Genomic DNA, 57,517 nt, shown 5'->3' with positions numbered 1-57,517 from the left:
TGCCGCGGACTCGTGGTTACCGCACATCGAAAGTCTCGATCCCATGACCACCATCGCGCACGTCGCGCCCCGGCTCAAGGTCGCCATGGTCGTCGGCGATAAGGACAATGTCACTCCGCCGACGTTGTCACGAGCATACGCCGCCGCGCTGGCGAAGAGGCATGTCCGGACCGGCGTCCAGCTTGTACCGGGCGGCGATCACAATGTCTTCTCTACTGACCAAGTGCTCGCAGCATTGATGGCGCTCTCGGCCGGCCTTGAACCGACGCCGTAGACTTCGTGTCCCGTGAGATGTCGTAACTCTGACCCGAAAGTGCATGGCCGTGGCCTGCGCCGCCGTTCCATGGCCTGCGATCGCTCCTCCTTCGGACGCTCTCGGATGAGGCTCGATCATGGCACGCCATTTCTCTGGCGAACTAAGGGCCGAGGAACTGCGCCTCGATGTCCTCGACACTCAAGCTCCCCGCTGTTATTCGATTTTTGATCTCAGCGAAGTCCTGCTCAGAAAGGTCTGGCTTCGATTGTGGCGAGAAAGTGATTGTGGCAGGCGTGTCGTCAGGAAAGTTCGCGAGAATCGGGTTCTCTGCTGAAATCTTGTCCTCCAACCCGGGAAGGGCGACAAGCGCGCCGCTTCCATCACCGGGCAAAAAATTTCCATTTATAGCTTGCGCAACTTTTTGCCTCATGTTGGTTCCGGGCAGACCGATGACAGGAATAGCTCGCGTCCACCGAGGCCCTCCCGCCAGCACAGCCGCGTACATGATCTTCGCACGCACTATATCAACGCCGGAGGTGCGCATTGCTTCATAAAAAACGCGGTGGACGGCTTGCCACGGTTTGATGCGTTGGTCACAAGCTACATCGTGGATGACAGAAGCTTCACGGTACCTGCCTTCGAACGGCCCGCCGATGAATGGCCATGCCGGCCTGGGAATGGAAGCACCATCCACGACCGCTCCTTTCGGAGATACCCACGTGAGGTTGGCGGGATCCACGTAGGTGAAATCGGCTTCCAATCGCATCTCGCGCCCGTTGTCCAACCATGTTGCTATCACAGTACCGATATAGTGGGCCATGCTTCTTCCTCGTATGGTCACAAGACGGCGACGTCTGCGGCTTGCTCACTTCTACAGGGTGACTGGGTCCAGGTCGCTTGGAAAATAAACTTTCCTGGTGAGCGCTCGAAACTGGAAACCCATACAAGCGAATAGCCCTTCGCCAGTAATGTCTGCTGCTTCTGGATGAACTCATCGACCGTCAGGATGCTTCGCGCGTCGAAGCAAGCCGACCCGGAGGGCGCCCACTTCCCACGAAACCTTTCCTCTCCATCTGCGACCTTTCCCTCGATCGTGTACGGATATAGCCCCTTGGACTTTTCAGCCTCAAACTTCGCGTTGAAGTCCGATTTGCTCAACCACCCGACGTTGTCGATAGGTTTGTCACAGACATGACCGAAAGCGGAAAGTACTTCGCACCACCAGAAAGGCCTGGTGCTGCCGCCCACGATGCCTAGGATGGCCGCGACGATCGGCACTACGATTATGGCGAGCCTGTGATTGCGTGTTGTGTTCACCGAATGACCCTCAAGCAATGCAAGCGCCCAGCTAGCAAGTGCGGGTGAGAATACGCCGGAGCCCATTCTGGACACCTTCGGCCATCCGGCCGAACCACCGCTGATACATGTGCAAAAACGGTAGGAGGCTCATGTCGATTTTCGAGGTAACCGTTCGACGCTTAGTCAGTACCCCCCAAAACCGGTGATTCCGATGACCCTGAAGCTTTACGCCCATCCGTTCTCGTCCTACTGCCAGAAAGCCCTGATCACCCTCTACGAAAACGGCACGCCGTTCGAGTGGAAGATGCTTTCGCCGGAACACCCGGAGATTTACGCGGAGTTCGCCGAACTTTGGCCGCTGAAGCGATTCCCGGTACTGGTGGACGGCAAGCGCGCCATCACCGAGGCGACCTGCATCATCGAGTACCTCGACCTGTACCACCCGGGACCGGCGCCGATGCTCCCGAGGGATTCGAAGGAGGCGCTGGAGGTCCGGGGCATGGACCGCTTCTTCGACAACTACATTTCCACGCCCCAGCAGAAGATCGTTTTCAACGCGATGCGCCAGGAGGGCCAGCGCGATCCGCATGGCGTGGCCGAAGCCCGGGGAATGCTGGAGCTGGCTTATGCCTGGCTGGACAGGTACATGGCCGGGCGCGAATGGGCCGCCCTTGACCGCTTCACCCTGGCCGACTGCGGTGCGGCTCCGTTCCTCTTCTACGCCGACTGGACTCACGCCATCGATGCACGCTTCGAACACGTGCATGCGTATCGTCGGCGACTTCTTGCCCGCCCTTCGTTCGCACGCGCCGTCGACGAGGCCCGGCCTTTCCGTTCGTTCTTCCCTCTCGGCGCCCCCGACCGCGACTGATCGCAGGAGATAGTCGAATGAGCAGCCAACCCCTTGTACCCGCCGCTGAGCTGGCGGCCCGCAGCACGTTTCGCATGCCCAACGAGAGTGCCGAGTACCGCAAGGCGCGCACGTCCCTGCTGGCGGAAGAGATCGAGCTACGCCGGCATATCGAGCGCGTGGCGGAGATGCGCCGCGCCCTGCCGCCCGGCGGCGAAGTGCGCGGCGACTACCGCTTCGTCGGCGTGGACGGCCCGGTGGACCTCACCGGGTTGTTCGGCGAAAAATCCACCCTCGTCACGTACAGCTGGATGTTCGGGCCGCAGCGCGAACGTCCCTGCCCCATGTGCACCTCGTTGCTCAGCGCCTGGGACGGCGAGGCGCGCGACATCGAGCAGAACACGGCGCTGGCGGTCATTTCACGCTCGCCCATCGAACGCATGGTGGCGTTCGCGACGGAGCGCGGCTGGCGCCACCTGAAGCTCTACTCGGACGCCAACGGCAACTTCAGCCGCGACTACTTCGCCCTCGACAAGGACGGTGGCGACGAGCCGGCCTTCAATGTCTTCACCCGCCACGACGGCACGATCCGGCACTTCTGGGCCGGCGAGATGGACGGCAATACGATGGACCCGGGACAGGACCCGCGGGGTGCACCCGACCTGATGCCACTGTGGACGGTGATCGACTGCCTGCCGCAGGGGCGCTCACCCAAGTGGTACCCGAGCCTGGAATATCCGGCGCCCTAGCGACGCCCGCAGAGCCCTTGCCGGCGAGGGTGAAGCAGGCACCGTCGACGCGGCCGACCGGTCACCGCAGCTGGCTATCCTTGCTGCCCCGCCGGTTATAGCCGCTGAAACGGGCTTCCTCACGGTCTGCCTCTTCCTGGCAGACCACGCACAGTCTCACGCCCGGCACGGCCTTGCGCCGCGCTTCCGGGATCGACTTGTCGCATTCCTCGCAGCGTTCGAGGCTTGGCCCCTTCGCCATGCGGCTGCGCGCACGCTTCACCGCGTCGTCCACGGTGGCGTCGATCTGGTCTTGTACGGCGGTATCGCCCGCCCATCCGGTTGCCATAGTGGGATAGATAGTGGCAAGCCATTGGTTTTAAAGGCGTGACGGGACCGTGGTCCCGGTCCCCGAGAAGCGCGTCCTACAGGGGTTCTTCGTACAGGCCGAATTCGGCGATGCCGGGCTGCTTGCCTTTCAATGTGAGGCGAACGCGCGTTGCCGTCGTGCCGGGGACTGAGTGGAACTGGTAGGACGACGGTTTCGTGCCGGCGACGAGCTCCTTCCAGCCGCTGCCGTCACCCACCTCAACCTTATAAGAAGCAATACGGCTCGCGTCGCCATAGCCTTCGGCATGCAGGGGCTCCACGATCGACAGCGTGTTGAACGATACGGGCGCATCGAACCGCACTTCGATCCATGCCTCTTCCTTTCCCCGGTCGGCCAGCCAGTAGCTGCGGAAGTTGTCGTCGAAGGCCTGGTCGGGGCCCACGGCTTCGTCGCTCGCGCTGGCCCACGCGGGTTTGCCAGCCGCAAGGTCGGGCGTGGTGATCGTCACGGACCGGCCGATCTTCGACGCAGGGCCCGTGTTCTTCCAGAGCCGGCCAATCTCCGCGAGGCGCGCCACCGCGTTGTCGTCGAAACGGCCATCGCGGTTCGGCGCCACGTTGAGGATGAGGTTGCAGTGGTTCTCGTTGAAGGGCTTCAGCCAGTCCTCGACGATGGTCTGCGCCGAGGCGAGTTCCGCCGTGGGATAGGCTTTCTTCCAGAACCAGTCGCTTTGCAGCGTGGTGCCGGATTGCGACGGTACAGGGCTGTCCGGTGGGATCTTCTGGCCCGCATGCTGCTCGTACTGCTTGATGTCCGTGTAATACAGCGCCGTACCCGGATAGCTGCCCGCGTTGTGATCGGTAAGCAGGCAGTCGGGTTGCAGCGACTTCACCAGGTCGTAGATCTGGCGATACGGCAGTTCCGCATAGGAGATGCGCGACCACGAGGCGTTCCAGCCATCGAGGATCAAGGCCGTGAGCGGGCCGTAATTCGTCAGCAGCTCAGTGATCTGCGCCTTGATGAGCGCGATCTTCTCCGGCGTGACCGTTCGTGCGCGGATGTCCTGGCGGAGGTCCAGGATCGAGAAATAAAGGCAGACCTTGAGCCCCGCCTTGCGGAACGAATCCACGTAGCGCCGCACCACGTCGCGCGGGAACGAGGACTGCATGACGTTCGCGCTGCCCGTCTTCGTCGGCCACAGGCAGAAGCCGTCGTGGTGCTTCGTGGTCAGGCAGGCGTAGCCCATGTTGGCGGACTTCGCTGCGCGGGCCCATTGGTCCGTATCGAGGTGCTTTGGATCGAACAGCTTCGGGGACAACGTAGGGTCGCCCCATTCGCGCTCTTCGAACGTGGCCATGTTCAAGTGGATGAACATCCCGAAGCGCAGGTCGAGGAAGCCTTGCTGCAAGGATTGAAGCCGTTCCGGATCCACTGCCACATGCCGCATCGGCGGCGCCGGCGACGTTGCCGGAAGCGCCCTCACCGTGGGCCATATGCCGCTGCCTAATGTGCCCGCTGCCGCCAGCGCCTTCGCGAATTCCCGTCGATTCAATGGACCGCTCCGGCATCGTCGCGCAGCGGCTTGTGCTGGGGATCGCCCGAGCCCGTGGTCACGGGCTCTTCGGGCCTGGAACCCTCGTCATGGGTGGGATCGCCTGAGCCGGTGGTGGGATCGTCATAGGTCTCGCGCTCTTTCATGGGCCTCGCCTCCATCGTAAGTAACTGAGTGTGACGTAAAAACCGTTCAGGCGACGTCATGCCGCACCTGTCGCGTGCAAGGCGCGCCAGCCCGCAAAGCGGTAGGCTCGTCGATCATGACCTCGACCACCCCAGTTCCCCCCGACGCCGTCGCCGAGGACGAAGCCGTCGAGTGCAGCGAATCGGCTCGCCGCTGGACGCTCGTCGCGGCTATTGTCGGTTCGGGCATGGCCTTCGTCGACGGCACCATCGTCAATGTGGCGCTGCCGGCCATCCAGCAGGCGCTGGATGCCACGACGGCGGACGCGCAATGGGTGATGGAATCGTACGCGCTGTTGCTCTCGGCCCTGCTCCTGGTGGGCGGCGTGCTGGGCGACCGTTTCGGCCGGCGGCGCGTGTTCGTCATCGGCACGGTGGTGTTCACGCTGGCCTCGATCGCGTGTGCCGTTTCACCGACTATCGAGACGCTTATCGGCGCCCGCGCGATACAAGGCTTCGGCGCCGCCTTGCTCGTGCCTGGCAGCCTCGCCCTGATCAGCAGCGCCTATCCCAAGGAACGCCGCGGTGCGGCGATCGGCACGTGGTCGGCGTTCAGCGGTGTCACGGCGGGCGCGGGGCCGGTGATTGGTGGTTACCTGGTCGAGCACATATCGTGGCATTGGGCCTTCCTGATCAACCTGCCGCTGGGCATTGCCCTGGTGGCCGTCTGCCTGTGGCGCGTGCCCGAAAGCCACGGCGCCCATGCAGGCCGGCTGGACCTGGGCGGCGCGCTTCTTGCCACGATGGGACTTACCGGTGTGGTGTTCGCGCTCATCGAGGCGCCGCAGGAAGGATGGGCGGCGGTTTCGGTCCTCATCGCCGCGGGCGTGGGCGTCGCGGGCCTGGTGGCCTTCGTCCTGGTGGAGCATCGCTCCCCGGCACCGATGCTTCCCCTTTCGCTGTTTCGCAACCGCGATTTCTCGGCGGCAAACGTGCTTACCCTGCTGCTCTACGCCGCGCTCGGCGGCAGCCTGTTCTTCGTGCCGCTCAATTTCATCCAGGTACAGGGGTATGGCGCCACCGCTGCCGGCGCGTCGCTCCTGCCGATCATCGTGATCATGTTCTCGCTGTCGCGCTGGACGGGACAGCTGGTGGATCGCGTCGGCGCGAAACTGCCGCTGGTCGTGGGGCCGGTCATCGCCGCCGCCGGCTTTGTCCTGTATGCCGTGCCCGGCGTGCGCGACAACTACTGGACCACGTTTTTCCCGGCCAGCTGCGTGCTCGGCCTCGGCATGAGCATCGTGGTGGCGCCCCTCACCACCACGGTCATGAATGCCTTGCCGCCGAGTCTGGCGGGCACTGCCTCGGGCGTGAACAACGCGGTGGCACGCGCGGCGGGCCTGCTCGCCATCGCTGTGTTCGGCGCCATCCTGGCGCAAGCGTTCAACACGACGCTCGACGCCCGTCTTGCCGACCTGGCCCTGCCCGGCGATGTCGTCAACCAGGTCGCTGCGCAGAAGGCCAAGATGGCCGGCATCCAGATGGCGGACCCGGCGGCCCGGCGCGCCATCGACGATGCCTTCGTGGCGGGCTTTCGCGCGGTGATGCTGGTTTCGGCGGGACTCGCGGTGCTGTCAGCGATTGTCGCCGCCTTCACCCTTCGCGGTTTCAGCGGTAAGCGACGTTGACGGTGATGCTCGTATTCGCCGACCCAGGCGCCAGCGGCCTGCCGGTGTGGCGGTACCGCGCGCGAAACCCATAACTGCGACTCTCGACCGGGGCAGGAAGGATCAGCGGTACGGGGCTGTTCGGGATGGCCTGCTCGTCCGGGTCGTCTTTGCGAACTTCCACCGCGACACCCCTGGCGGCATCGCTTCCTTGAAGCTTGAACAGCGATGGGTTGGCCTCGTCGGCGGTGCCGGCGAAGGTCATCAGCATCTGGGTGGCGTCGCGGCAACCCGTGGATACCAGCTGCTGGGTGGCCCAATGGCTATGGCCCTGGGCCGCGAGAACACCACCGTCGACCCTGCCAAGGTTGAATACCACGCGCTTCGACAGGAACGCGCAGGTGGGGTGTGGCGGCTCGATGCGGGTATCCAGCAGATCGACCCATACCTGGACGCGTCCGTCGTAGCCGGCGCGCGCCAGGGTACCTGTCTGCAATGCGCCGCCTTTCCCTAAGGGGCCCGTTTTTAAGAGTTCCACCCTGAAGTGCGCGTTGGGCAGCGGGTTGCTCAGGAATATCCAGTTGGCGTACGTGTTTTCAGGTACGAGCCGGCCCGACCCGTGGAATGAAACCCGCACACCGACGCCTGGCACATTGGTTTCGTAGATGCCGTTACCCAGGGCGCTCGGGGTGGCGAAAATGCCCAGGGTGGATGTGAGCGTGGGGTACTTGCATTTGAATTTCGCCGGTGTCCACGGTGGGGAATCCTTCACGGCCAGCACGTCGTTCGGCCGTGCATCGGAAGGGACTTTGACGAGACCGAAGGAAATGACCTGTGCTGTTCCCTGTGAGGGATGCGACAGGCAACCCGCCTGCACCGTATCGCTGCACAGGAGGAGAACAGCGATGAAACAGCCTGACAGGGCGTGCGAAGGCATGACGGTGGCATCCTGGCGTGGGGTTGGTCCAGAGTGTGACGCTGCGCCTTTCACCGACCCATACGACCATTCTGAAAGTGCGATGACAGCGTCGCCCCACACTGCACGGCGCGTTCACCCACCCTCGCCAACCATCCCGCCATGAGCCTCCAGGATTACCGTCGCAAGCGAAACTTCGCGAAGACACGCGAGCCGGCGCCGGACGACTCCGCGCCGGGTGGAAGCCGCGCCATCTTCGTCGTGCAGCTTCACCATGCCTCGCGTCGACACTTCGACTTTCGCCTGCAAGTGGGCGACGTGCTGCGCAGCTGGGCGGTGCCCAAGGGCCCCAGCTACGATCCGAAGGTGAAGCGACTCGCGGTGGAGGTCGAAGACCACCCGGTGTCGTACGCCAGCTTCGAAGGCGACATCGAAGAGGGCTACGGCAAAGGCCACGTGGATCTGTTCGACCGCGGCGTATGGGCCACCCGCGGCGACCCCGAGGCCCAGCTTCGTAAAGGACACCTTGAGTTCGAACTGTTCGGTCAACGCCTCAAGGGCAACTGGCACCTCGTGCGCGGCGCGAAGAAGGAGCGCCAGCCGGCCTGGTTTCTCATCAAGGCGGAGGACGCCTATGCCGGCGATGTGGAAGCGGACGACCTGCTCGACGCGAAGATGCGCGAGAGCACCCGCCGGGCCGCGACCACGCCAGGCCTGCGCGCCGCCGCGAAGAAATCCACCTCGCGAAAGAAGGCGCCTCCAAGAACGCGGCGGGTCCCGATAGCGACACTGGTGAAGGCAGCTGCCGGCCTGAAGGGTGCCCGCAAGATGAAGCCGGACAATGCGTTCTTCGCACCCCAGCTGGCCAGGCTCCGCGAAACGCCGCCGCAGGGCGACGACTGGGTGCACGAAGTGAAATGGGACGGTTACCGCATCCTCACCGGCATCGCCGGCGGCGAAGTACTGCTGTGGTCGCGCAATGCCCTGCCCTGGAACGAGCGCGCGCCCGAGATCGCCCAGGCCATCGACGCATTGGGCCTCGACAGCGCACGCCTCGACGGCGAACTGATCGCCCTGGACGCCGAGGGCCGGAGCGACTTCAATGCCCTTCAGCGCACGCTCTCGGGTGAGGCGCAGGCGCCCCTGGTCTACATGCTCTTCGACATCCCTTACCTGCAGGGCTACGACCTCTCGCGTACCTCGCTGGTGGAACGCAAGGTGCTGCTCGAGCGTCTGCTGGCACATGCCCCGCCCCACCTGTCCTACAGCTCGCACAACGTCGGCCATGGCGACGACGTCTTCGCCATGGCGATGGAGCAGAAGCTCGAGGGCATCATTTCCAAGCGCGCGGATGGCGCGTACCACAGCGGCCGCGGCGACGACTGGCAGAAGATCAAGCGTCTCGAGAGCGACGAGTTCGCGGTGGTCGGGTACACGCCCGCGAAAGGTTCGCGGCTGTCCTTCGGCTCCCTTCTGCTCGCGAAGCCTGACAAGCGCGGCGGCTGGACCTATGTCGGCCGTGTCGGCACGGGCTTTACCGACGAGATGCTCCGGGAACTGGGCACGACACTCACAAAGGGTGGGACGAAGAAGCCGACGGTACGCATCGACGCGGTGGACCCGATGCTGCGTGGCGCACTCTGGGTACCGCCGACCGTCGTGGCCGAGGTGTATTACCGGGGCATTGGAAACAAGGATTTGCTCCGCCAGCCAAGCCTGAAGACCTTGCGCGTCGACAAGTCGCCTGCCGACCTGCGCGATTCCGATCGCGCGGGGCCGGCGCCTGCCGGGAAGACCGCCCGCGGATCGAAAAAGGCTCCGTCGACGAACGCCGATGCCGATGCCGATGCGATCGTCATCACGCATCCCAGCCGCGTGGTCTTTCCCGACGACGGCATCACCAAACAGGACGTGGTGGACTACTACCGTGCCGTGATGCCATGGATGCTGCCCACGATTGCCGACCGGCCCACGTCGACCATTCGCTGCCCAGGCGGCATCGGCGCGCAGTGTTTCTTCCAGAAGCACGTGATGGCAGGCCTGGAGCACGTAGGCACCGCGAAGCTGAAGGAAGAGACCGGCGCCCAGGCGGTGTATCTCTACCCGCGTGACGAGGCCGGGCTGATCGAACTGGTGCAATTCGGCGCCGTGGAATTCCATCCCTGGGGCTCGCACGTGGACACACCCGATGTCGCCGATAGGGTGGTCTTTGACCTCGATCCCGGCGAGGACGTGGAATGGCCGCGCGTGGTCGCCGCGGCACGCATGGTGCGCGGCTTGCTCGACGAGCTTGGGCTCGCCTCGTTCGTCCGTACCACCGGGGGCAAGGGCCTGCACGTGGTCGTGCCGCTGAATCCCGGCGCGGACTGGGACACGGTGAAGAGCTTCGCCCGTGGCTTCGCCGAAGCCATGGCGGCCATGCACCCGCTGGAATTCGTCTCTACCGCGACGAAACGCTTCCGCCGCGGCAAAATCTACGTGGATTACCTGCGCAATGGCCGGGGCGCCACGGCGGTGGCATCGTATTCGCTTCGCTCCCGCCCGGGGGCACCGGTGGCGGTGCCGTTGCGCTGGGAGGAACTGGGCAAGATCAAATCCGGTAGCGCCTTCGATCTTCGCAGCGTGCCCAAGCGCCTGGCCCGCCTGAAGAAGGACCCCTGGGAGGGTATCGGCAAGGTCAAACAGGACCTGGCCGCGGTAAACGAGAAGCTGGGGGCATGACGGGCCTGTAGACTGCGGCATCCATCCCTGGCTTGCCACGCATGCTCGCACCCCTGCCCCTCTTCCTGCGCGTTCCGCTCGTCTGCATGCTGCTCCTGGTCAGCACCTTTGTTCACGTGCTGCTGGTGCTCGCACTGACGCTGCTGCGGCTGATTCTTCCCATCGCGCCCGTGCAGCGAGGCATAGGGGCCGCACTCGTGTGGATCGCGGAGAGTTGGCTGAGTATCAATGGCTGGCTGTTCGGCGTGTTCACCCGCACGCGCTGGGTGGTCGAGGGCCTCGAAGGCCTCGCACTGCACGAGAATTTCCTTATCGTATGCAATCACCAGAGTTGGGTGGACATTCCCGCCCTGCAGAAGGTGTTCAACCGGCGCATTCCCTTCATGCGCTTCTTCCTGAAAAGCCAGCTCATCTGGGTGCCGTTGCTGGGACCAGCATGGTGGGCGCTGGATTTCCCCTTCATGAAGCGGCATTCGCGCCAGGAACGGGAGGCGCGTCCGGCACTGCGCGGCAAGGATCGCGAGGCGACGCGACGCGCCTGCGAGAAATTCCGCCACCTGCCCGTTTCGATCATGAACTTCACCGAAGGCACGCGATTCACGAAGGCCAAGCACGACGCACAGGAATCGCCGTACACGCATCTGCTGAAGCCGAGGGCCGGAGGCATGGCCTTCGTGATCGATGCGATGGGAGATGCGATCCGCGACATGCTCGACGTGACCATCGTGTACCCGGACGGGCCGGGTACGGCGATGGACATGCTGGCGGGACGCATTCGCGAGGTTCGCATCCACGTGCGACGGCTGCCGATTCCGCCGTCGCTGCGTGGGGATTACGAGAACGATCCGGCGTTCCGAGAGCGGTTCCAGGGCTGGGTGAACGACCTCTGGACGGAGAAGGACGCGCGGGTCGGAGCGATGATAGCCGAGCGCGCAGGCCCCACGCCGTAGGAGCGCGCCCTGCGCGCGACAGGTTTTAGCGAGGTGCAACAGGTCCTGCGGCGCTTGGCCTCAAAGGCTGTCGCGCGCAGGGCGCGCTCCTACCGGGAAGCTTCCTTGGCCAGCTGCTTGTCGAGCCGCTTGCGGCCATCGTCCGCATAGCTCTTGCAGGTCTTGCCGACAGCCTGCTCCGGGTGCGGTGCTACCAGGATGTCGCAGGGCAGGGCTGCCACGCGGTCGAAGGTCTTGCGGAAGGCCGCGACGAATGCCGGATGATCGCTGTAACGATAGCCGCCGGCCGCTAGCGCTGAAAGGCTGTCGACGTAGGCGATGGACTTGCAGACCTTGCCCTCGCAGGATTCCCACGTCCACGCCGTGCCGCCGGCCGTGTGTCCTGGCGTGATATGCGCCGTGATTGCCAGCGGGCCGATGCGCACCACCGTCCCCTCGGCAATGTCGCCTACCGCGTTCACCCCCGGAAACAGTTTCGCTTCGCCATGCTGGGGGTCGCTGGCGTCGTGACCGCCAAGACGAAGCTCCCGCGAGCCGGCGACCGTCGCACGTACCGTCGCGCCGCTGTCCTTCGCGAGGCCGGCGATACCGCCGGCATGATCGAAATGCGCGTGCGAATTGAGAATCACCTTAATGTCCTCAACGCGGAAACCGAGCTTGCGAATGCTTTCTTCGATCCGCGACACGTTTTCCTCGAGCGTGCCATCGATCAGCACATGGCCCTGCGGCGATGTGATGAGGACCGCCGAAATGCCCTTGGTACCTACGAAATAGGTGTTCCCGTAGATGACGTGCGGCTCTGCGGGTTGCGTCCAGGAGGCTGTATCGACGGCGAGGGCGGGCAGGGCGATGCAGGCGGCCAGGGCGAGAAGGGTGCGGCGCATGGGTTGGTTTCCTTTGCGGGGGCCGGCAGGATAGGCGCTGCCTGAGGGCAGAAGGACGTCCACTTTATGACTCGGCGCAGGCAAGTTCCTACCCTGAAATGGGGAACGTGTTGCGCCGCTGGCGGGCGCGCCAGAACAGGAAGCCCGTCACCAGCAGGAACATCGGCAGCGCGCCGGTGATGCATGCCGCGACGCGCCAGGCCATGCCGCCTACCGCAGCCGAATGGATCGGGAACAACGCATTGGCCAGGCGGCCGCCTGTGCCCAGTTTCGTCGCGTCGACGCCACCCAGTACCGTGGCGGTGGCAGGATTCATCCACAACGAGCTGCGGCCTGCCACGTTCCACTCACCGGGACGGCGAATGCGCAGCACCAGCGTCCCGTTGTCCTTCGACGGTAAGGTCAGGCGGGTGAGTTCCGCGTCCGGCGCCGCCGCTTGCGCCGCCGCGAGCACCGCGGGCCAATCGATCGCCGCATGCGAGGGCGCCGTCTTCGGCGGACGCGCCGGTGTGGGTTCGCCAAAGGCGGACGCCAGGCCGCTGCGCACGGCGCCGCGGTACGCCATGGTGGCGCCGGTACCGATCATCACGATCAGCAGGGGCAGGGCAACGACGCCGACGGAACGATGCAGGCTCGCCCAGCGCAGCACCGGCGGATTCGCATGCGGTTTCAGGTGCTTCAGCGCGCGCCGGCGACCTGGCCAGTAGAGCCACGCACCCGAGAACAGCATGAACAGCCCCGTGCATGCGACGAGACCGAGCACGGTCTCCCCGACGGGGCCGGACAACAAGTGGGTGTGCCAGTCGAGCAGCGTGAGCAGTCCATCGCTGGATGGGCTCCGGTGCAGCAGGAGCTCGCCGGTGTCCGCGTCGAAGTAGCTGCGATCGCCACCACGCTCCATCGCCCCCCACACGGGCAATTCGGCGTCGGGCACGGAAAACCCACGCGCCTTCTTGCCCTCGGGGGAAGCGAGGATCAGCTGCAGCGATCGCCCTTGCGTGGCGAGGTCCGGCAGCGGCCGGGCAACGAGTTCGGGATGTCCTGCCCGCAAGAGCGGCTGTTCCCACAACAGGACGCTGCCGGCGAGCGTGACAAGCGCCAGCAGGATACCGAGGCTGAGACCCAGCCACAGGTGCAGCATTTTCAGGGCATGGCGTACGCGGCGTGGCTGGGGCGTCATGTCAGAAGTCCACCGAAGCCTGGACAAACCAGGTGCGCGGCATGCCGACGTAGATGCCGTCGTTGTTGTCCGTGGAACGCGTGAAGTAGCGCGTGTCCGCAAGGTTCTTCACCCCCGCGCCGAGACGCAGGTTCGATACCGACGGACCGAACGCATACTCTGCGCGTGCGTTCCACGTGGTCCAGCCCGGGATGTTCCCAAGATCGCCTTCGGGCGACGGCTCGGTGATGTATTCCGTGGGATGGGCGGGATCGAAGCTGGGTGAACCCGGTGAATGCTGGCGCGACTGCGAGAAAGCGTCGAGGTTGAAGGTCCACTGGGCGATGCCATAACGCAGGCCGAGGTTGGCCGTGCGCCGCGAGTAGAACGGCAGGTCGCGGCCTTCGAACGAACCGTGTTTGTAGAAGGCATGGGTATACGTCGCGGTGCCCCACAGGGTGAGGCCACGCAGGGCGTCGCTGAACTCGCCGAGGTCGACGTGGGCCGCGGATTCGATGCCCTTGTGCGTCGTGGCGCCGAGACTGGTCCAGCCCTCGTAGGAATCCGGCACGTTCGGCAGCTTGCCGACGAGCTGCAGCTCGTGGTCGAAGTTGATCCGGAACAACGTGATCTCGCCACCCCACGCCTTCGTGCCGTAGCGCGTGCCGATTTCATAGGTGCGCGCCGTTTCCGGCTTGAGCCCGGCGGCAAAATGGTTGTTCGAATCCTTCTGGCCAATCTGGAAATACTGCAACGAACCGAATGAGGTTTCCGCGTTGGCGTAAACACGCCATGCGTCGGTCACGCGGTAGATCACGTTGAGGGAGGGCAACGGTTTCGAATAATCCTTCTGCCGTTCGGTCGGGCCCTTCACCACCACCGTGTTTCCGGAATGCGCCTGCCATTCGCTGTCGATCCGCTCGTAGCGGATACCGGGCGTCATGGTCCAGTTGCCCGCATTGATGGCATCGTCGATGTAGATCGCATGCGCCTCGTTGCTGCCGGTGTTGTTGCCGGAAAGCACGTAAGGGCCGCCATAGGGGAAGCTGTCGTACGGTGTGTACGGCAGTTCCGAGGTGTACTTGTCGTTGCGCAGCGTCCGCTCGTGCATCGCTTCCTTCGTATAGCGATAGCCCACGCCGATTTCGTGCGTCACCTGGCCCCAGTCGAACAGCTGCGAGTAGCGCGGTTCGATGGCGAACACATGGTAGTTGCGTGGATATGCGATGAGCTGGTGCGCGTAGCTGCCGTCGGCATTCTCCGTGATCGTCTCGATGTGGCTGCCGCGAAAGCTGTCGGAGTAATACGACTGCACCTCGAAACTGCGGCGGTCGTCCACGTGGCTGTACTTCACTACGTAGTCGGTACGGCGACCATGGAAATCGTCGAACGGACGGCGCGACTGGAACGGATCGGCGTCGTAGTCGGCCTGGTTCAGGCCACCGGGCATGCCCGCCTGTCCGTCGTAGTGGTGGATGCTGCCGGTAAGCGTGTCGTCGGCGGTGATGGCGTACTTCGCCTTGAGCATCACGTCGTCGATGCTCTCGTTGTCCTCGCGCTCACGGAAGCCCGGGCCGTGCAGGCCGTTGTAGAGCAGCGCCACGCCCAGGCCGTTGCTCGCGGTGCCACCCACGAAGGCATTCGTGTTCGTGCGGATGCCGCCGTGTCCGGAGCCCTGGAACTGAACGCCGGCGCTGCCGCCGAAGGTCTCGGGGATCTCGCGGGTCACGAAATTGATGATGCCGCCGACGTTCTGCGGCCCGTAACGTACGGAACCGCCACCCCGGACTACATCCACCGCCTCGATATTGCCCAGCCCGACGGGTGCCATGGACACCTGAGGCTGCCCGTAAGGCGCTACGGCAATGGGCACGCCGTCAAGCAGGATGGTGGATCGCGGCGACAGCCGCGAGGTGAGGCCGCGTACGCCCACGTTCAGGGATACGTCGCTGCCGCCGGTACCGTTGCTTTCCTGAACCTGCACGCCGGGAATGCGGCGCAGCGCGTCGCGCAGGTTCACGGCGCCGGCCTCGCGTAGTTCCTCGCGGCGCACGACAGTGCGGGCGCCGGGGTGATCGACCACGGTATTCAGGGCGGCGTCACCCAGCCAGTCGCCGACGACCTTCACCCCTTCCAGTTCGGCCGCGGGGGGCGGCGCCTCCTGGCTCGTCGCGGGGTGCGTGGCAACGGCACCGGCGATGGCCAGGGCGAGGGCGGTGGGGCGGAAACGCATGGGACGGCGGCCTTCGGCTCGAGTAAAGACCGCCATCGTAATTGCGAATGATTATCAGATCAAATACCGCGGAACCTGGGGGGTCCATTTCGGCAGCCATGCCGCGCCAGCGGGCCCGCTTCCTCAGCTTGGCCAATGGTTATGCAGGATGCACTGCACGAAGTTCGTCCGTTGGAAGTGCGGCTCCTTGTAGGCCATGACGTCGGCCTTGACGTTGCCGAAGGTCGACCCAGGCTTGTTGCGGATGCCGTTGTAGAACGCGTCCACGATGTCGTCCTTGAACGAGGCCCCCCTTGGATGGGTTTCTGCCACTTTCACGCGATCCAGGGTGTCCACGTTCTCGAAGCCGAGACCGAGCGCATCCATTTCCACGCCCGCCGTCAGCAAGGCGACTTCCGGCTTCATATACGGCGGGACCCCGGGGGTGGTGTGAAGCGCGATGGCCGTCCACACGGTGTCGATGTCGGCTTCGGAGACGCCCTTGGCGCGGAGGAACCCGCGTGCGGTGTCCGCGCCGTCCACCTCGAAGCGCTTGTCCTTGCTCGAGTACGCGGGCATCAGGCCCATGTCGTGGAACATGGCGGCCGCGTAGAGCAGTTCCGGGTCGTACTTCAGCGCCTTCGCCTCGCCCGTCAGTGAGGCGAAGAAAAAGACGCGGCGGGAGTGGTGGTAGAGCAGGTCGGTCTCGGTATCGCGGACCAGCTCGGTGATTTCGCGGGCAAGGGCGCTGTCGGGTACGGCGATGCCGGCGACGCGTTCGATGGTGTGCATGGCGGTAGACCGTGGTGGTGGATAGGGTGCAGTTATTGAAACCCCGCCGCGATTCGGCATGATTTGACTCGAAGTAGCAATTACAGCCATATTGCATGCCATGCAGACGCCGCCGCTGATCGTCGCCATCCTCGCCCCGCCCGGCGTTCAGATGCTGGACGTATCCGGCCCCGCGGACGTCTTCGCCGAGGCCAATCGGCAGACGGGGCGCCAGGTCTACCGGGTGGTGACGGTAGGCACCGCACCGCTGGCCGTCACGGCCTCCTCGGGCATGCGGTTCCTTCCCGATATGAGCATCCACGACGAGTTCGACTGCCTGGACACCTTGCTGGTGGCAGGGTCGCCCGATCTGGCGAACGCCGCGGTGGACCTGAGCGTCGAGGCCTGGCTGCGACGCCAGGCGGGCCGTGCCCGCCGCTATGGCTCGATCTGCAGCGGCGCCCTGCTCTTCGCACGCACGGGCCTGCTCGACGGTCGCCGCGTCACCACGCACTGGAAGGTGGCGGAGCTGCTCTCCGGGCGACACCCGTCGCTGACTGTCGAGGCGGACGCCTTCGTTGTCCGCGATGGCCCGGCCTGCACCGCTGCCGGCGTCACAGCCGGGATGGACCTGGCTATCGCCCTGGTAGAGGAGGACCTTGGCAGGGACGTCGCCATGGCCGTCGCCGCCGAACTGGTGGTGTTCTTCCGGCGCCCCGGCGGGCAGATGCAGTTCAGCCGCCGCGGGGAGGCCGCGCCCGCCGGACGGGGAGCCCTGCAGGAATTGCAGCGTTATGTGGCCGCGCATCCCGGCGAAGACCATTCGGTCGCCTCGATGGCGGCGCGGGTGGGCATGAGTGCCAGGCACTTCGCCCGGATCTTCCGCCACGACGTGGGCATGACGCCTGCGGACTTCGTGGAAGCCATGCGCGTGGAAGCGGCCCGTCGCCTGCTGGAGGACGGCCACGAGACGCCCAAGCGGGTGGCGGCACGTCTGGGCTACGCAGACGCGAACGGCCTGCGGCGGGCCTTCGTGCGCCGGGTCGGCGTCACGCCGGCGGAATACCGCAAGCGTCATACCCACGCACGCGCCTGATTTCCCCGTTCACACCGGTTCGACCGCAGGCGGGAAACCATGGGCGTGGAACCCGCCCGAGGAGCTGCGATGAAAACCCGCCGCGTCTACAGCACGCCCGATATCGCACAGGCCCGCCGCACCCTGGCAGCCGCCCGCGAGGCGGGTGTGGCCGACAGTGACCTGTCCCTGATCGCCCGGCACGACATCGAGCTGGACGCCATTCCCGAGGACCGGAAGGACGAGCACAGCGATTTCATGCCCGCCGCGGTGCGTGGATTGGCCCAGGGCGGCGCCACCGGCCTGCTGGCCGGTCTGGTGGCGGTGATGATTCCGCCCTTGGGCGTGACCCTGGCCGGCGCCTTGGGCGTGGCTGCCGCCGCCGCGGTGGTGGGAGGATGGACCGGCGCCCTGACCGGCTCCGCGGCACCGGACCCCGTCCGGCAGAAATTCGAAGCGGAGATAGAGGCCGGGCGGATCCTGGTCGTGGTGGATGGCGAGGGTGAGGCGGGTCAGCGCGCCGATACGGCCGTCATCGCAAGCGGAGCCACTCCCCTCCCGTTCGAACAACCCACCGCCCTGAGCTGAACGGTAGGAGCGCGCCTTGCGCGTTTATGCCCGCGTCGGGTACGACATGTTTTGGGGCCGTAACTTGGATCTGGCGCGTAAGAGTGGGGACTGGGTCGAGAAGCTGTCGCGCGCAGGGCGCGCTCCTACAGTCCGATGATGCCGCGTCGCAGGGCGCGCTCCTACAGTCCGATGATGCCGCGTCGCGGGGCGCGCTCCTACAGTTCGATGATGCCGCGTCGCAGGGCGATCGCCACCGCGTGTGTGCGGTCGTTGGCCCGGAGCTTTGCCAGGATGCTCTTCATATGCGCCTTCACCGTTTCCTCCGCGATGCCAAGTTCGCTGGCGACATCGCGATTGGCCTCGCCACGGGCCACATGGGTCAGCACCTGGGTTTCGCGCGGCGTGAGTTCGTCGTCGTCGGCATGGCCGGCCATTTCCTGCGCGATCTCGTCAGGAATGCGCTTCTTGCCCTGCATGATCTGCTGGATCGTCGCCAGCATGTCCTTGCGGAGTTCGCTCTTCAGCAGGTAGCCCTGGGCACCGGCCCGAAACGCGCGCAAGGCCTGCACATCACCGCGATACGTCGTAAGCACGAGGATCCGTGCTTCGGGGAACTCGGAGCGGATGGCCTCGATCGCCGCAATGCCACCCATGCCCGGCATTTGCAGGTCCATCAGCGTAAGGTCGGGCTGGTGTTCCCGATAGCGCTCGATCGCTTCCTCCCCGGTACTTGCTTCCGCAACCAGTTCGAGCCCTTCATGCCCTTCGATCACCGCCGCGATACCTTCGCGCAGCAGAGGATGGTCGTCGACGGTCAGAATACGGATGGACGGCATGGTCGCTACACGGGAAACTCGGAACGGCGAGTATCGCGCAAACTTTCGACGGTCCGCTTGTACACACCTTCCACTCCACTCCTGCGAGCATCGCGGCCATGGCGACGAAACACGTTCGAAGCAACGACGGGGCAACCGGAGACATCCGCACCGGCATGGGCGGCTGGGTCTTCCCGCCGTGGCGCGGCGTCTTCTATCCGGAAGGCCTCGTGCAGAAGCGCGAACTGGAATACGCGAGCCAGAAGGTCGGCGCCATCGAAATAAACGGCACTTACTATCGCGCGCCCGACGCCTCCACCTACGAAAAGTGGGCGGCGCAGACGCCTGAGGGCTTTATCTTCTCGGTGAAGGCGCCGCGGTTGATCGTGCAGGCGCGCTCGCTTGCCGGCACGGGCCAGCGCGTACGCAGCTTCCTCGACGGCGCCGCTGCCCTGGGCGCCCGCCTCGGTCCGCTGCTTTGGCAATTCATGCCCACGCGCCGGTTCGATCCCGACGATATCGCGGCCTTCCTCGACCTCCTGCCGGAGAAACACGGCGGCGTGGCCCTGCGCCACGCGATTGAAGTGCGCCACGAGAGCTTCATGGACGAGCGTTGGCTGGAACTCGCGCGCGAGCGCGGCGTGGCGACGGTATTCACCGATTCGCCCAAATACCCCTCGCTCGCCGACCTCACCGGGCCCTTCGTGTACGCGCGCCTGATGCGAAGCGTGTCATCGGAAACCCATGGCTATCCGGCGGCCGAACTGAAGAAATGGGCCGAGCGCGCAAGGACCTGGGCGGAAGGTGGCGACCCCGCCGAGCTACCGCATACCGGCGCCGTCCAGCGCGACGGCGCCCCGAAGGATGTATTCATCTACTTCATTTCCGCGGCGAAGGAACGAAACCCGGCCGCCGCGGTCGCGCTCGCCAGGCATGTCGGCAACGCATAATCTCCCCTCCTCACGACCGGACGATCCATGGACCGCCTCATCCAGAACTACCTGATCGATCTTTTCGCCGACAACAGCGTCGCTCTCGAACCCGACGACGACTGGTTACTCACCGAAGGCGAAGACTTCCCCGCCGTTCGCGGCATCTGGCACGAAGGTAAGGACGGTGGCATGGGCCGTCTCGACATCGACGTCGTGCTCGATGAAGAGCGCACCATCGAGGAGAGCTTCGGTGGCATCGGCGCGGGCAAGGAAGGGTGCCGCGACGCGCTCGACAGTTTCGCGCGCAATGATTTCCACGTGGTGCTGGCCGCGTGCTGGCATACGGTGAACGGACGCAAGCTGGCCGTGCGAGAGCTCACGGCAGGCAGCCAGCGATTCACCGCCTACATCGGCGACTTCACGCTGCGCGGCGAGAAAGAGGCGCCGATGGAAATTCCCGAGGACGGGCTGTCGGCGCTGGAAGCCGCGATTGCCACCGCGCCGCTCACCGCCGATGTGCACTGGATCCGCCTTTTCTATGGCAACGTGGGCGACGGCAAGACGCAGATCGAGGTGTTGCTGGACAACGAGCCCTGGGCGGCGGGACACAAGGCCGTCGCCTCCGTGGACTGGCCGCAGCACGAGCGCTATTACAGCCTGCGCAATTTCATCGCGCTCGTCCCAGCCGACTGAACACGCATAGGGTAGGAGCGCGCCTGCGCGCGACATGTTTTGAGGCCGTGACCTGAAGCTGGCGCGAGAAGATGTTTAGAGGCCGTGACCTGAAGCTGGCGCGAGAAGATGTCGCGCGCAGGGCGCGCTCCTACAAAACGCCGGGGCCTTGCCAATCCTCGGGCTTCACGATCGCGAAGAGGCCGTCGCGTCGTGCGCGGCGGCCCAGGCGCAGTACTTCCGTGTCGCGCGAGAACAGCACCGCAGCGCCGGACGCGGCGGCGAGTTCCAGGAATTTCTGGTCGTCGCCGTCGCGGCAGCGTGGCGGCTTTACTGCGGGCTCCGTGATCGGCAGCATCGTCACCAGTGCGTCGTACCGCGCCGCGGCTTCCGCTCGCCGCGCGTCGTCCAGCTTCAACATCGGATAAGTCAGGACCGACAGCCATTCGTCGCGGCAGTCTTCGCGCGTTACCGCCTGCACGTCGCCCGACTCCAGTGCCACGACGAGGCAAGCGGCGCGCGGATCGTCGAAGACGAAGGCATCCAGGCACACATTGGTGTCCAGGACGACGCGCATGGGATCAGGCGGCCAGCATCGCGTGCTGATCGGCCACGATGCCGTACGAACGCTTGCGCGCCTCGTGATCGAAAACCTGCGCGGTGATGATGAGTTCGTCCGCGCCGGTGCGCTCGATGAACGCCGCGAGCCCTTCGCGAACGGTATCCGGCGAGCCGACCACGGCGCAGGACAGCGCATGCTCCACCTGCGCCTTCTCCACCGGGGTCCACACACCGTCCATGGAATCCACCGGCGGCGGCAGCTGGCCCGGTGCGCCGCGGCGCAGGTTCCAGAAGGCCTGCTGCTGCGAGGTGAACAGGCGGCGCGCCTCCTCGTCCGTCTGGGCGGCGACGACGTTGATGCCGAGCATCGCGTACGGTCTGGCCAGCACCTCGGAAGGACGGAACATCGTCCTGTAGACCTCCAGCGCCTTCATCATCAGGTCGGGCGCAAAGTGCGAGGCGAACGCGAAGGGCAGGCCCAGCTCCGCGGCTAGCCGCGCGCTGAACAGGCTCGAGCCGAGCAGCCAGATCGGCACATTGGTATCCATGCCCGGCACGGCGCGCACGGTCTGGTTCGGTTGCTGGGGGCCAAGGAAGAACTGCAGTTCCTGCACATCGTCGGGGAAACGGTCGTCGCTGGGCCCAAGCGAGCGGCGCAAGGCGCGCGCGGTACCCTGGTCGGTACCCGGCGCGCGGCCAAGGCCAAGGTCGATGCGCCCGGGATACAGCGAGGCGAGCGTGCCGAACTGCTCGGCGATCACCAGTGGGGCGTGGTTGGGCAGCATGATGCCGCCGGAGCCGACGCGGATGGTCTTCGTCGCCTCCGCGATGTAGCCGATCACGATGGACGTGGCCGCGCTGGCGATGCCGGTCATGTTGTGGTGCTCGGCCAGCCAGTAGCGATGGAAGCCCAGCGCTTCGGCGTGGATCGCGAGATCGCGCGAATTGCGCAGGGCGTCGCCGGGGCTGGCGCCGCGAACAACGGGGGACAGGTCGAGCACCGAGAACGGGATCATCAGGGGAACACCTTCGGGGGATTCGCTCCACATGGGATCGGTGCCTGGAGGAAACAATCCGTTCCGGCGAAGGATGCCCCATGGCCTGACGAGAAGAGGAAAATACACCCATCAACTCACCCAGTCCGGTCATTCCGGGGGAGCACCACATGATCGACGTTCGCCGTTTTGACAGCCTGGGCGGTGCCAACCACGGTTGGCTCGACGCCAGGCACCACTTCTCGTTCGCCTCGTACCACGACCCCAAGCGCATGGGCTGGGGCGCGCTGCGGGTGTGGAACGACGACACCATCGCCGCCGGCACCGGCTTCCCGCCGCACCCCCATTCGGACATGGAGATCATCACCTACGTTCGCGAAGGCGCGATCACGCATGAGGACAGCCTCGGCAACAAGGGCCGCACGGAAGCCGGCGACGTGCAGGTGATGAGCGCGGGCACCGGGATTCGCCACGCGGAGTACAACGCCGAGCCGGAAGCGACGAGGATTTTCCAGATCTGGATCATTCCCGATGGTGAGCGGAAGGCGCCTTCCTGGGGCACACGTCCGTTCCCGAAGGGCGAGCGCTCGGGTCACTTCGTCACACTTGCCAGCGGTATCGCGGGCGACGAGGATGCGCTGCCGATCCGTACCGACGCCCGCGTGCTCGGTGCAAGCATCAAGGCCGGCGAGACCGTGGAGTACACGCTTGCCCCGGGTCGCTACGCGTACATGGTGCCGGCCGCCGGCGCCGTGGAAGTGAACGGCATCGTCCTGAACAAGGGTGATGGTGCCGCGGTTCGCGACGAGACCGCGCTGCGCGTCACGGCGAGCACCGACGCGGAACTGGTACTCGTCGACACGGCCGCCTGATGGTCTAGCGGCACACCGAGGGTATGCTGTGGGTCATGACGACCCACGGCACGCCCTATCTCGATAACCCGATCCTCGACACCGACAGCTACAAGGCCAGTCACTGGCTGCAATACCCGCCGGGCACGGATGCCACGTTCTTCTACGTGGAGTCTCGCGGCGGCAGTTACGAAAGCACGGTGTTCTTCGGACTCCAGGCCATCCTGAAATCGCGCCTCGGACGCCCCGTCACCCACGCGCACGTGGACGAGGCACGCGATTTCTTCGCCGCGCACGGCGAGCCCTTCAACGAGGAAGGCTGGCGGCATATCGTCGACGCACACGGCGGCCGCATGCCGGTGCGCGTGCGCGCCGTGCCTGAGGGCAGCGTGGTGCCGACACACCAGGCGCTGGTCACCATCGAGTCCACCGATCCGACGGCGTACTGGCTTCCCTCCTACCTTGAAACCCTGCTGCTGCGGCTGTGGTATCCGGTGACGGTGTCAACGATCAGCTGGCAGGCACGACGCACGATCCTTCAATACCTCGAGCGCACGTCCGACGATCCCGCCGGGCAGATTGCCTTCAAGCTCCACGACTTCGGCGCGCGCGGCGTATCCAGCGCGGAGTCCGCGGGGTTGGGCGGCATGGCGCACCTGGTGAACTTCATGGGCACCGATACCGTATCCGGCGTGCTCGCCGCGCGTGCGTACTACGGCGAGTCCATGGCGGGCTTTTCCATTCCGGCTGCCGAGCACAGCACGATCACCAGCTGGGGGCGCGAGCATGAGGTGGATGCCTACCGCAACATGCTTAAGCGGTTCGCCCGGCCCGGCTCGCTGGTCGCCGTGGTGTCGGACAGCTATGACATCTATCACGCCATCTCCGAGCACTGGGGTAAAACGCTGCGCGAGGAAGTGATCGCCTCAGGCGCCACCGTGGTGGTGCGCCCGGACTCCGGCGATCCGGTGGAGGTGGTGCACCGCTGCGTGAGTTTGCTCGACGAGGCCTTCGGCAGCTCGGTAAACGGCAAGGGTTATCGCGTGCTGAACCATGTGCGAGTGATCCAGGGCGATGGCGTGAATCCGGAAAGTATCCGTGCGATCCTCGAGCGCATCACTTGCGCCGGCTACGCGGCGGACAACCTCGCCTTCGGCATGGGCGGCGCACTGTTGCAGAAGCTCACGCGCGACACGCAGAAGTTCGCGCTGAAGTGTTCCGCCGCGCGCATCGACGGACATTGGCGTGATGTCTGGAAGGATCCGGTTACCGATCAGGGAAAGATGTCCAAACGCGGGCGCATGACCTTGCTGCGCCACCGCGAGTACGGCAGCTACCGCACCGTGCCGCTCCCCGACGGCGCCGTGTCGCTACCGGCCGGTGCCATCGAGCCCGGCTGGGAGGAGGCGATGGTCACCGTATGGGAAAACGGGGAACTCAAGCGCGAGTGGTCGTTCGCGGAAGTGCGCGAACGCGCCGCCGCGGGGCGCTAGCGGTTGCGTTTCATCAGGCCGTTGGTAAACAGATATGCCGCGGTCTGGTAATACGTGATCGCATCCTTCGCATCCACCGGGTCGACGTGGTCCACCGGCGTGGCATCGCCCGTGGACCGCTCCGGCAGCATCTGCTTCACCGGCATGCGTGGCACGAGGGACGTGAGACGGTCGCCATGCAGGTAGCCGAGTTCCTGGTACGTGCTCATGAACGCACGCTCCCGGCCCGGCTCCAGCTGGAACAGGTCGTAGCCGTAGAACCGCGACGTGTAGCTGAACCCGAGCATCCCCAGCACCGTCGGCGGGATGTCGATCTGGCTCATCAGGCGGTCCACCTGGCCCGGCTGCACGTGCTTCGGCGAATAGATCAACAACGGGATGTGGTAGCGGTCCACCGGCAGGCTGGTCTTGCCCGCACTGGTGGCGCAGTGGTCGGCGGTGATCACGAAGATCGTGTCGTCGAACCACGGCTTCGTGGAAGCGCGCTTCAGGAAATCCGCAATGGCCCAGTCGGTGTACTGCACGGCAGCGCGACGCGAGCCCTGTTTCAAAGGCACGCGGCCAGCCGGAAACGTGAACGGCCGGTGGTTCGAGGTGGTCATCACGTGGCCGAAGTACGGCTTGCCTTCCGCATACGCGGCGTCCATGCGCTTCATGACCAGCGTATAGAGGTCTTCGTCGGCCACGCCCCACACGTTCTCCGTGTGGATGTCCTTGTCGGCGATGGCGTTGCGGTCCACCGCCGTGTAGCCGTTGCTGGCGAAGAAGTGGTTCATGTTGTCGAAGTAGCCGTAGCCGCCGTAGAGGAACTCGGAGGCATAGCCTTTCGCGTTGAACACGTCGGCCAGCGACCAGAGGTTCTCGTTGTCCGGCCGTTTCACGATCGATTCGCCGGGGGTCGGCGGCACGGACAGCGCCAGTGCTTCCAGGCCGCGCACCGTGCGCGTGCCGTTTGCGTAAAGCTGGGTGAAGAACAGGCTCTTCGAGGCCAGCGCGTCGAGGTTGGGCATCAGGTGCTTGTGCTTGCTGACGTCGAGCCCTTCCACGTAATCGCCGGACAGGCTCTCGACGCTGATGAGCACCACGTTGAGCTTTCTCTCAGGCTTATTCGCCGTGATCGTGCGCGTGATGTCGCGCGGATCGTCGCTGGTGAAGGCCGCGTCGGGCGTCTTCAGCAGGCCGCGCAGGTTGGCGAAGGCCTGGTCGTCGGGCAGGGTGGGGTAGTACTTCGCGTAATTGAGTTCGTTGTCGCGGAAAGCGGCGAAGAACTGGTAGATGCCGTTACCGGCCAGTTCGTTCACGTAGTTGTTGCTGGAGCGATCCTTCATGGATCCGCTGACGGCGAAGCTCACCGCCACGGTCAATAGGAGCCACACGCCCGCCACACCGGTGCGGGCCAGGTAGCGCGAGCCGTCGTCGCGGGCGGCGAGAACGCGGCGACTCGACAGCATCACCACGACGGTGCCCACGACCAGCAGCGCCGTCCATGTGGCGATGGGATAGGACTCGCGGATATTGCCCACCACCTCATGCGTGTAGACCAGGTAGTCAACCGCGATGAAGTTGAAGCGCGCGCTGAACTCGCCCCAGAACACGAGTTCCGCCGCGGCCAGGTAAAGCACCGCGAAAGCCAGCACGGCGCACAGCCCGAAGAAGATGCGGTGCCCCCAGCGGGACAGGTAGGCGCGGCGTGGCAGCAACCACAACGCCAGCACCAGCGGCCAGGCGAAGTAGATGAAGGTGACCACGTCATAGACGAAGCCGACGGCGAACAGGTACGCCCACTGGCCCAGGTCGAACGGCACCTCGTGGCGCGTCTTCACCAGGAGGACAAGGCGGACCAGGAAAGCGACGCCGACGAAAAGGACGCCGAACCAGAGGAGGGGCCTGAAGCGCTGGCGGAGAGCGCCGCCCGGGGAGACAATTTGCATGAAACCTCGCGAACGAACCGGCTCCAGGGCGGAGAGCGGCATCTTCGCAGGGTAAGAATCGGGCCTTACATAAGGCTTTCCTTATTCTTAGCGTAAGCTTTGGTTTCGCAGGATGCCGGCGCGCGGCGCAGAAAAATTCGCTGTGCCGCCCATGCGCGCTCTGTGGCAACCTACACGACCTTACGACAACCCCTCGGAGCCACGGCGCACGTGGAGCAAGAAACCCGGACGGAGCTCCCGTCGCCCGACCCTTCCAGCGCCCGGCGAGCCCTCTACGCGACCCTCCTGCGGCGCACGGGAGGCCCCCTGCTGTCCGTGCTGCTGCTCTGCCTCGCCTTGTGGGCGCTGCACGGCATGGCCAGCGAGGTCACCTACCGGCAGATCGCCGGCTACGTGCACTCCCTGCCGAACACCGATATCGCCGTGGCCGTGCTACTCACCGCCGCCGGCTTCGTCGTGATGACCCTGTACGACTGGTTCGGCCTGGCAAGCATAGGAAAGCGACTGCCCGCGCCCCGGGTGGGCTTCATATCCTTCATCAGCTATGCGTTCTCCAATGCCCTGGGTATGTCGCTGCTGGTTTCCGGCTCGATCCGCTACCGCTTCTACGTGCAGGCCGGGCTGAGCACGGGCGAGGTGGCCCGCGTGGTCCTGTACACCACGCTGAGCTTCTGGCTCGGCCTCGCCACGCTCACCGGCATCACCCTGCTCCTCGTGCCGATCCCGCCGGAGGTCCCGCTCTCCGGTCTGCGTCTTCCTCTGGCGGCCGTGCTCGTCCTCGTGCCGCTGGCCTGGTTAGGCATCGCGGTGGCGATGCGCCGGCCGGTGCGAATCTGGCGCTGGTCGGTCAGTGCGCCCACGCCAGCCGTAGCCGTGCGCCAGATCGTCATCGGCGCACTCGACTGGGGCCTCGCCGCCGGCGTGCTCTACGTACTGATGCCGGAGGCGATCGCGGGCGGGTTCGGGCACTTCCTGGCGATCTTCGTGCTGGCGCAGATGGCCGGCCTCATCAGCCACGTGCCCGGCGGGCTCGGTGTGTTCGAGGCGGTGATGCTGGCGGGCTTCGGCGCCACCGGAAACCATGGCCTGGAAGCGCCCATCCTCGGTTCGCTCGCCGCCTTCCGCCTCGTCTATTACCTGTTGCCACTGGGGGTGGCCACGCTGCTGGTGACCTGGCGCGAAGTGCGCGCCTTGCGCCACGCCGCGCTCATCACCCCATGGTTCAGCAGCCTGCTGCCGCCCTTCTTCGCCGGGCTGACCCTGGTCTGCGGTGCGGTATTGCTGTTCTCCGGCGCCACCCTTGCGATCCCCGGCCGCATGGAGATCCTGCGCGGCTTCGTGCCGCTGCCGCTGGTGGAGGTTTCGCACTTCCTGTCCAGCATGGTGGGCATGCTCCTGCTGATCCTCTCCCGCGGGTTGCAAAGGCGGCTGGACGCGGCCTACGTGCTTACCCTGGTGCTGCTGATCCTCGGCGCGATCTTCTCCCTGCTGAAGGGCATCGATTACGAAGAGGCCGCACTGCTTTCGCTGCTGGCGCTCGCGCTGGCGCCCGCCCACCGCCACTTCTACCGCCGTGCCTCGCTGTTCCGCGCCACGTTCTCGCCGGGCTGGGTGCTGGCGATCGCCTCCGTGCTGGCCTGCGCCACCTGGCTGGTGTTCTTCAGCTTCAAGCACGTGGAATACAGCAGCAACCTGTGGTGGGAATTCAGCTTTCGTCACGGCGGTGCGCCGCGCGCGCTGCGTGCGCTGGTCGGCGCCACCGCGGTCGTGATGCTCTTCGCGCTGGGGAACCTCATTCGCCCGGCCATGCCTCGCCGCGCGTTGCCCGGGGAAGCCGACCTGGCCCGGGCCATGCCCCTGGTGAAGGCGTTCGATTCAGCGCAGGCGCACCTCGCCCTCGTCGGCGACAAGATGCTGATGTTCGCACCGGGCGATCGCGCCTTCATCATGTACGACGTGGAAGGCCGCAGCTGGGTCGCCATGGGCGATCCCGTGGGCACGGACGAAGACGCCCGGCGTGAGCTGGTGTGGGCGTTCCGCGAGGGCTGCGAGCGCGCTGGCGGCTGGCCGCTGTTCTACCAGGTGCGGCCGAGCGACCTCGACCTTTACCTGGAAGTGGGCATGACCCTGCTCAAGGTCGGTGAAGAGGCACGCGTGTGCCTGGCCGACTTCAACCTCGACGGCAAGTCGAAGAAAACCTTGCGCGGCACCGTCAACAAGCTTTCCCGCGAAGGCCTGCGCATGGAGATCGTCCCTGTCGACGGCGTGCCTGCGCTGCTTCCCCGGCTGAAGGCCATTTCCGACGCGTGGATGCGTGACAAAAAGGTGCGCGAGAAACGTTTCTCGCTCGGCCTGTTCGACGAGCGCTACCTTGCACGCACACCCATGGCGGTGGTCTGGCAGGGCGACGAGCCCGTGGCCTTCGCCAACGTCTTCGTTACCGCGACGAAGGAGGAAGCCTCCGTCGACCTCATGCGCCACCTTCCCGAGGGTCCTTCCGGCATCATGGATTTCCTGTTCATCGAGTTGATGGTCTGGGCGAAAGCCGAGGGCTATCGCTGGTTCAATCTCGGCATGGCGCCGCTTTCGGGCCTGCAGAACCGCCGCGCCGCGCCGCTGTGGAGCCGCTTCGGCGCCATCGTGTTCGGCCGTGGCGAGCGCTTCTACAACTTTCGCGGACTGCACCGTTACAAGGACAAGTTCGATCCCGAGTGGGAGGCACGCTACATCGCCGTGCCCGGTGGCATCGCCCTTCCGCTGGCCCTGGCCAATGTCGCCAGCCTTATCTCCGGCGGCATCGGCGGGGTGGTGCGTCGATGAGGCGGGCGATAAGGAAAGTTATCCGCTATGTGCTGTGGTCTGCCCTTGCTCTTGTCGTGCTCGGCATCATCGCCTGGCACCCGTGGACCCATGCGTCCATGGAAAAATCCACCGTCGAACTCCCGGCCCTGAAGGAACCGCCTGCTGGCGAGGAAGACCTGCTGGTGGTGATCTATTCCGGCGACGGCGGCTGGTGGGACCTGGACCAGCGCCTCGGCGCCGTGTTCGCCCAGCGCGGCATCCCCGTCGCAGGCGTCAGCACGTTCAAGTACTTCTGGCGCTATCGCACGCCAGAGGAGTCGGCGCGCGACCTGGATGGACTCCTGGACCGCTATACGCGGCAGTGGGGCAAGACCCGCGTGCTGCTGATCGGTTATTCGTTCGGCGCCGACGTGCTTCCCACCATCGTGGGGAAGCTGCGGCCGTCCAACCGGGCGCGCCTCAGCCAACTCGTGCTGCTCTCGGCCAGCCGCGACGTGAACTTCGAAATCGAACTCGAGGGCTACATGCAGCAGGGCTGGTGGACCACCCATACGCACAATTTCCTGCAGTGGCTGAATCCTGTGATCCATGAAGAAGCCATGCCACCTATTGCCGCGTTGGGCGGCAAGCCGCCGGTGGCTTGCTATTACGGCACGGAGGACGCGGACGAGAGCGGTTGTACGGACCCGAAGCTGCCCTCGTTCGTTGAGATTGTTCGCAAGCCCGGTTCACACCACTTCGACGAAAACTACGAAAAACTGGCAACGGAACTCATCCAGCGTATGCCGGGAAAACAACCGGCCACCTCCACGCCACCTTAACGTGGTTCGCGGGCGCCGGGCTGTGAAGAGCCGTCACGTAACATTCACCGGCTTGCCACCGAAAATTTCTCTTCCCACGCCCACTCTGTATGTTCGGGGCGAGCAAGTGCGGCAGGAGAAAGACGATGCAACGAGAACCCGGTAAACGCGATTACGGCTCCTTCGACTGTGCCTACCTGCGCAACCTGGCCAGTCGGGGGGTGATTGTTCCCCAGCCGACCAAGCCACCGCGCCAGGTGCATCCGGACCGTCCGCGTTCCGAGCGCCGCCGCGAGCCCCGCGACACCCACGCACCGGCCTGAGTCGCACCTTCATCGTGCGATGAGGGCAAGTTGGCACTAATTTTAAGAATCCTCCTATATCCGTCGGCGGCCGACCTACGCAAGATGGGTCCAAGCCTCTCCCAGTCACCTGGGCGAGGCCAAGAAATCGTCGGTGACCGATCCGACGGCAGGATGCCGTCTGTCCCTAGCTTCAGGATCGATCCCCCCTTCATCGGCGATGACGCTGCGCCGGCTATGCCGGGCCGCGTAGGGTGGCAAAAGCCACTGGACCCCAGGGACGGTCGCCATGGCCCTCCGCGTGAGCGCGAGGGCCATGTTTTTTTGGCGTTCGCTTACGCGCGAGACGTGATCGCCGTCACGGGAACCCATCTGGTCCAAATAACTAAGAATTGTTCCATATGCGCCCGTTCTGGCGCGACCTACCGTACCCATGCCGCTGTTGGCCTATTCTGTTTGGGTGCATATATGAATATCGGAACGCGGCTTGCCGCATTGACGGTCCTGTCTCTTGGCGGTCCAGCCGCCGACGCAGAGAATGCGGCTCGCCTTCATGTGGCACATGACGGAGTGAACCCTTCTGCTCCCAATACCGTCATGGTGTCGCTGTCCAACCCCTCCGATCACGACGTATTTGTTTATACCTACCAAACCGCGTTCGCCAAACCCGATGGTCGCATGACAGGGAGTTGGTTCGATGTAGAAGACGCGTTTGGTAACGATGTTCGTTACAAGGGCCGTTTCGTTGTTTCAGGAGCTCCAACTCCTTCGGCATACACACGCATACGTCCTGGCTCAAGCGTGACCACCATGATCGATCTTTCCAAGGAATACGAGCTTCCCGATGCGGGTGAGGTTCTCCTGTCCACTCAGGTCGCAGTGTACGAAAAAACTCCGCCAATACTTGCAAGTGGCGAAGTGGAAAACATTCCTTATGAGTTGATAACTAGCAACAGTATCTCGTTCTTCGTCGCTCCCCCTACGAATCAAACTACGGAAGCTTCATCGGTGATTACTTGCACACCGAAGCAGGAAGACGACACACGAAGGGCCATCACAGCCGCACAATCTGCGACGGAGGAGGCCACGCGCTTCCTTTCGAGCCTCTATTATGGCGAACCCGCCACTCCAGAGAACCTGTTTCCACCATTTCATATGACTCCACATCGCCGATATCAGAACTGGTTCGGCGTGTGGGATGACGCTGCACCACAGTATCCACCCGAATCGGTGACGACGGACAACTACCGCGTCGACCTGACGGTAAACGCCGCATATATACGTCTCTTCCTTGGAAGAGCCCATACCGTCTGCGATCAATGCAGCGGGTATGACCCCACCACGCGGGCATGGGCTGAAGGAACGTTGATCCATCTTTGCCCGGTAAATTTCACAGACCCCATCACTGGCGGCATCACCTCGCAGGCTGGGACTATCGTTCATGAGGGCTCGCATCAGAACGATGAGATCGCCAGGGGCACCGTAGACCTTCCAGGCGTGACAAACCGGGCGTCTGCTCACGCGCTGCCTAGATCGGCTGCTGTCACAAGTGCGGCGAATTATGAGTACTTCATTACCAATACGCCCCTCGGTCGCGAGGAGCAGTCAAATCAAACTGCGTCAGGCCCATAAAGTACTTTCCACGCCAGGCCGGCGACCTGCAGTTCCAGCGGGCCACCGGTGCCGATACAGATCAGGCTATCGGCGGTGTAGGTGCGGTCGAGGATCGACTCGACCCTTCTTTTGCTCTGGCTTTTTTTCCGCACGAAGCAGCCGTTGTGGGAAGGAGTCGGCGGGTATCGTTTCCTGAGCGATTCCGCACAGAGGCGAAGGCCAGAGGAGGACTTAGCGAGGTTGTGGCAGCCGGTGCTACGCCGGTTTCTCGCACACGCGCCACCGCGATGGCGACAGCCGAGCCCGAAAAACGCGGCGGAGCCACACAAAACATGGGCTCTCGAAGCGAGCCCACCGATTTCAAAGCGCCTGGTTATTACGGCGCCTTCACCACCGGGAAGCTCTCGCCAAGGGTCACGCTCTTCTCTTCCGCCACATCGGAGGCGGAGCGCGACAGCTTCACCGCGTACGTACCAGCGGCCACATGCCAATGCTTCGCCTTGTCGTCGTAGCGCGCGAGCGCCAGCGGTTCCAACGGGATATCGACGCGGCGACTCGCGCCCGGTTTCAATGCGACCTTCGTCCAGCCGGCGAGGCGACGCGTCGCGGCGCCGGGCGCGGTGACGTAGATCTGGGGCACGTCGGCGCCGGCAGCCTTGCCCGTGTTCTTCACCGTGACGTGCGCGACGGGGTTGCCCTGCGCATCCTTGTCCACGGTGAAGTCGTTATACGCGAAGCTCGTATACGTAAGGCCGTAGCCGAACGCGAACAGCGGTTCGCGTTTTGTCTTTTCGAACCAGCGATAACCGACGTCGGCACCTTCGATGTTGTAGTCGACGTTGTCGGCCGGCTTGGCTTTCGAATAGAGGCCCGCGCCCTGGATCGTCGCGCGCGGCAGCTGGGACTCGTCCTTCGGCCAGCTCAGCGGCAGCCGGCCGGACGGCGCGGTGACGCCGTACAGCAGGCGTGCGATCGCCTCGCCGCCGCCGGAGCCGGGATACCAGGCTTCCATCGCCGCGCCGACATGGTCGAGCCACGGCATCTTCACCGGGCCATTGGTTTCCAGCACCACCACGGTCTTCGGATTCGCTTTCGCCACGGCTTCGACGAGGGCGTCCTGGCCATCAGGCAACGCGAGGTCGGGCGTATCGAACGACTCGGCTGCCCACTTGGTGACGAACACGACGGCCACGTCCGCGCCGGCCGCCGCCTTCGCCGCCGCAGCGGGGTCGGTACCCGGGTCGAAGCTCATCTTGCCGCCAAGCTTCTGCATGAAGGCAAGCGGTGCCGAGGCGTGGTACTTCATCGGTCCGGGCCATTTCTGCGGTTCGAGGCCCGGGACGGGGTCGCCGGCCACGTCGGTCACCAGCGAGGAGCCGCCGCCGGCGAACACGCCCTTGTCGGCATGCCCGCCGATGATGGCGACCGACTGCTTGCGCGACAGCGGCAGCAGCCCGCCTTCATTACGCAGGAGCACCGCACCCGCCTCGAGCGCATCGCGCGCCACGACACGATCGGCCTCGTACGGCACCTTGCCCTTCTTCATCGGTTCGTCGATCACGCCATGCGCGAACAGGCTGCGCATGATGCGCTTGACCATGTCGTCAAGCCGGGCCTTCGGGAACTCGCCGGATGCATAGGCGGCGCGCAGGGGCTTGTCGAAGTACACCTCCTTGTCGAAGAACTCACCAGCGGACTCCTGGTCGAGGCCCGCGAGCGCAGCCTTCGCGCCGCTGTGCACGCCGCCCCAGTCGGACATGACGTAGCCCTTGAAGCCCCATTCCTGCTTCAGCACCTGGTTGAGCAGCCAATCGTGTTCGCCGGCGTACGTACCGTTGATCCTGTTGTACGAAGACATGACGGAACCGGGATCGCCCTTCGCGATCGCCAACTGGAAGGCCAGCAGATCCGACTCGCGCAGCGCGACGGGATCGATATCGGAACTGAGCGTGTTGCGGCCCGACTCGAGATCGTTGATGACGAAATGCTTCACCGTGGCGACGACCTTGCGCTCCTGTACGCCCTTCACGGTGGCGCCGACCAGCGTGCCGGCCAGCACCGGGTCTTCGCCGGCGTATTCGAAGTTGCGGCCGTTGCGCGGGTCGCGGGTGAGGTTGACGCCGCCGGCGAGCAGCACGCCGTAGCCCTTGCCGCGGGCTTCGCCGCCGATCATGCGGCCGCCAGCGTGGGCGACGGCCGGATCGAAGCTGGCCGCCGTGGCCAGGCCGGCCGGCAGCGAGATGGCGCCCTGGCCATCGTTGCCCTCCCGGGTGACACCGAGCCCGGCATCGGTTTCGTTGAGGACGGGCAGGCCAAGACGTGGGATGGCCGGGATGAAGCCGGCACCATTCAATGCGCCCGGAGGGTTGGGACCCTTCTCTTTCACCTGACCGAAATCGGCGCGGATCATCCGGAATTTTTCGTCGTCGGTCATGGCCGCGACCATCAGTTCCGCGCGACGGTCCGGCGATAGCGACCGGTCCATCCAGGGCCGTTCGGCGGGTGCCGCGGCATGGACGGATCCGGCCAGCCCAGTGGCCAGGGCGAAGGCAAGGGCACTGCGGCGGGCGATATCGGGCATGGTCACGTCTCGGTCAGGGTGAGAGAGGTTCCCACCTTCGCCAAGTAATGTCTTTATCGCAACCCGCGAGATTGTCAGGGAGTACCCTCGCAGCTTGTCATCCGGGCCGTCAGGCCCCACTTAAGTGACTCAATGGATTCACAAAAGTCGATGCCTCTCGCCGCCTTCCATCCCGCCGTCGCCACCTGGTTCGCGACGACGTTTCCGGCGCCCACCGAAGCGCAGGTGGCTGCGTGGCCGGCCATCCGCTCCGGCCGGCACACACTGGTGGCCGCGCCGACCGGTTCGGGCAAGACCCTTACGGCCTTCCTCTCGGCCATCGACGTACTCGTGCGCGAAGGTGTGGAACAGGGCGGCCTGCGTGACCGCACCACCATCCTCTACGTATCGCCGCTGAAGGCGCTGTCGAACGACATCCGGATCAACCTCGAGGCACCACTGGCCGGCATCCGCGAGGAGTTGCGCAAGCTGGACCTGCCGGACCTGGAGATCCGCACCGCCGTGCGGACGGGCGACACGCCGTCTTCGGAGCGCGAGCGGATGAAACGCCGCCCGCCGCACATCCTCGTCACCACACCCGAATCGCTTTACGTACTGCTGGGCTCCGAATCGGGACGCGCCATCCTGCGCGATATCCGCGAAGTCATCGTGGACGAAATCCACGCCGTCGCGGCCAGCAAGCGCGGCAGCCATCTTGCGGTGTCCCTCGAGCGGCTGGAGTCCATCGCCCAGCGCCGCATCACGCGCATCGGCCTGTCCGCCACGCAGAAGCCCATCGAGAAGGTGGCCGCCTTCCTTACCGGCAACGAGCGCGAGGATTGCGCCATCGTCGACATCGGCCACGCGCGTCACCGCGATCTGGCGCTGGAAGTGCCGCCCGTACCGCTCGAACCGGTGATGTCGAACGACATGTGGGAGCTGGTGTACAACCGGCTCGGCAACCTCGTCGAGCAACACCGCACCACGCTGGTCTTCGTGAACACGCGGCGCATGGCGGAGCGCGTGGCGCGGCACCTGTCCGAACGGCTCGGCAAGGATGCCGTCACGGCGCACCACGGTAGCCTGTCGCGCGAACAACGCCTGGATGCCGAGCAGCGCCTGAAGCGCGGCGAATTGCGCGCACTGGTCGCTACCGCGTCGCTGGAACTGGGCATCGACATTGGCGATGTCGACCTGGTTTGCCAGATCGCCTCGCCGCGTTCGATCGCGGCCTTCCTGCAACGCGCCGGCCGCGCGGGGCATGCCGTGGGCGGCACCCCGAAGGCCCGCCTGTTTCCCACCTCACGCGACGACCTCGTGGAATGCGCGGCCCTGCTCGACTGCGTAAGGCGCGGCGAACTCGACACACTCGTCATTCCCGAAGCGCCGCTGGACGTGCTGGCGCAGCAGATCGTCGCCGAAGTCGCGTGCCAGGAATGGGACGAGGATGCGCTCTACGACCTGGTCCGCCGCGCGTATCCGTTCCGCCAGCTCAAGCGCGGCACCTTCGACGAGACGGTGCGCATGCTGGCCGAAGGCTTCACCACGCGCGTGGGTCCGCGGGGTTCGTACATCCATCGCGACGCCGTGAACCGCCGTCTGCGCGAGAGGCGCGGCGCTCGCCTCACCGCCGTGACTTCGGGCGGCACCATTCCCGACACGGGCGACTACAACGTGCTGCTCGAACCGCAGGCGACCATCGTCGGCACGGTGAACGAGGATTTTGCCGTGGAAAGCCTGGCTGGCGACATCTTCCAGCTCGGCAATCGCTCCTATCGCATCCTCCGGGTGGAGATGGGCCGCCTGCGCGTGGAAGACGCCCAGGGCGCCCCGCCGAATATTCCGTTCTGGCTGGGCGAGGCGCCGGGGCGCACGAACGAACTGTCGCTTGGCGTTTCACGGCTGCGTACAGAGATCTCCGCCGCCTTCGACGAAGGCGGCCGCGAGGCGGCGCTTGCCTGGCTCATGGGGGAACTGGCGCTGGCGAAAGCCGCGGCCGAGCAGATCGTGGACTACCTGTTCCGTGCCCGTGCGGCGCTCGGTGCCTTGCCAACCCGTGAGACGCTGGTGATGGAGCGCTTCTTCGACGAATCCGGCGGCACCCAGCTCATCATCCACACACCTTACGGCAGCCGGATCAATCGCGCCTGGGGACTGGCGTTGCGCAAGCGCTTCTGTCGCAAGTTCAACTTCGAACTGCAGGCCGCGGCCACCGAAGACGCGATCGTGCTCTCGCTGTCCACAAGCCACAGCTTCCCGTTGGAGGAAGTCGCGCGCTACCTGCATTCGAATTCCGCCGAGCACGTGCTGGTCCAGGCCCTGCTGGATGCGCCGCTGTTCGGCGTGCGCTGGCGCTGGAACGCCACCACCGCGCTGGCCCTGCCACGCTTCAGCGGCGGGAAGAAGGTGCCGCCACAACTGCAGCGCATGAAGAGCGAGGACCTTCTCGCCACCGTATTTCCCGACCAGGTGGCGTGTGCCGAGAACCTCGCCGGTGAGCGCGAGGTGCCCGATCACCCCCTGGTGAACCAGACGATCGACGACTGCCTGCACGAGGCGATGGATTGCGAAGGCCTGCTGGACGTCCTTCGGGGGCTGGAGTCAGGTGCCATCGCGATGGTCGCGCGCGACCTGGCGACACCGTCGCCGCTCGCATCGGAAATACTGAACGCCGCGCCGTACGCCTTCCTGGATGACGCGCCACTGGAAGAGCGCCGCACGCAGGCGGTGCAGTCGCGCCGGTGGAACGACGCCGAAAGCGCTGACGACCTCGGCCGCCTCGATGCGGAAGCGATCGAGGCGGTGCGCGGCGAAGCATGGCCGGAAGCGCGTAGCGCGGATGAGATGCACGAGGCACTGCTCCAGCTCGGCGCGATCACGCCGGACGAGGTTCGCGACAACGCAGGTTGGACGAAGCTGCTCGAAGCCCTCGCCAGGGATGCGCGCGCGACCTTGCTTGGCATCGATTCGGCGATGCCTCTCTGGGTCGCCGCCGAGCGCCTGCCCACGTGGCGCGCGATACGGCCCGGACTCGCGATGGCCCCCGCCATCGCAGCCCCCGCCGAGTTCGAGGCACAGGCATGGACGGCCGAGGCGGCGCTGGTGGACATCGTCCGGGGCCGCCTTGGCGGTCTGGGCCCGGTGCCCGCCGCGACGCTGGCGACGTCGCTGGGCCTGGCGCAGGCCGATATCGACCTTGCGCTGGCGGCGCTCGAAACCGAGGGCTATGTCATGCGCGGCCCGTTCTCGCCGGGCACCACGGAGACCGAATGGTGCGAGCGGCATCTTCTGGCGCGCATTCATCGCTACACCATCGGCCGCCTGCGCCGCGAGATCGAACCGGTGGCGCGACGCGACTTCTATCGTTTCCTGCTGGACTGGCAGCACGTGACGCGTGCGACGCAGGTATCGGGGCCGGATGCACTGGCCGGCGTGATCGGCCAGATGGAAGGCTACGAGGCCGCAGCCGGTGCATGGGAATCCGAACTCCTGCCGGCGCGCGTGAACGACTACGGGATAGGCTGGCTCGACGATCTCTGTCGCGCCGGACGCGTGGTGTGGAGCCGCCTGCGCCTGGGTACGGGCAGCGGCGGGCCTGTGCGCTCCACGCCCATCGTGCTGCTGCCCCGGCGACAGCTGCCCATCTGGTCGGCCGCGGCACCGGCCGCCGCCGATGAGGTGTCGCTGTCGTCGCGCGCCCAGGCGGTCGCGGAGGCGTTACGCGATGAAGGTGCCTTGTTCTTTGACGAGATCGCTTCGACCACGCGGCTGCTACGCACCGAGCTGGAGGACGCGCTGGGAGAACTCGTCGCTGCCGGCCGCGTCACCGCGGACAGTTTCGCCGGTCTGCGCGCCCTGCTGTTGCCTGCGTCCAAGCGCAATGGCAGCCGTCATCGCCGAACGCGGCGGCACATGCTGAGCGGTATCGAGGATGCAGGGCGCTGGTCGCTGGCCCGGCGCCCGAGCGAACAACGCAACGACGCCGACGGCATGGAGCACATCGCGCGCACCCTCCTGCGCCGCTACGGCGTGGTGAGCTGGCGCATCCTGGAGCGCGAGGCCGCGTGGCTGCCGCCGTGGCGCGACCTCCGCCGCGTCTACCACCGGCTCGAGGCGCGCGGTGAGATCCGCGGCGGGCGCTTCGTCGACGGGCTCGTGGGCGAGCAGTTCGCGTTGCCGGAGGCATTGCTGGCGCTGCGCCAGATCCGCCATCGCGTGCACGACGGCGAGATCGTGTGTATTGCCGGCACCGATCCGCTGAACCTTGTCGGCACCGTCATGGCCGGAACGAAAGTGCCTTCCACCCTCGGCAACCGCATCGCGATCCGCGACGGCATGCCGCTCGCCGCGATGATCGCCGGCAAGTTCGTGACGCTGATGCCGCTGGAAGGCGACGACGAGCGCGACGCGCGCTCGGCGTTGCAGCGGAAGGCCACCTTCCAGACCGCCGTGTCATTGTAGGAGCGCGCCCTGCGCGTTTATGCCCGCGTCGGGTACGACATGTTTTGAGGCCCAGAGCAACAGGTCCTGCTGCTCGTCGCGAAAAGCTGTCGCGCGCAAGGCGCGCTCCTACGGATGCCTGATCAGCGCAACTGCACGTCGCCTAGCACCCACATCTTCGGCCCCGGCTTACCGGTGATCACGAAGCAAAGATCATGCGTGCCCTCACGCTTCGGCAGGATCCCGTCGAGCGTCGCACGGCCGTCCTTCGCCTTCGCCAGCGGGATCGTCGCCAGCTTCGGGCCGTCGCAGGTATCCTGGTGCACTTCCAGTTCGCCAGCCGCGGAACGCGCCTTGCGCGAGACCACGCCCTTCGCGTCCTTCCACAGTGCGTAGTTGTACGGCAGGCGGTCGACGGTGACGGCAACGCCATAGCGGCCGTCGAGCTTCACGCCCTTCCACATCCAGCAGGTGTCCATGATGTCCACCTTGTAGACGGGACGCTCGCCGTTCACCGCGTCCGGGGATTCCAGCCGGAGCACGAGCTTGTCGCTGCACGTGTCCAGTTCGTCGCTGCTACGCCGCAGCAGGGATTTTGCGTCGATCTCGCGATCGCGCGGCCCGGCGAGACCAAAGCCGCCGTCGAACGCGTTCGCGCGCACGGTCGTCGGCAGCGCCACGTCGAACGGCCCGCTGTAAGCGGCGGACTGTGGCGTTGGCGCGGAACCGTCGGTCGTATAGCGCAGGGTGCCGTGACCGGTCTGGTTCGACAGCGTGACCTTCGCCTTGTCGCCGGCGGCCGGCTCTGCTGCTATGGCGACGGCAAACGCGGCGTCGGACGGCACGATGCCCGCCGCGCGGTAGCGCGACATCTGCACCGGCAGGCGTGTCATGAAATCGTTCCAGTCGGTCTTCGGCGACCAGGTACGCTCCGCCAGCGCGGCCATGCGCGGGAAGATCGCGTGCTGCGTCCGGTACCAGTTCGGCAGGTACTCGGCGAACACGGTGACTTCGGCACCCAGCACGTGCTTCGCCTTGTCCGGAGCGATGGCAGCCGGTACCGGATCGAAATCGTAGATGGTCTTCAGTGTCTGTGCCGACGGCCTGCCCGGCGGCTCGTCCGGCAGCGTGGATTGCAACCGGTCGAGGTAGAGCGTCGGCGACGGCGCCAGCACGACATCGTGACCGGCGTTGGCGGCCTTGATGGCGCCCTCGGTGCCGCGCCACGACATGACAGTGGCACTGGCCGGCACCTCGCCGTCCAGGATCTCGTCCCAGCCGATCAGGCGACGGCCGTGCTGCTCAAGGTAGTCGCCGATGCGCGCGATGAACCAGCCCTGCATCTTCTCCTCGTCGTCGATGCCCAGCGACTTCATCTTCGCCTGTACCGTCTTCGAGCGCTCCCACTCGTCCTTCGCCGCCTCGTCGCCGCCCACATGAATATACGTGGAAGGGAAGATGGCCATGACTTCGTCGAGCACGTCCTGCAGGAAGGCAAAGGTGCCATCGTCGACGTTGTAGAGCGCCGTGTTCACACCCCAGTCGGAGGACACCAAAAGCTTCTTGCCGCCGGCACCGAGCTTCGGATACGAGGCCACCGCGGCCTGCGCGTGGCCGGGCATCTCGATCTCGGGCACCACGGTGATGTGTCGCTCCGCCGCGTACGCCACGACCTGCTTCGCTTCTTCCTGTGTATAGAAGCCGCAATAGGGCTTGTCGGCGTCGCCGGTGAGCGCGACATCCGGGCCGACCGCCTTGCGGCAGGCCCCCGTCTCCGTGAGCTTTGGATATTTGTCGATCTGCAGGCGCCAGCCCTGGTCGTCGGTCAGATGCCAGTGGAAGGTGTTGAGCTTGTGCATCGCCATCTGGTCGAGCAGGTGCTCGATCTCGCTCACCGACTGGAAGTGCCGGCTGGAATCGAGCATCAGGCCGCGCCATTCGAAGCGCGGCGCATCGACGATATGCACGCCCGGTACGCCGTTGCGCGCATTGGGATCGGTCAGCAGCTGCCAGTACGTGACCGCACCGTAGAACAGGCCGGTTTCATCGTTCGCCGCGATGTGCACGCCATCGCCGCCGATGTCCAGCGTATAAGCTTCGCGGCCCTTGATATCGGCCTTTGTCGCGAGCGCTATGGACCCCGCGCCCGGTTTGCCTTCCATTATTTCGGGCGCGAAGCCGCGCGCCTGGCGGATCCATGCCTGCAGCTGGGCGGCGACACGCCTGGCCTGCGTGTCGCCCGGCGCTACCGAGATCTTCGTGAGGGCATCGATACGGAACTGCCCTGGCGTGCGCTGCACCTGCGCGGGCATGGGAATCAGCGACAGTGGCGTCGGGTCGATGGGCGCGGCATCGTGCCTCGGTTGGCTGGCGCAGGCTGCAAGGCCCGCGGCCATGGCGAGGAGGAGGAGTCGGCGCATCGATGGATTCCTGTTCTGTCCGCGGCCGGTCGATTGTGCCGCGTCCCGGCAGGAGTCGCTATAGCGGCTCCTGCAAAAAAAAAACGGGCCCAGTCGAGGAATTGACGGGCCCGAGGGGAATAGAGCTTCGAGGGGTGCGTTCTTTTTCGGCCGTCCCTGGCCGCGCATCCATGACGCTTTATCAGAGGTCGAAGTGCACCGAAGCCATGTAGCGGCGGCCGGTGGTGTAGCGGGCGACGGGCAGGGCTTTCACCTCGCTGTATTGCTTGTATTCCTCGTTGAGGAGGTTCATGCCTGACAGCGTGAACGATACCTGCTGGTTGAGTTTCCAGCCCAGCGTGGCGCCAAGATCGGCGTAGTCTTCGGTAGTCGATGCCGGGGCACCCGCCACGTATCCACCGGCGAGGTACTTGCTGCGCCAGTTGTAGTTGATGCGGGCACTGAACGGGCCGTTCTCGTAATACGGGCTGACCGAATACGAGTTCTTCGAGTTGTACGGCAGCGCACCGCCGGCATCGAGCGTGCCCTTGGCATAGGTGTAATTGGCCGTTACGCCAAAGCCCGTTTCACCGAAAGCCTGCTGGTAGCTGATGCTGCCGCCCTTGACCTTGCCCGAGCCGACGTTGGTCGGACGGGTAATGTCGTACGTACAGAATCCATCCGCCGTGCAAAGGCCTGCCGCCAGCTGGCTGGCGAACGTTTCCGGGTCGGTGGAGACGGCGGAGTTGAAGTGTGTCTCGCGGAACACGTCCTGGAAGACGTAGTCGTCGATCTGCTTGTAGAAGCCCGTCAACGCGACGTACGACTGCGGCGCGAAGTACCATTCGCCCGAGAGCGAGTAGTTCTTCGACTTGAACGGTTTCAGGTCCGGGTTGCCGCCCGCGCCGGTCAGCACGGTATCGTTGAGGAACAGGTTGTTCACCTGCATGTTGTACGGCGCGCGGGCCATCACCTTCGCCGCGGCGAAACGCAGGATCACATCTTCGGCCAGGTCGTAGGCAACGTTGAGCGACGGCAGCCAGTTCTTCGTCGTCTGCGAGGACTTTACGTATGACCCCGCGGGGGCGGGAAGCACCGGGGCGCCGAGGTAGTTATAGCCGTAACCGTCCGTCTTGGTGTCGACATAGCGAACGCCCACGTTACCGTGGAAATCGCCGCCGGCGAAGTTCAGTTGGGCATACGCGGCATTGGTCTTTTCGATGAGCTTGTATGAACCATTGAGGAACGTACCCGGATCCTCGATACCGCCGTTATTGTTGCGCACCCATGCGTACTGGGCGTTGCGGTCGGGAATGACATGCTGCGCAGAGCCATCGAGCGAACCGAGGCCGTTGAGGATATCGGTGATGCCCTGCGTGCCGAGATTCGCCAGCGAAATCGGTTCGTTCGGACCGTAGACGTGGGCGTTCATGCTTTCTTCGTGACGATTCCAGCGATAACCCACCTGCAGCTGGTTGAAGAAATTGCCGAAGTCCTTGCTGAAATCCAGCTGGCCGTACGTATCGCGCGAGTGTGCGTCGTAATCACCGAAATTGCCGGGCCAGCCGCCGAGTCCCGGGGTGTCGCTCATGTGCCAGTTCGCCGGGTCCCGCGCCGCGGCGGGATTGTCGAACTGGAAGCCATGATGCAGGTCCCAGGTGTACCCGCCGGCATACTGCGGCTCGATCACTGCCTGCGAGATGTCGTTGTTGTTGGCCTTGCTGTAACCGGCCGCGCCGCCAAGGCTCCAGCCGTCGCCGCGGAACGTGGACTTGAGGTCGAACGCGGCCGTGCGCACCGTGGACTTGCGGATGTTGCTGTCGAACAGTGTCGGACCGATCGCCGGGCAACCGGGATTGTCGTTGCCGCAGACGTGGCCGCCGGTGATGACGCCGTTCGCACCCTGGTTGACGCTGGTGACGTTACCGAGCGACCCCGACGAGCCAGTGAATGGATACACCGACTGGTTCCAGTTGTCGAAATTCTCGCGAACGAAGAGCGAGTTCAGATCGATGTCCCAGTTGTCGGTGGGATGGATCTGGAAACCCAGGGTCGCGGTGTCGCGCTTCCGTTTCTGCTGGAACCACGCGGAGTTGACCTCGTCGGGCATCTTCGCGTTCGGGTCCAGCGATCCGTCGGCGATGCCGGCCGCGACGGCAGGGCTGCCGATCCACTTCGAGAGCGGGCTGTAGCTGAAGACTTCGTAGCCCTGGCGGTCGATCTTCTCCTCATAGTGCTGCAAGGAGGCGATCAGGCCGAACGTATTCGAGGTGTTCTTCCAGCTGTACAGCACCGAGCCGGACGGACGGGTGCCCGCGCTGGCCTGGTCGTTGTAGTTCAGCCCGAACGAGCCGCGGACCGTGTTCGCCGGCAGGTCGAGCGGCTTGAGCGTGTGCAGCAGCACCGTGCCACCCAGGCTGCCTTCCGGCAGGCGTGCTTCGGGCGACTTGTAGACTTCCAGACGGCCGATGATTTCGGGCGCGAGCATGGTGAAGTCGAAGCCGCGGTTCGGCTGCGCACCATACTGCCACGGCGTCTGCGAGATCGGCTGGCCGTTGAGGAAGGTAAGGTTGAGGCTGGGATCCGTGCCGTCGATCGACACGCGGTCGCCTTGGCCGAACTGGCGGTCGATGACGACACCGGGGATCTGGGTCATCGCCTCGGCGACGTTGGTGTTCGGGAACTTGCCGATGTCCTCGGCGGTGACCGCCTCGACCACGGCGTCGGCATTGCGCTTGGTGTCGAGTGACTTCTCGAGACTGGCGCGGATGCCGGTGACGGTGATGCCCTCGAGCTGGGCCGCCTTGGCGGCGTCGGCTTTTTCCTGGGCGGTCTGCGGCCTCGCCGGTGCGGTCGTGTCCTGTGCGGCCACGGTTCCGGTGAAACAGCAGAGCCCGGCGATGATGCTCGCCGTCAGCAGGTTCTTGCGATGCGACATGGTGTCCTCCCCTCAGAGGATGTAATCGACGATGGGCCTCGCGGCCCGCTTTTTTGAACTAAGCCTGCGTTCCTTTCCCGCTCTTCAATGAGCGGTCGAACCGTGCAGGTAGAGACCGGCGGCACCGATCACACCCAACTGTCCGTGGTCCATCAGACGTACCGGCACTTGCTGGAGAAAGGCGCGCATGACGCCCTTGTTGAAGAACCTGGTGGCGAAGCTGCTGGCGAGCAGGCGCTCGCGCACCTGCGGGAGGATGCCCCCCGCCAGGTACACGCCACCGCGGGCGCCATAGAGCAAGGCAAGATCGCCGACGAAGCTGCCGAGCAGCCCGCAGAACACGTCCAGCGCTTCCGACGCGGCAGCATCGCTGCCATCGAGGGCGGCGCCGGTGACGGCGGCGGGTTCGGCCAGCGTCGCGGCCGTGCCGCGCAGCCTGGAAATGGCTTCATAGAGATTGACGAGACCAGGGCCGGAGAGCGCGGTCTCGTAGGGAACGTAAGCGCGGTCGCGGGCCAGTTCGCCCAGGATGGCGACCTCGCGCGGGTTGCCCGGCGCCAGCGAGATCTGTCCCGCCTCGGTCGGCAGCACGGTCGCGTGCGGATGGCCGGGTAACAGCACCGCGGATCCCAGGCCCGTGCCAGGCCCCATCACCAGGATCGGGCCTTCGGCCGGTGCGGCGTCCGTCTCGATGATCGCCGCCGTTTCATGGCGCTGCAGGAATTGGCAGGCGTACGCCACGGCTTCGAAGTCGTTGACCACGGCGAGACCGGAAAGACCCAGCGCCTGGCGGATATCGCCGATCGACACGGGCCACGGAAGGTTTTCGTTGACGATGGCGTCGCCCAGCACGTAGCCGGCGCTGGCCACGGCGCAGTGTTCGATGGCCACCTGGCCGTCCAGCCGGCCGACGAAGTCCTGGAGCACGGCCGTCAGGCTGGGCCAGTCGGCGCAGGCATAGCGCTCGTAACGAAGCACGTCGATGGCGGACGATTCGTCCGCGCTGCGAACCAGACCGATGCGGGCATGCGTACCGCCGACGTCCGCGGAAAGGAATGCCCCCGGTCGCGACGCACGCAGCACTTCCCGCTGTTTGGCCGATTCGCTCACGTCCCGCCCCTTTAAACTTTCGTGACAACCCCGTTATGGCGGCGAGTCTTGGCTCGGATGACAACGTTGTCAACAGGACAAATAGCTAGGACAGACGCCATTCCATAACGCGCTGCAACAGGAAACGTTTGCGTCAGCACGTGCGGACATGCCGCGTAACCGCCTGTTGCGTCAGGAATTGGCGCCATGCGTCGTTCCCCGGCGGCTTGACGCGGCGCGGCATCGAAAGTGTCCCGCCATGCCACATGTCATTCGTCGCCATCGATATACGATTGACAACGTTAGGCAGGGAAGCCGATAAAGGACCGGATCGGGGCGCGTCCGGCCCCTGCGAGAGGGGAGTATCCATGTCGTCCACCACGGCCGCGGTCAACGAGACGCGCCATTCCAGCCTGGTCCCGATGATCATCATCGGCGTCCTGTTCTTCATCTTCGGCTTCGTCACGTGGCTCAACGGGCCGCTGATCACCTTCGTCAAGCTGGCCTTCAACCTTGACGACGTGAACGCCTTCCTGGTGCCGATGGCCTTCTATCTTTCGTACTTCTTCCTCGCCCTGCCCTCTTCCTTCATCCTGAAGAAGACGGGCATGAAGAAGGGCATGGGCCTCGGCCTTTTCGTCATGGCGATCGGTGCGGCGATGTTCGGCCAGTTCGTCACCATGCGCGTTTATCCGGGCGCGCTCACCGGCCTGTTCGTGATCGGTGCCGGCCTTTCGCTGCTGCAGACGGCGTCCAATCCATACATCTCCATCCTCGGCCCGATCGAGAGCGGCGCGCAGCGCATCGCCTTCATGGGTATCTGCAACAAGGTGGCGGGTGCGCTGGCGCCCTTCGTGTTCGGCGCGCTGGTGATGAGCGACATCGGCAACCTCGACAAGCAGATCGCGGCGGCCGCGTCGGCGGCGGACAAGGACACGCTGCTCGCCGCCTTCGCCTCCAAGGTGCACATGCCGTACCTGGTGATGGCCGGCCTGCTGGTGGTGCTGGCGATCTGGGTGGTGCGCTCTTCGCTGCCGGAGATCAAGCCGTCCAGCGACAACTCCGAACGCGCCATCGGCCACGACAAGGGCAGCCTCTTCAGCTTTCCGCACCTGTGGCTGGGCGTGCTCTGCCTGTTCGTGTACGTGGGCGTGGAGGTGATGGCCGGTGATGCCATCGGCACCTACGGCCAGGGCTTCGGCATGTCGCCCGCCGAAACCAGTCACTTCACTTCCTACACGCTGATCGCGATGCTGGTCGGCTACGTCGCCGGCCTGCTGCTGATTCCAAAGTTCGTCTCGCAGCAGCGCTACCTGGCCTTCTCGGCGGTCCTCGGTGTCGCGTTCTCGATCGGCACCTACCTCACAAGCGGTTACGTGTCGGTGGCCTTCGTGGCCGCGCTGGGCTTCGCCAACGCCATGATGTGGCCGGCGATCTTCCCGCTCGCCATCAAGGGGCTCGGCCGCCTCACCGAGTTCGGGTCGGCTTTCCTTATCATGGGCATCGCCGGCGGCGCGGTCATTCCGGTGCTGTTCGCGCACCTGAAGCAGCATTTCGACTTTCAGGGCGTGTTCGTCTGCCTCGTGGTCCCCTGCTACCTGTACATCCTGTACTACGGCGCGGCGGGACACCGGGTGGGTCAGCACGTCCGCGATTGAGCACCTGTCTTCGCGCCACGACGGCCATCCGATAGGATGGCCGCCTTGCCATCGAGGGGTCGTAGATTGCGTAGCCCTACCATCAAGGACGTGGCCCAACGAGCCGGCGTCTCGCTGAAGACCGTTTCCCGTGTCATCAACCACGAGCCGTCGGTGCATGCGCGTACCCGGGAAAAGGTCCAGCGAGCCATCGAGGCGCTTGACTACCAGCCCGACCAGGCCGCGCGCAGCCTGCGCAGTTCGCGGACCTATGCTCTCGGCCTCGTCTACGACAATCCGAACGCGCATTACGTCATCGCCATGCAGAACGGCGTGCTCTCCGTGTGCCGCGAACGGGGCTTCGGCCTGCAGATCCATCCCTGCCAATCGTCGGCGCCGAAGCTCGCTGACCAGCTGGCCGACCTGGTCAGGCGCAACCGGCTGGCCGGCCTCGTGCTCTGCCCGCCCATGTCCGAACAGCCGCGCCTGCTGGCCTCGCTGACCGAGCAGAAGGTGCCTTTCGTACGGATCATTTCCGCCCGACAGGATCCAAAGGACGGCTGGCCCTGCGTGTTCGTGGACGACCGCGACGCGGCCTATGCGATCACCGAGCACCTGATCCAGCTGGGCCACCAACGCATCGGCTTCCTCTGGGGTGGCAAGGGGCATCGCTCCAGTCCAGAGCGCTACCAGGGTTACGAGGATGCCCTGCGCGAGTACGGCATCGCCATAGACAAGCGCCTGGTCGTGGAAGGTGACTACTCCTTCGACGACGGCTTCCGCGGCGCGCGCAAGCTGCTGGCCCTGAAGGAACCGCCCACGGCGATCTTCGGCTCGAACGACGAGATCGCTGCCGGTGTGCTGGCCGCGGCGCGTTCCGGCGGCGTGGACGTGCCGTGGGAGCTTTCCATCGCCGGGTTCGAGGACAGCCCGTTCTCAAAGCAGTCCTGGCCCGCATTGACCACTGCCCGGCAGAACACCGAGGAAATCGGTCGCCATGCGGCGCAACGGCTGATCGCGGAACTCGGGCGCGAGGGCGACGACCACGTCATCGAGAACGAAGGTTTCAGCCCCGATCTCGTCGTGCGCGGCTCGACCGCGCCCCGCCGCCCGTCGTAGGAGCGCGACCTGCGCGCGACAGCTTTTGAGGCCGTGAGTCGCAGGGCCTGCTGCTCTTCGCGAAAAGCTGTCGCGCGCAGGGCGCGCTCCTACGCGGACGCCATCACGCCGATGGCCCCTATCGCCAGCGCGATACCCAGCCAGTTGACCGCCGCGAGGCGCTCCCTGAAACCGAAGGCGCCGACAAGGGTGCCGAGCACCACCACGCCCACGTTCGTCGACGCGAACACCAGCGACGGGTCCTTCGGCAAGGCCTGGTGGCCGCGCACGTAGAACAGGATGTTGGCGAAATTGGCCATGCCCAGCAGCACGCCGAAGCCGAGGCTGCGCAGGGTGATCGGCGCCGCCCGCATCGCAACGCGCATGAGCACGGCGATCCAGCACAGCACCATCGCGATCAGGAACGAGGCGAGCAGGGCGCTCGCGAACGGCGCACCGGCCTGGGCCACCAGCTTGAAGCAGATGTCGATCGCGCCGAAGCCCGCGAATACGGCGAGCGGAGCGAGCCAGCCGCCGCGTTCGACCGGACCGCGGTCCTTGCGCCAGAGCACGCAGAGCACCGCGGCGAAGGCGAGGGCGATACCGAGCGACTTGGTGCCCGTCAGCGTGTCGCCGAGGAAGGCGAACGCCGCGACGAGCGAAAGGAACAGGGAAAGGCGCTGCGCGACGTCGGTGCGCACGATGCCGGCGCTGCGCACCGAGCGCGCGAGCACAAGGAAGATCGTCGGCAGCAGGACGCCGAGAAGAACGAGCGGCGTGTAGGTAGCCTTCGCCTCGATGGCCGCCTGCGGCGTCGCGCCAAGCAGAAGCACCGCGAGCAGGGCCGCCACGACGTAGTTGGTGGCGACGGCCTGCACGATATCGATGCCGTGCTTGCGGGCGACCTTGAGCAGGACCGAGACGGCCACGCTGAAGACGACCGCGAGGAGGATATAGATCATGGAAAGACTTGCCGGAACGGAACGCCAAGGATCGCACGGCCGCAGCCGTTGTAGGAGCGCGCCCTGCGCGCGACGGCTTTTTGCGAGCACGCAACGGGCCTGCGGCTTCTCGCGAAAAGCTGTCGCGCGCAGGGCGCGCTCCTACCGCAGCGGGAGCTATCGGCTGCGGGCTAGACCGGCCGCTTCGCGGGCCAGGGCTTCGATGCCTGCCCAGTCGGAGGCGGCCAGCTTGTCCGACGGGGTCAGCCAGGAGCCGCCGACGCAGGCGACATTCGGTAGCGCCAGGAATTCGGGCGCATTGGCGAGGCTGATGCCGCCGGTGGGACAGAAGCGGATCTGCGGCAAGGGGCTGGCCCAGGCGCCGAGCAGTTTCGAACCGCCAGCGGGCACCGCCGGGAAGAACTTCTGAAACCGGTAGCCGCGCTCCAGCAGTTCCATGGCTTCGCTGGACGTCGCCGCACCCGGCAGCAAGGGAAGCTCCGAATCGTCGGCGGCATCGAGGAGGCGCGGCGCGCTGCCCGGGGACACGGCGAATTTCGCACCGGCCTTGTACGCGTTCTCGAGGTCGCGCGCGGTGAGCACCGTACCCACGCCCACGAAGGCCCCTTCGACTTCCGCCGCGATCGCGCGTACCGCGTCCAGCGCGGCCGCCGTGCGCAGGGTCACTTCGATGGCCGGCACGCCGCCAGCAACCAGCGCACGCGCCATACCCACGGCCTTCGAGGCGTCCTCGATGATCACCACCGGAACGACCGGCGCGAGGCGCAAGGTGGATTCGACACGCTGTTGCTTGGCTTCGTTGCTCATCTACGCTCCGGGATATCAGAAAACGCCCGCGCCCAGGTCGGCCGTGACGGCGGACTGGCGGAACATGGCGAAGAGTTCGCGACCCATGCCGCTGTGATGCACGGTGAGGTCGGCGGCGTCGGGTGTACGGGCCGCCCACTCATGGGCATCGATCAGCACCTCGATGGTGCCGGCGACGGCATCGACGCGAACCAGGTCGCCGGTGCGCACGCGCGCGATCGGTCCACCCGATTCCGCTTCCGGCGTGACGTGAATGGCCGCGGGGACCCGCCCCGAGGCACCGGACATCCGGCCGTCGGTGACGAGTGCCACGCGGTGGCCGCGATCCTGCAGCAGGCTCAGCGTCGGCGTGAGCTTGTGCAGTTCGGGCATGCCGCGCGCACGCGGTCCCTGGAAGCGCACGACGGCGATGAAGTCGCGATTGAGTTCGCCACGGTCGAAGGCGGCCTTCACGTCGTCCTGTTCGTCGAAGACGATCGCCGGCGCCTCGACCACCATGCGGTCGTCCGGCACCGACGAGACCTTGATGACGCCGCGGCCGAGGTTTCCCTTGAGCATGCGCAGCCCGCCGTCCTGGCGGAACGGCTCGTCGATCGAACGCAGCACACCACGATTGCCGCTTTCCTTCGACACCGGCTTCCATACCAGCGCGGCGCCGTCGAGCGACGGCTGGGTGCGGTAATGGCGCAGGCCGGGGCCCATGATCGTGTTCACGTCGTCATGCAAAAGCCCGCCGTCGAGCAGCTGGTCGATCAGGAAACCCATCCCACCGGCTTCGTGGAAGTGGTTCACATCCGCATAGCCATTCGGATACACACGGGCCAGCAGCGGCACCACGGCCGAGAGCGCGTCGAAATCGTCCCAGCGCAGTTCCACGCCGGCCGCGCGCGCGATGGCCACGAGGTGCAGCAGATGGTTCGTGGAACCGCCGGTGGCATGCAGGCCCACCACGCCGTTGACGATGGCGCGCTCGTCGACGATGCGACCCAGCGGCAGGTAATCGTCCCCGAGCGTGTCGATGGCGAGCACGCGCTTCACGGTGGCGCGGGTGAGCGCATCGCGCAACGGCGTATCCGGCGCCTCGAAACTCGCGCCCGGGATGTGCAGGCCCATGATCTCCATGAGCATCTGGTTCGAGTTCGCCGTGCCATAGAAGGTGCAGGTACCCGAACCGTGATATGAGCGCGCCTCGGCCTCGAGCAATTCGGCGCGCGAGGCTTTGCCGGCGGCGAAGGCCTGGCGCACCTTGGACTTCTCTTCGTTTGGAATGCCCGACGGCATCGGGCCCGAGGGCACGAACGCGCTGGCCAGGTGACCGAAGCTCAGGGCGCCGATCAGCATGCCGGGCACGATCTTGTCGCAGATGCCGAGATACAGCGCGCCCTCGTACATGTCGTGCGACAACGACACCGCGGTGGCCATGGCGATGAGGTCGCGCGAGAACAGCGACAACTCCATGCCGGGGCGTCCCTGGGTCACGCCGTCGCACATCGCCGGCACGCCACCGGCCACCTGGGCGGTGGCGCCGAGCAGGCGCGCGGCCTGGCGGATCAGTTCCGGATAGCGCTCGTACGGCTGGTGGGCCGAGAGCATGTCGTTATACGAAGTGACGATCGCGAGGTTGGCCGCGTGGCCGTTGCGCAGGGCGTCCTTGTCGCTTTCCGCGCAGGCGGCGAAGCCGTGGGCCAGGTTGCCGCAGGACAGGTGGTGGCGCTTCGCGCCCTTGCCGCGCCCCGCGTCGATCCTGGCGAGGTAGGCGGCACGCGATGCGCGGCTTCGCTCGACGATGCGCTCCGTGACCTCGGCGAGCATGGGATGGATGGCCATGCTCACGGAGCCCAGTAGACGTCCACCGGCACGCGGTCCTGCGTCAGCACGGCAGCGACAGGGTAATCCCCGCCGGCCAGCGCCTTGCCGAGCACGTCCTTCTTGTCGTCGCCTTCGATATGCAGATAGAGCGCACGCGTGTCCAGCACGCGCGGCAGGCTGAGCGTGATGCGCGGCTCGCCCGCGCCCTCGGCACGCATCGAGACGACGGTGCGCTTGCCGTCGAGATCGAGTGCCGCGGCGAGGTTGTCGCCGCCGGGGAAGAACGACGCCGTATGGCCGTCCGGACCCATGCCCAGCAGTACGACGTCGAACGGCCGGCCCAACGCGTCGATACGCGCGCCGACATCGTCGAGCGCGTTATCCACGTTGTCCTTGTGGGCACGGTCGAACAGCGGCACGAAGGCGGCGGTGTGCGACTCGTGGTGGAACAGGTGTTCCGCCACCATGCGCGCGTTCGAGCGATCGCTGCCGCTGTCCACCCAGCGCTCGTCCACCAGGGTCACGGTCACCTTCGACCAGTCGATCTCCTGCTCGGCGAGCACGGCGAACATGGTTTTCGGCGTCCCGCCGCCGGAAACGGCGATGGTGGCCTTGCCGCGCGCCTTGATCGCGGCATCCAGTTTCGAGGCGACGTCCCGCGCCAGCATGTCGGCGAGCGTGAGGCGGTCGGTGAATTCGTGGCGGTTGATCTTGGTGTTCATGCGGCATCCTCGGCCCAGGTTCGGCCATCGCGTTCGATGAGCGCCACGGCGGCGCTCGGACCCCAGGTGCCCGCGGTATACGGCTTCGGCAAGTCGCCGCTGGCCTCCCACGCGTCGAGGATGGGGCCGGCCCAGTTCCACGCGGCCTCGACTTCGTCGCGGCGCATGAACAGGGTCGGGTTACCACGCACGACATCGAGGATGAGCCGCTCGTAGGCGTCGGGCTGCTGCACGCCGAACGCCGCGGCGAAGCTCATGTCGAGCGGCACGTGGCGGAGGCGCAGGCCACCCGGACCCGGATGCTTGATGGTCAGCCACAGCTTCACGCCTTCGTCCGGCTGCAGGCGCAGCGTGAGGCGATTGGGCAGCAGCGGGCCACTCATGGGATCGAAGATCGAATGCGGCAACGCGCGGAACGTCACCACGATCTCGGAAACACGATTGGGAAGGCGCTTGCCGGTGCGCATGTAGAACGGCACCCCGGCCCAGCGCCAGTTACCGATCTCCGCCTTGAGGGCGACGAAGGTTTCGGTGGTCGACTGGTCGCTGCCGAGCTCGTCGAGGTAACCCGGGACGCCCTGGCCTTCGGCAGCACCGGCACGGTATTGGCCGCGCACGGTGAGCTGGGCCGCGTTGGACCCATCAATGGGACGCAGCGAACGCAGCACCTTGAGCTTCTCGTCGCGCACGGCATCGGGCGCCAGCGACGACGGCGGTTCCATGGCGAGCATGCACAGGAGTTGCAGGATGTGGTTCTGCACCATGTCGCGCAGCGCGCCGGCGCGGTCGTAATAGCCGGCGCGGTGGCCGACGCCAACGGTTTCGGCCACGGTGATCTGCACATGGTCGATGTGTTGTGCATTCCACAACGGCTCGAACAGGGCATTGCCGAAGCGCAGCGCCAGCAGGTTCTGCACCGTTTCCTTGCCGAGGTAATGGTCGATGCGATACGTCTGCGATTCGCCAAACACCCGCGCCACCGCGTCATTGATCGCATTGGCGCTCTGGAGGTCGCGGCCAATCGGCTTTTCCAGTACCACGCGCGAGCGCTCGCCGTTGAGGCCGAGGGCGCCCAGGCGCTGGCAGATGTCGGTGAAGATGTCCGGCGAGGTCGACAGGTAGAAGACGCGGATATGGGTCGGTTCCGCCGCCATGAGCGCCGAGAACTCGTCCCAGCCGTCGGCCTTGCGCGCGTCGAGCGAGCGGTAGCCGATCATCCGGATGAAGGCATCCAGCTGGGCGGGAACGATATGCGACACGGCTTTCTCGACGGCTGCGCGCACTTGCTGGCGATACGCATCGTCGTCCAGGCCTTCGCGGGCAACGCCGATGATCCGGCAGGTGGCCTGGATCTGGCCGTCGGCGAAGCGGTGGTACATGGCAGGCAGCAGCTTGCGGACGGCGAGATCGCCGGTGCCGCCGAAGATGACCAGATCGAAGGGTTCGATCGGCAGGAGGGGAGCGCTCACGACAGAGGCCTCTTGAGGGATCGTAGGTGGATGCCTCCGGATCGTACCAGTGACATACCACGACGTACCAGCCCCGTACCAATCGGCGCGACGTTTCGCCTCCTCTTCACTCGGTGGAAACGAAATGAAAACGTTTCCATGAACATTTAAATCGTGCAAACCGCGAGCCGAGCAGACCGCTGGTATGCCGTGGCTTGCACGGTCTTGCCTCAGTGGTTGTGGATTGGTATCTTCGTGGCATGGAAAGCGCCCTCGTCGCCGAATATCAGCGTCTGCAACACGACCCGGCTACCCGGCAGCCGCTGGCGTACATGCGCCTGCGCCGCGCCATCCGCAACGTGATCGAGAAAGGCGAGGTCCAGGTGGGCCACGCCCTGCCCAGCGAACGGGACCTGGCCAGGGCCCTCACCCTGTCGCGGGTTACCGTTCGCAAGGCCTTGGGCGGTTTGGTCGAGGACGGCCTCCTCACCCAGCGCCACGGCGCCGGCACCTTCGTGTCGGAGCGCATCGTGAAGCCGCTCTCGCGGATGACCAGCTTCACCGAAGACCTGCGCGCCCGCGGCCTCAATCCGCGCTCGGAGTTCTTCGAGCGCGGCATCGGTGAGGTCACGCCGGAAGAGGCCATGGCGATGAACCTGTCGCCGGGTTCCCAGGTGGTCCGCCTGCATCGCCTGCGCTATGCCGGCGACGAGCCGCTGGCCATCGAGCGCAGCGCGGTGCCGCTCGATCTCCTGCCCGATCCGAACCTCGTGGTGGATTCTCTCTACGAGGCGCTCGACAAGCTGGGCAACCGCCCCCTGCGCGCACTGCAACGCCTGCGCGCCGTGGTGCTTGGGCCGGCACAGACGCGACTGCTTCGCCTGGGTGCCGGCAGCGCCGGACTCAACATCGAGCGCCGCAGCTTCCTCGAGGACGGTCGCATCGTCGAATTCACCTGCTCCTGGTACCGCGGCGATATCTACGATTTCGTCGCCGAACTGCAGAGCGACTGACAAGCCAGGCCCACGCCATGACGAAACTTCCGCAAGACACCCTGATGTTCCGCGAAGCGCACGAAACCGCCGGTGTCGTGGAGCGGCAGCTTGCCGCGAACGAACCGGTGGTGAATGCGCTGGCCGAGCGCCTGCGCGCGAACCCTCCGCGCATGGTGATCACCTGCGCGCGCGGCAGTTCGGACCACGCGGCCATGTATGCGAAATACGTGTTCGAAACCCAGCTGGGCATCGTCACCGCGTCGGCGTCGCCGTCGGTCACATCGATCTACCACGCGAAGCAGTGCCTCGAAGGCGCGCTCTATATCGCGGTATCGCAATCCGGAAAGAGTCCCGACCTGGTCCGCAACGCGGAAGCCGCGAAGCAGGCAGGCGCTTACGTGGTGGCCCTGGTGAACGTGGTGGACTCGCCACTGGCCGCTTGCGCCGATGTCGTGGTGCCGCTGCATGCGGGCCCCGAGAAGAGCGTGGCGGCTACGAAGAGCTACCTGGGGGCGCTCGCCGCCATCCTGCACATCGCGGCGCGCTGGAGCGGTAAAGCGGAGATCGGCGACGCGCTTGCCGCATTGCCCGCGCAGCTGCGCGACAGCTGGGACGCCGACTGGTCCGCGCTCACCGACGGCCTTGTCGATGCACACAATCTTTTTGTCGTCGGCCGCGGCTTCGGTTTCGCCGGCGCGCTCGAAGCGGCGCTGAAGTTCAAGGAAACGTCGGGCCTGCACGCCGAGGCGTTCAGTTCGGCCGAGGTGAAGCACGGCCCGATGGCCCTCGTGGGGCCGGAATTTCCCGTGCTCTTCTTCGCGCAGAACGACGACACGCTACCCGGCGTGCTCGACGTCGCCGAGGAATTCCGCAAGCGCGGCGCCAGGGTGTGGATCGCCGCGCCGGGCGGGAAGGGCGAGGGCATGCTGCCCCTGGTTGCCACCGCCCCGATCAGCGCGCCTCTCGTCACCGTGCAGAGCTTCTATCGCGCCGCCGCGGCGCTGGCATTGAAGCGCGGCTTCGATCCGGACGTGCCGCCCCACCTCAACAAAGTCACCGAGACCGTCTAAGGACTTCCACCCATGACCATCGCCCTCGTCAACGGCCGCGTACTCACCGACAACGGATTCCAGGGCGGTTTCGCCGTGCTCGTGGACGGTGGCACGATCACCGGACTGGCCCTGCCATCCGATCCGCGCGTACGCGCGGCGGAACGCCACGACCTCGGCGGCCGCACGTTGCTGCCCGGCTTCATCGACTGCCAGGTCAACGGCGGTGGCGGCGTGCTGTTCAACGACGCGCCCACGGTCGACACGATCCGCCGCATCGGCGAAGCCCATGCGAAGTTCGGTACCACCGGCTTCCTGCCCACGCTGATCAGCGACGATCCGGGCGTGATGGCGAAGGCCATCGACGCCGTGAACACCGCGGTGGAGCAAGGCGTCCCAGGCGTGCTAGGCATCCATCTGGAAGGTCCGTTCATCGCGCCCGAGCGCAAGGGCGTGCACGATCCGGCGAAGTTCCGCGTCGCGGGCGCTGACGATATCGCGATGGTGGCGCGCCGGCGTGGCGGCGTCACCCTGCTCACGCTCGCGCCGGAACGTACGCCGCCCGAGGTGCTGGCGCAACTCGTCGCCAACGGCGTCATCGTCGCCGCGGGTCACACCGCGGCCGATTACGACACCACACGCCACGCGCTGGCGTCCGGCGTGCGCGGCTTCACCCACCTGTTCAATGCGATGACACCGTTCACCAGCCGCGAGCCCGGCGTCGTCGGTGCCGCGTTGGAAGATGCGGGCAGCTGGTGCGGCCTGATCGTCGACGGCCACCACGTGCATCCCGCATCGCTTCGCGTCGCGATTGCCGCGAAGGCGCGCGAGAAGATGATGCTGGTGACTGACGCGATGCCGCCGGTGGGCTCGGACAACCCGAGTTTCGTGCTCAAGGGCGAAACGATCACGGTGCACGACGGAGCATGCAAGACGGCCGACGGTACCATCGCGGGTTCCGCGCTGGACATGGCCACCGCTGTGCGCAACTCCGTGCACATGGTAGGCGTCGCCTATGACGAGGCAGCGCGCATGGCCTCGACCTATCCCGCCACCTTCCTCGGCCTCGCCGCCACCCACGGCCACATCGCCGCCGGCTACCGCGCGGACTTCGTGGTGATGGACGAAACGCAGCACGTGGTCGAAACGTGGATCGGTGGCACGAAGGTGTTCGGATAGGACCCAGGCCGCCGTGGGACGCTCAAAGTGAACGACCCATGCTCATCTGTGCCGATTGCGCAAGCTCCTGCGCGATTTCCTGAGCGATCTGCATCCGCTGCTGATCGACCTGCTGGATCTGCGCGACCGATTGTTCCGGTAGGGGCGGTGCGACGGTCAGTTCGATGACAGCCGGCGTCGCCAGCCAATCCTTGCCGCGAATGTTGACGGTCATGCTCGGCTCGTCTACGTGAATCGTGTCCAGGTTGCTGGCCGAAATGCGGTGCGCATGGCAGGCCGCCGTGAACTGCAGGAGACGATCTGGCGAGGCTTCGGGAATACGTTCCTGCAGGGCGCAGTACAGTGCATGCTTTTCGGCGCCCAGCTGACGCGGGTCGTAGTCATCCGGAGCCGATGGCTGCACCGCATACGGTTCCCGGACCGTCTCATGCCGGGTCGTCGGGTGGTCCTGGAAGACGTGCATGGCGGCGGACCATTCATCGGCGCTGCGCTCCATCGACCGGCTTCTCGACGCCACGACCGGCACCTCGCTACGCCGTTCCGGCCAACCA

The 57,517-nt window shown here is 65.6% G+C and carries 46 protein-coding genes (1 of these 46 cut by a window edge); 22 read left to right on the top strand and 24 right to left on the bottom strand.

What is annotated here, in order from left to right:
- Positions 1–274, top strand: partial view of an alpha/beta hydrolase family protein gene (locus VGM71_RS17320; protein WP_331547476.1) — the 3' end only. It extends 581 nt beyond the left edge of the window; only the last 274 of its 855 coding nucleotides appear in the window; its start codon lies off the left edge, out of view; its stop codon occupies positions 272–274.
- Between the two features lie 142 nt (positions 275–416).
- On the opposite strand, the gene VGM71_RS17315 is transcribed toward VGM71_RS17320, so the two are convergent.
- Both VGM71_RS17315 and VGM71_RS17310 read right to left on the bottom strand, forming a co-directional pair.
- Positions 417–1,076 (bottom strand): DUF1353 domain-containing protein, encoded by a 660-nt coding sequence (locus tag VGM71_RS17315; RefSeq protein WP_331547474.1) that lies wholly within the window; start codon positions 1,074–1,076, stop codon positions 417–419.
- A gap of 17 nt (positions 1,077–1,093) precedes the next feature.
- The gene (locus tag VGM71_RS17310) at positions 1,094–1,534 is read right to left on the bottom strand and encodes a hypothetical protein (protein WP_331547472.1); all 441 of its coding nucleotides are present in this window, start codon (positions 1,532–1,534) and stop codon (positions 1,094–1,096) included.
- Between the two features lie 232 nt (positions 1,535–1,766).
- On the opposite strand from VGM71_RS17310, the gene VGM71_RS17305 reads away from it, so the two are divergent.
- Together VGM71_RS17305 and VGM71_RS17300 are read left to right on the top strand one after the other, a co-directional pair.
- Positions 1,767–2,426: a glutathione S-transferase family protein gene (locus VGM71_RS17305; RefSeq protein ID WP_331547471.1), complete on the top strand. Its 660-nt coding sequence runs from the start codon at positions 1,767–1,769 to the stop codon at positions 2,424–2,426.
- Between the two features lie 17 nt (positions 2,427–2,443).
- A complete protein-coding gene (locus VGM71_RS17300; protein WP_331547469.1) occupies positions 2,444–3,154 on the top strand; it encodes a DUF899 family protein in 711 nt (236 codons plus the stop codon).
- A 61-nt stretch (positions 3,155–3,215) separates the two neighbouring features.
- Here the strand turns inward: VGM71_RS17300 and VGM71_RS17295 are convergent, their stop codons facing one another.
- The 3 genes from VGM71_RS17295 to VGM71_RS17285 all read right to left on the bottom strand — a co-directional run bounded on the left by VGM71_RS17295 (position 3,216) and on the right by VGM71_RS17285 (position 5,162).
- Entirely contained in the window at positions 3,216–3,482 is a 267-nt protein-coding gene (locus VGM71_RS17295) for a DksA/TraR family C4-type zinc finger protein (RefSeq protein WP_331547467.1), read from the bottom strand.
- Positions 3,483–3,558: 76 nt separating this feature from the next.
- Entirely contained in the window at positions 3,559–4,911 is a 1,353-nt protein-coding gene (locus tag VGM71_RS17290) for an alpha-L-fucosidase (RefSeq protein WP_331547465.1), read from the bottom strand.
- A gap of 101 nt (positions 4,912–5,012) precedes the next feature.
- Positions 5,013–5,162: a hypothetical protein gene (locus VGM71_RS17285; RefSeq protein ID WP_331547463.1), complete on the bottom strand. Its 150-nt coding sequence runs from the start codon at positions 5,160–5,162 to the stop codon at positions 5,013–5,015.
- A gap of 116 nt (positions 5,163–5,278) precedes the next feature.
- On the opposite strand from VGM71_RS17285, the gene VGM71_RS17280 reads away from it, so the two are divergent.
- Positions 5,279–6,829, top strand: coding sequence for a DHA2 family efflux MFS transporter permease subunit (locus VGM71_RS17280; protein ID WP_331547461.1), 1,551 nt, complete (start codon positions 5,279–5,281; stop codon positions 6,827–6,829).
- Here VGM71_RS17280 and VGM71_RS17275 read toward each other — a convergent pair.
- Positions 6,810–7,745: a fimbrial protein gene (locus VGM71_RS17275; protein WP_331547459.1), complete on the bottom strand. Its 936-nt coding sequence runs from the start codon at positions 7,743–7,745 to the stop codon at positions 6,810–6,812. The two genes, VGM71_RS17280 and VGM71_RS17275, sit on opposite strands and share 20 nt — an antisense overlap.
- Before the next feature lie 141 nt (positions 7,746–7,886).
- On the opposite strand from VGM71_RS17275, the gene ligD reads away from it, so the two are divergent.
- Positions 7,887–10,445 (top strand): DNA ligase D, encoded by a 2,559-nt coding sequence (ligD, locus tag VGM71_RS17270; protein WP_331547457.1) that lies wholly within the window; start codon positions 7,887–7,889, stop codon positions 10,443–10,445.
- A gap of 41 nt (positions 10,446–10,486) precedes the next feature.
- The gene (locus tag VGM71_RS17265) at positions 10,487–11,395 is read left to right on the top strand and encodes an acyltransferase (RefSeq protein WP_331547455.1); all 909 of its coding nucleotides are present in this window, start codon (positions 10,487–10,489) and stop codon (positions 11,393–11,395) included.
- A gap of 89 nt (positions 11,396–11,484) precedes the next feature.
- On the opposite strand, the gene bla is transcribed toward VGM71_RS17265, so the two are convergent.
- The 4 genes from bla to VGM71_RS17245 all read right to left on the bottom strand — a co-directional run bounded on the left by bla (position 11,485) and on the right by VGM71_RS17245 (position 16,442).
- Complete coding sequence (gene bla, locus VGM71_RS17260) at positions 11,485–12,279, bottom strand: subclass B3 metallo-beta-lactamase (protein ID WP_331547453.1); 795 nt, start codon at positions 12,277–12,279, stop codon at positions 11,485–11,487.
- An 88-nt stretch (positions 12,280–12,367) separates the two neighbouring features.
- Positions 12,368–13,459 carry a PepSY-associated TM helix domain-containing protein gene (locus VGM71_RS17255; protein WP_331547451.1) on the bottom strand — a complete coding sequence of 364 codons (1,092 nt, stop codon included), beginning with the start codon at positions 13,457–13,459 and terminating at the stop codon, positions 12,368–12,370.
- A gap of 1 nt (position 13,460) precedes the next feature.
- On the bottom strand, positions 13,461–15,671 hold the full coding sequence (locus VGM71_RS17250) for a TonB-dependent siderophore receptor (RefSeq protein WP_331547449.1): 2,211 nt from the start codon (positions 15,669–15,671) through the stop codon (positions 13,461–13,463).
- Between the two features lie 123 nt (positions 15,672–15,794).
- Complete coding sequence (locus tag VGM71_RS17245) at positions 15,795–16,442, bottom strand: HD domain-containing protein (protein WP_331547447.1); 648 nt, start codon at positions 16,440–16,442, stop codon at positions 15,795–15,797.
- Positions 16,443–16,542: 100 nt separating this feature from the next.
- On the opposite strand from VGM71_RS17245, the gene VGM71_RS17240 reads away from it, so the two are divergent.
- A complete protein-coding gene (locus VGM71_RS17240; protein ID WP_331547445.1) occupies positions 16,543–17,517 on the top strand; it encodes a GlxA family transcriptional regulator in 975 nt (324 codons plus the stop codon).
- Positions 17,518–17,586: 69 nt separating this feature from the next.
- Positions 17,587–18,084: a hypothetical protein gene (locus tag VGM71_RS17235; protein ID WP_331547588.1), complete on the top strand. Its 498-nt coding sequence runs from the start codon at positions 17,587–17,589 to the stop codon at positions 18,082–18,084.
- Positions 18,085–18,281: 197 nt separating this feature from the next.
- Here VGM71_RS17235 and VGM71_RS17230 read toward each other — a convergent pair whose 3' ends face one another.
- Positions 18,282–18,902 carry a response regulator transcription factor gene (locus VGM71_RS17230; RefSeq protein ID WP_331547443.1) on the bottom strand — a complete coding sequence of 207 codons (621 nt, stop codon included), beginning with the start codon at positions 18,900–18,902 and terminating at the stop codon, positions 18,282–18,284.
- Between the two features lie 98 nt (positions 18,903–19,000).
- Between VGM71_RS17230 and VGM71_RS17225 the strand changes: the two genes are divergently transcribed.
- Positions 19,001–19,831, top strand: a complete 831-nt coding sequence (locus VGM71_RS17225) for a DUF72 domain-containing protein (protein ID WP_331547441.1) — start codon at positions 19,001–19,003, stop codon at positions 19,829–19,831.
- Positions 19,832–19,858: 27 nt separating this feature from the next.
- The gene (locus VGM71_RS17220) at positions 19,859–20,506 is read left to right on the top strand and encodes a DUF6348 family protein (protein WP_331547439.1); all 648 of its coding nucleotides are present in this window, start codon (positions 19,859–19,861) and stop codon (positions 20,504–20,506) included.
- Positions 20,507–20,636: 130 nt separating this feature from the next.
- On the opposite strand, the gene VGM71_RS17215 is transcribed toward VGM71_RS17220, so the two are convergent.
- Positions 20,637–21,062: a putative toxin-antitoxin system toxin component, PIN family gene (locus tag VGM71_RS17215; protein ID WP_331547437.1), complete on the bottom strand. Its 426-nt coding sequence runs from the start codon at positions 21,060–21,062 to the stop codon at positions 20,637–20,639.
- A 4-nt stretch (positions 21,063–21,066) separates the two neighbouring features.
- Complete coding sequence (locus tag VGM71_RS17210) at positions 21,067–22,062, bottom strand: LLM class flavin-dependent oxidoreductase (protein ID WP_331547435.1); 996 nt, start codon at positions 22,060–22,062, stop codon at positions 21,067–21,069.
- A gap of 149 nt (positions 22,063–22,211) precedes the next feature.
- Here VGM71_RS17210 and VGM71_RS17205 point away from each other — a divergent pair, with 149 nt between their 5' ends.
- Together VGM71_RS17205 and VGM71_RS17200 are read left to right on the top strand one after the other, a co-directional pair.
- The gene (locus VGM71_RS17205) at positions 22,212–22,913 is read left to right on the top strand and encodes a pirin family protein (RefSeq protein WP_331547433.1); all 702 of its coding nucleotides are present in this window, start codon (positions 22,212–22,214) and stop codon (positions 22,911–22,913) included.
- A 35-nt stretch (positions 22,914–22,948) separates the two neighbouring features.
- A complete protein-coding gene (locus VGM71_RS17200; protein ID WP_331547431.1) occupies positions 22,949–24,385 on the top strand; it encodes a nicotinate phosphoribosyltransferase in 1,437 nt (478 codons plus the stop codon).
- Here the strand turns inward: VGM71_RS17200 and VGM71_RS17195 are convergent.
- Complete coding sequence (locus tag VGM71_RS17195) at positions 24,382–26,316, bottom strand: LTA synthase family protein (RefSeq protein ID WP_331547429.1); 1,935 nt, start codon at positions 26,314–26,316, stop codon at positions 24,382–24,384. The genes VGM71_RS17200 and VGM71_RS17195 overlap by 4 nt on opposite strands.
- A 210-nt stretch (positions 26,317–26,526) precedes the next feature.
- Here VGM71_RS17195 and mprF point away from each other — a divergent pair, with 210 nt between their 5' ends.
- From mprF to VGM71_RS17175, 4 genes are all read left to right on the top strand, one after another.
- Positions 26,527–29,136 (top strand): bifunctional lysylphosphatidylglycerol flippase/synthetase MprF, encoded by a 2,610-nt coding sequence (gene mprF, locus VGM71_RS17190; protein WP_331547427.1) that lies wholly within the window; start codon positions 26,527–26,529, stop codon positions 29,134–29,136.
- Between the two features lie 98 nt (positions 29,137–29,234).
- Complete coding sequence (locus VGM71_RS17185; protein ID WP_331547425.1) at positions 29,235–29,939, top strand: AcvB/VirJ family lysyl-phosphatidylglycerol hydrolase; 705 nt, start codon at positions 29,235–29,237, stop codon at positions 29,937–29,939.
- 125 nt (positions 29,940–30,064) lie between these two features.
- A complete protein-coding gene (locus tag VGM71_RS17180) occupies positions 30,065–30,241 on the top strand; it encodes a hypothetical protein (RefSeq protein WP_331547423.1) in 177 nt (58 codons plus the stop codon).
- 447 nt (positions 30,242–30,688) lie between these two features.
- Entirely contained in the window at positions 30,689–31,852 is a 1,164-nt protein-coding gene (locus VGM71_RS17175) for a M35 family metallo-endopeptidase (RefSeq protein WP_331547421.1), read from the top strand.
- A gap of 358 nt (positions 31,853–32,210) precedes the next feature.
- Here the strand turns inward: VGM71_RS17175 and VGM71_RS17170 are convergent, their stop codons facing one another.
- On the bottom strand, positions 32,211–34,415 hold the full coding sequence (locus tag VGM71_RS17170; protein WP_331547419.1) for a beta-glucosidase: 2,205 nt from the start codon (positions 34,413–34,415) through the stop codon (positions 32,211–32,213).
- Between the two features lie 150 nt (positions 34,416–34,565).
- Here VGM71_RS17170 and VGM71_RS17165 point away from each other — a divergent pair, with 150 nt between their 5' ends.
- On the top strand, positions 34,566–38,855 hold the full coding sequence (locus VGM71_RS17165; RefSeq protein WP_331547585.1) for a DEAD/DEAH box helicase: 4,290 nt from the start codon (positions 34,566–34,568) through the stop codon (positions 38,853–38,855).
- 122 nt (positions 38,856–38,977) lie between these two features.
- Here VGM71_RS17165 and VGM71_RS17160 read toward each other — a convergent pair whose 3' ends face one another.
- The 3 genes from VGM71_RS17160 to glk all read right to left on the bottom strand — a co-directional run bounded on the left by VGM71_RS17160 (position 38,978) and on the right by glk (position 45,281).
- Positions 38,978–41,254: a family 20 glycosylhydrolase gene (locus VGM71_RS17160; protein WP_331547417.1), complete on the bottom strand. Its 2,277-nt coding sequence runs from the start codon at positions 41,252–41,254 to the stop codon at positions 38,978–38,980.
- A gap of 181 nt (positions 41,255–41,435) precedes the next feature.
- Positions 41,436–44,171, bottom strand: coding sequence for a TonB-dependent receptor (locus tag VGM71_RS17155; protein WP_331547415.1), 2,736 nt, complete (start codon positions 44,169–44,171; stop codon positions 41,436–41,438).
- 84 nt (positions 44,172–44,255) lie between these two features.
- Entirely contained in the window at positions 44,256–45,281 is a 1,026-nt protein-coding gene (gene glk / locus VGM71_RS17150) for a glucokinase (protein ID WP_331547414.1), read from the bottom strand.
- Positions 45,282–45,628: 347 nt separating this feature from the next.
- Between glk and VGM71_RS17145 the strand changes: the two genes are divergently transcribed.
- Complete coding sequence (locus VGM71_RS17145; RefSeq protein WP_331547412.1) at positions 45,629–46,918, top strand: sugar MFS transporter; 1,290 nt, start codon at positions 45,629–45,631, stop codon at positions 46,916–46,918.
- Between the two features lie 66 nt (positions 46,919–46,984).
- Positions 46,985–48,016, top strand: coding sequence for a LacI family DNA-binding transcriptional regulator (locus VGM71_RS17140; RefSeq protein ID WP_331547410.1), 1,032 nt, complete (start codon positions 46,985–46,987; stop codon positions 48,014–48,016).
- Positions 48,017–48,105: 89 nt separating this feature from the next.
- On the opposite strand, the gene VGM71_RS17135 is transcribed toward VGM71_RS17140, so the two are convergent.
- The 5 genes from VGM71_RS17135 to zwf form a co-directional block, all read right to left on the bottom strand.
- A complete protein-coding gene (locus VGM71_RS17135; protein ID WP_331547408.1) occupies positions 48,106–48,957 on the bottom strand; it encodes an EamA/RhaT family transporter in 852 nt (283 codons plus the stop codon).
- Positions 48,958–49,113: 156 nt separating this feature from the next.
- A complete protein-coding gene (eda, locus tag VGM71_RS17130; protein WP_331547406.1) occupies positions 49,114–49,764 on the bottom strand; it encodes a bifunctional 4-hydroxy-2-oxoglutarate aldolase/2-dehydro-3-deoxy-phosphogluconate aldolase in 651 nt (216 codons plus the stop codon).
- Positions 49,765–49,779: 15 nt separating this feature from the next.
- Positions 49,780–51,591 carry a phosphogluconate dehydratase gene (gene edd / locus VGM71_RS17125; protein ID WP_331547583.1) on the bottom strand — a complete coding sequence of 604 codons (1,812 nt, stop codon included), beginning with the start codon at positions 51,589–51,591 and terminating at the stop codon, positions 49,780–49,782.
- Positions 51,592–51,593: 2 nt separating this feature from the next.
- Positions 51,594–52,295 carry a 6-phosphogluconolactonase gene (pgl, locus tag VGM71_RS17120; protein WP_331547404.1) on the bottom strand — a complete coding sequence of 234 codons (702 nt, stop codon included), beginning with the start codon at positions 52,293–52,295 and terminating at the stop codon, positions 51,594–51,596.
- Positions 52,292–53,764, bottom strand: a complete 1,473-nt coding sequence (gene zwf / locus VGM71_RS17115) for a glucose-6-phosphate dehydrogenase (protein WP_331547402.1) — start codon at positions 53,762–53,764, stop codon at positions 52,292–52,294. Before zwf ends, pgl begins: the two co-directional genes overlap by 4 nt.
- A 239-nt stretch (positions 53,765–54,003) precedes the next feature.
- Here zwf and VGM71_RS17110 point away from each other — a divergent pair, with 239 nt between their 5' ends.
- Genes VGM71_RS17110 through nagA form a run of 3 tightly spaced genes read left to right on the top strand, consistent with a single transcriptional unit; the run spans position 54,004 to position 56,966 of the window.
- A complete protein-coding gene (locus tag VGM71_RS17110; RefSeq protein ID WP_331547400.1) occupies positions 54,004–54,756 on the top strand; it encodes a GntR family transcriptional regulator in 753 nt (250 codons plus the stop codon).
- 17 nt (positions 54,757–54,773) lie between these two features.
- Positions 54,774–55,808, top strand: a complete 1,035-nt coding sequence (locus VGM71_RS17105; protein WP_331547398.1) for an SIS domain-containing protein — start codon at positions 54,774–54,776, stop codon at positions 55,806–55,808.
- A gap of 12 nt (positions 55,809–55,820) precedes the next feature.
- Complete coding sequence (nagA, locus tag VGM71_RS17100; RefSeq protein WP_331547396.1) at positions 55,821–56,966, top strand: N-acetylglucosamine-6-phosphate deacetylase; 1,146 nt, start codon at positions 55,821–55,823, stop codon at positions 56,964–56,966.
- Positions 56,967–56,988: 22 nt separating this feature from the next.
- Here the strand turns inward: nagA and VGM71_RS17095 are convergent, their stop codons facing one another.
- Positions 56,989–57,429 carry a hypothetical protein gene (locus tag VGM71_RS17095; protein WP_331547394.1) on the bottom strand — a complete coding sequence of 147 codons (441 nt, stop codon included), beginning with the start codon at positions 57,427–57,429 and terminating at the stop codon, positions 56,989–56,991.
- Positions 57,430–57,517: the final 88 nt, after the last annotated feature.

It is taken from the genome of Luteibacter sp. (assembly GCF_036499525.1).
Classification (GTDB): Bacteria; Pseudomonadota; Gammaproteobacteria; order Xanthomonadales; family Rhodanobacteraceae; genus Luteibacter.
Note: the sequence above shows the minus strand (reverse complement) of the source record. Positions and strands in the feature narration are given on the sequence as shown.

Excerpts from the sequence above, each read along its gene's own strand:
- VGM71_RS17170 (WP_331547419.1), bottom strand. The coding sequence starts at position 34,415 with ATGCCCGATATCGCCCGCCGCAGTGCCCTTGCCTTCGCCCTGGCCACT.
- VGM71_RS17315 (WP_331547474.1), bottom strand. The coding sequence starts at position 1,076 with ATGGCCCACTATATCGGTACTGTGATAGCAACATGGTTGGACAACGGG.
- VGM71_RS17180 (WP_331547423.1), top strand. The coding sequence starts at position 30,065 with ATGCAACGAGAACCCGGTAAACGCGATTACGGCTCCTTCGACTGTGCC.
- VGM71_RS17305 (WP_331547471.1), top strand. The coding sequence starts at position 1,767 with ATGACCCTGAAGCTTTACGCCCATCCGTTCTCGTCCTACTGCCAGAAA.
- VGM71_RS17110 (WP_331547400.1), top strand. The coding sequence starts at position 54,004 with ATGGAAAGCGCCCTCGTCGCCGAATATCAGCGTCTGCAACACGACCCG.
- VGM71_RS17205 (WP_331547433.1), top strand. The coding sequence starts at position 22,212 with ATGATCGACGTTCGCCGTTTTGACAGCCTGGGCGGTGCCAACCACGGT.
- VGM71_RS17135 (WP_331547408.1), bottom strand. The coding sequence starts at position 48,957 with ATGATCTATATCCTCCTCGCGGTCGTCTTCAGCGTGGCCGTCTCGGTC.
- VGM71_RS17225 (WP_331547441.1), top strand. The coding sequence starts at position 19,001 with ATGGCGACGAAACACGTTCGAAGCAACGACGGGGCAACCGGAGACATC.
- ligD (WP_331547457.1), top strand. The coding sequence starts at position 7,887 with ATGAGCCTCCAGGATTACCGTCGCAAGCGAAACTTCGCGAAGACACGC.
- VGM71_RS17230 (WP_331547443.1), bottom strand. The coding sequence starts at position 18,902 with ATGCCGTCCATCCGTATTCTGACCGTCGACGACCATCCTCTGCTGCGC.
- VGM71_RS17255 (WP_331547451.1), bottom strand. The coding sequence starts at position 13,459 with ATGACGCCCCAGCCACGCCGCGTACGCCATGCCCTGAAAATGCTGCAC.
- VGM71_RS17185 (WP_331547425.1), top strand. The coding sequence starts at position 29,235 with ATGGAAAAATCCACCGTCGAACTCCCGGCCCTGAAGGAACCGCCTGCT.
- nagA (WP_331547396.1), top strand. The coding sequence starts at position 55,821 with ATGACCATCGCCCTCGTCAACGGCCGCGTACTCACCGACAACGGATTC.
- VGM71_RS17145 (WP_331547412.1), top strand. The coding sequence starts at position 45,629 with ATGTCGTCCACCACGGCCGCGGTCAACGAGACGCGCCATTCCAGCCTG.
- VGM71_RS17295 (WP_331547467.1), bottom strand. The coding sequence starts at position 3,482 with ATGGCAACCGGATGGGCGGGCGATACCGCCGTACAAGACCAGATCGAC.
- VGM71_RS17200 (WP_331547431.1), top strand. The coding sequence starts at position 22,949 with ATGACGACCCACGGCACGCCCTATCTCGATAACCCGATCCTCGACACC.
- VGM71_RS17220 (WP_331547439.1), top strand. The coding sequence starts at position 19,859 with ATGGACCGCCTCATCCAGAACTACCTGATCGATCTTTTCGCCGACAAC.
- VGM71_RS17210 (WP_331547435.1), bottom strand. The coding sequence starts at position 22,062 with ATGATCCCGTTCTCGGTGCTCGACCTGTCCCCCGTTGTTCGCGGCGCC.
- VGM71_RS17285 (WP_331547463.1), bottom strand. The coding sequence starts at position 5,162 with ATGAAAGAGCGCGAGACCTATGACGATCCCACCACCGGCTCAGGCGAT.
- VGM71_RS17165 (WP_331547585.1), top strand. The coding sequence starts at position 34,566 with ATGCCTCTCGCCGCCTTCCATCCCGCCGTCGCCACCTGGTTCGCGACG.
- VGM71_RS17300 (WP_331547469.1), top strand. The coding sequence starts at position 2,444 with ATGAGCAGCCAACCCCTTGTACCCGCCGCTGAGCTGGCGGCCCGCAGC.
- VGM71_RS17240 (WP_331547445.1), top strand. The coding sequence starts at position 16,543 with ATGCAGACGCCGCCGCTGATCGTCGCCATCCTCGCCCCGCCCGGCGTT.
- VGM71_RS17275 (WP_331547459.1), bottom strand. The coding sequence starts at position 7,745 with ATGCCTTCGCACGCCCTGTCAGGCTGTTTCATCGCTGTTCTCCTCCTG.
- VGM71_RS17160 (WP_331547417.1), bottom strand. The coding sequence starts at position 41,254 with ATGCGCCGACTCCTCCTCCTCGCCATGGCCGCGGGCCTTGCAGCCTGC.
- edd (WP_331547583.1), bottom strand. The coding sequence starts at position 51,591 with ATGGCCATCCATCCCATGCTCGCCGAGGTCACGGAGCGCATCGTCGAG.
- VGM71_RS17195 (WP_331547429.1), bottom strand. The coding sequence starts at position 26,316 with ATGCAAATTGTCTCCCCGGGCGGCGCTCTCCGCCAGCGCTTCAGGCCC.
- VGM71_RS17245 (WP_331547447.1), bottom strand. The coding sequence starts at position 16,442 with ATGCACACCATCGAACGCGTCGCCGGCATCGCCGTACCCGACAGCGCC.
- VGM71_RS17235 (WP_331547588.1), top strand. The coding sequence starts at position 17,587 with ATGAAAACCCGCCGCGTCTACAGCACGCCCGATATCGCACAGGCCCGC.
- eda (WP_331547406.1), bottom strand. The coding sequence starts at position 49,764 with ATGAGCAACGAAGCCAAGCAACAGCGTGTCGAATCCACCTTGCGCCTC.
- VGM71_RS17290 (WP_331547465.1), bottom strand. The coding sequence starts at position 4,911 with ATGCGGCATGTGGCAGTGGATCCGGAACGGCTTCAATCCTTGCAGCAA.
- pgl (WP_331547404.1), bottom strand. The coding sequence starts at position 52,295 with ATGAACACCAAGATCAACCGCCACGAATTCACCGACCGCCTCACGCTC.
- bla (WP_331547453.1), bottom strand. The coding sequence starts at position 12,279 with ATGCGCCGCACCCTTCTCGCCCTGGCCGCCTGCATCGCCCTGCCCGCC.
- VGM71_RS17250 (WP_331547449.1), bottom strand. The coding sequence starts at position 15,671 with ATGCGTTTCCGCCCCACCGCCCTCGCCCTGGCCATCGCCGGTGCCGTT.
- VGM71_RS17280 (WP_331547461.1), top strand. The coding sequence starts at position 5,279 with ATGACCTCGACCACCCCAGTTCCCCCCGACGCCGTCGCCGAGGACGAA.
- VGM71_RS17095 (WP_331547394.1), bottom strand. The coding sequence starts at position 57,429 with ATGCACGTCTTCCAGGACCACCCGACGACCCGGCATGAGACGGTCCGG.
- VGM71_RS17105 (WP_331547398.1), top strand. The coding sequence starts at position 54,774 with ATGACGAAACTTCCGCAAGACACCCTGATGTTCCGCGAAGCGCACGAA.
- VGM71_RS17155 (WP_331547415.1), bottom strand. The coding sequence starts at position 44,171 with ATGTCGCATCGCAAGAACCTGCTGACGGCGAGCATCATCGCCGGGCTC.
- VGM71_RS17265 (WP_331547455.1), top strand. The coding sequence starts at position 10,487 with ATGCTCGCACCCCTGCCCCTCTTCCTGCGCGTTCCGCTCGTCTGCATG.
- VGM71_RS17175 (WP_331547421.1), top strand. The coding sequence starts at position 30,689 with ATGAATATCGGAACGCGGCTTGCCGCATTGACGGTCCTGTCTCTTGGC.
- VGM71_RS17215 (WP_331547437.1), bottom strand. The coding sequence starts at position 21,062 with ATGCGCGTCGTCCTGGACACCAATGTGTGCCTGGATGCCTTCGTCTTC.